The sequence below is a fragment of the Enterobacter sp. N5-15 genome (assembly GCF_057221635.1).
This window is the reverse complement of the sequence record NZ_CM170150.1, coordinates 4242184-4299214: the sequence shown is the minus strand read 5'-3', so window position 1 is coordinate 4299214 and position 57031 is coordinate 4242184. Positions and strand designations below refer to the sequence as shown.

Here is a 57031-nt window from a genome sequence, read left to right as displayed (position 1 = left end):
GGTGGCGAATCCGTTCTGGCGGGTAGCATCATCGTTCGTCAACGTGGTACCAAATTCCACGCTGGCAACAACGTAGGTTGCGGTCGTGACCACACTCTGTTTGCTAAAGCAGACGGTAAAGTGAAATTTGAAGTTAAAGGCCCGAACAACCGTAAATACATCAGCATCGTTGCTGAGTAAGGTTTTCTCGGTCCGGTAACGGATTAAAGCCCCGCAACCTGTTGCGGGGCTTTTTACATTGGAAACCCGGTAATTTTTTTCTGTAGGGAAAACGGGCATGAAGCAGCAGGCCGGCATGGGCATTCTTTTGGCACTTACCACCGCAATGTGCTGGGGTGCGTTGCCAATTGCAATGAAGCAGGTACTGGAAGTGATGGAGCCGCCTACGGTGGTCTTTTATCGCTTTCTGATGGCAAGCATCGGCCTCGGGGCCATTCTGGCTATCAAAGGTAAGCTTCCATCCTTGCGGCTCTTCCGTAAACCGCGCTGGCTGGTATTGCTGGCTATCGCGACGGGTGGTCTGTTCGGTAACTTCATCCTGTTCAGCTCTTCCCTGCAATATCTCAGCCCCACGGCGTCGCAGGTGATAGGTCAGCTTTCACCGGTGGGCATGATGGTCGCCAGCGTCTTTATCCTCAAGGAGAAGATGCGCGGTACGCAGATTATCGGGGCGAGCATGCTGTTATGCGGTCTGGTGATGTTCTTCAACACCAGTCTGATAGAGATTTTTACCCGCCTGACGGATTACACCTGGGGTGTCATTTTCGGTGTGGGGGCAGCAACGGTCTGGGTGAGCTATGGCGTCGCGCAAAAGGTGTTATTGCGTCGACTTGCCTCACAGCAGATCCTCTTTTTGCTGTACACTTTGTGTACAATAGCATTGCTGCCATTAGCAAAGCCGGGCGTGATTACCCAGCTTAGCGACTGGCAACTGGCGTGCCTCATTTTTTGTGGGCTGAACACGCTGGTCGGTTATGGCGCGCTGGCCGAAGCGATGGCGCGCTGGCAGGCAGCACAGGTGAGCGCGTTAATTACGCTTACTCCGCTGTTTACGCTGTTATTTTCAGATTTGTTATCAATGGCCTGGCCCGATGTCTTCGTCAGACCGATGCTCAACCTGTTGGGTTATCTCGGTGCGTTTGTCGTGGTTGCGGGCGCGATGTATTCCGCCATTGGTCATCGTCTTTGGGGACGTTGGCGCAAAAATGAAGCGGTTGTAGTAGTCCCCCGCTCAGGCGAATGAGTTACGGAGAGTAAAATGAAGTTTGTTGATGAAGCGACGATCCTGGTCGTGGCTGGTGATGGCGGCAATGGTTGCGTGAGCTTCCGCCGTGAAAAGTATATCCCACGTGGCGGTCCTGATGGCGGCGACGGAGGGGATGGTGGTGACGTGTGGCTGGAGGCGGATGAAAACCTCAACACGCTGATCGACTACCGTTTCGAAAAATCTTTCCGTGCCGAGCGCGGCCAGAACGGCCAGAGCCGTGACTGTACGGGTAAACGTGGTAAAGACGTCAACATCAAGGTTCCGGTCGGTACGCGTGTGATTGACCAGGGCACCGGTGAAACCATGGGTGATATGACCAAACACGGTCAGCGCCTGCTGGTTGCTAAAGGTGGCTGGCACGGTCTCGGTAACAGCCGTTTTAAATCATCGGTTAACCGTGCTCCGCGTCAGAAAACCATGGGGACACCGGGCGATACGCGCGAGCTGCAGCTGGAACTGATGCTGCTGGCTGACGTCGGTATGCTGGGTATGCCTAACGCCGGTAAATCGACGTTTATCCGTGCTGTATCAGCCGCGAAGCCAAAAGTGGCGGATTATCCGTTTACGACGCTGGTGCCAAGCCTGGGCGTTGTTCGTATGGACCACGAAAAGAGCTTTGTTGTCGCTGATATCCCTGGTTTGATCGAGGGCGCAGCAGAAGGTGCAGGACTGGGTATTCGCTTCCTGAAACACCTTGAGCGCTGCCGCGTATTGCTGCACATCGTTGATATCAATCCAATCGATGAGTCCGATCCGGTCGAAAACGCCCGTATCATCATCGGTGAACTTGAAAAATACAGCGAAAAACTCGCAGGTAAGCCACGTTGGCTGGTCTTCAACAAGATCGACCTGATGGACAAAGCCGAAGCGGAAGCAAAAGCCAAAGCGATTGCTGAAGCGATGGGTTGGGAAGATAAATACTACCTGATCTCTGCGGCAAGCCAGGTTGGCGTGAAAGATCTGTGCTGGGATGTGATGACCTTTATCATCGAGAACCCAATCGTTCAGGCGGAAGAAGCGAAACAGCCTGAAAAAGTTGAATTCATGTGGGATGACTACCACCGCCAGCAGCTTGAAGAGCTGGAAGCTGAAGAAGATGATGAAGACTGGGACGATGACTGGGATGAAGACGACGAAGAAGGCGTCGAGTTCATCTACAAGCACTAATATCTGTCTAAGGCCCCCAATATGGGGGCTTTTTTTTATTCCAGCGTTGAGGGCAGCCAGCAGCTGGCGATTAAGCCGCCTTCAGCGCCATTTTCAAGCGTTAATCTGCCGTGGTGGAGTTGCACGATGCGCTGCACGATACTCAGGCCCAGACCGCTGCCTCCGTAGCGCTGGTCAAGACGGCGGAATGGCTCGGTAATTGACTGTCGGTGCGCTTCATCAATCCCTGGACCCTGATCGATAACGCCGATCTGCGTCCCCCCGTCGACCTCGGTTAATGTCACCGTAATCGTTGTCCCTGTCGGGCTGTAGCGCCCAGCATTCTCCAGCAGGTTGCGCAGCATCAGGCGCAGGAGCACGGGGTCTCCCTGAACCGTGAGCGCGCTTTTAGCGGGCCAAATTACCGTATGCTCTTTGGCTTCATGCCCCAGGCCGAGAGGTTCAATGATATTTTCCGTCCAGCTCACGGTTTCGTAGTGGCCGCTGGCCATTGCCTGTCCGGCACGGGCCAGCATCAGCAGCTGTTCGACGGTATGCATGAGCTGATCGATACGGCTAATTAACGTCGCGGCCTGTGGCGCGCCTGACTGCGCCATGAGCTCCAGATGGAGCCGGATACCGGCAAGGGGCGTTCGAAGCTCGTGTGCGGCGTCAGCGGTGAAGAGGCGCTCCTGCTGAATGGTATTGTCCAGCCGGGCGAGCAGCTGGTTCAGGGAGGTTGTCACCGCCCCGATTTCTTCCATGTCGGAATACATGGGAAGCGGAGTTAAGTTATCCGCCGAGCGGTTAGCCAGGCTGTCACGCAGTTTATTCAGCGGTCGGGTTATCCAGGTGACCGCCCAGAATGAAAACAGCAGCGTGAAACCGACCATCACCAGCGAAGGGACGAGAAGAGAAGCAATCGCTTCGCGGATCTCTTTCTCGACATGGTTATTACGGGCTTTCGCCGACAGCGTTTCATTAACGAGAAAACCGATCTGCTCACGGCTTTCATGCCACAGCCAGATGACGCTTATCAGCTGAAAAAATAACAGAATGACCGCCAGCAGCACCATCAAACGCCGACGCATGCTGTTCATTTCTGGCTCTCCAGGCGATAGCCAACGCCACGGACGGTTTTGATTCTGTCCTTGCCGAGCTTGCGACGCAGGTTGTGAATGTGCACTTCAAGGGTATTGGACCCCGGATCGTCCTGCCAGGAGTAGATATCCTGCTGGAGCGTTTCTCTGTGCACCGTTTGCCCGCTGCGCATGATCAGACGCGTAAGCAAGGCAAACTCTTTTGGCGTCACCTCTACCGCCTGATCCTGGCGCAGTACCTGCTGGGTTTGCAGATTCAGCGTAATATCGCCGTCGGTCAGTAAGTTATCACTATGGCCCTGATAGCGGCGAATCAACGCTCGCACTCGAGCCTGCAGCTCCGCAAGCGCGAAAGGCTTCACCAGGTAATCATCTGCGCCTGCATCGAGGCCGGTGATACGATCCTCAATGGCATCGCGTGCCGTCAGGATCAATACCGGGTTGGCGATACCGCGGCGTCGCCACTGGCTGAGCAGCGTGGCGCCGTCTTTATCAGGCAGGCCCAAATCGAGGATCACCAGACTGTATTCGCCGCTCTGAATCAGGGCGTCCGCCTCCGCCGCGGTGCCGGCACAGTCGAGGGCATACCCTTCATTGGCCAGCCCCAGCGCCAGCCCTTCCTGCAATAACAAATCGTCTTCAACTATGAGTAGTTTCATCGCTAGTTATTCTGGTAGATGTCCTTATAAAGCCTGCTTTCGAAGCGAACAAGCGGAATACGACGATTGCGCTGGTCGGTCGGTTCGACGGCATAGCCGGAAAGATACTGCACGAATGCCATGCGTTGTCCGCTGGCGGTAGTGATGAAGCCTGCAAGGTTGTAAACTCCCTGCAGTGAGCCTGTTTTAGCGGATACTTTGCCATCCACGCCGGCAGCGTGAAGCCCGGCGCGATACTGCAGTGAACCGTCATGCCCGGCCAGCGGCAGCATTGAAATAAAGTTTAGCTCAGTGTCATGCTGTGCAATGTACTGAAGCACCTGCATCATCGTGGCCGGGGAGATCAAGTTATGACGCGATAATCCGGAGCCATCGACCGCGATGGTATTACCCAGCTCGATCCCGGCCTGCTGGCGCAGGATCTGACGAACGGCGTCTGAACCCGCACGCCAGGTGCCCGGCACGCCGAAACGCGCGTGACCAATCATGCGAAATACAGTGTCGGCAATCATGTTGTCAGACTTTTTCAGCATGATTCGCAGTAAATCGTGCAGCGGCGGGGACTGTTTGCTGGCGATGACCGTGCCGGGCTGGTTGACCTGCGTCTGGCGAAGCAGCGTGCCGGAGTAGGTGATTCCCGCCTGTTTCAGTTCATCTTTCAGAATGGCGCCCGCATAGCTTGCCCCATCCTGTATCGCAAAGGCCAGCGGCAGCGGATCGGCGCGCTGCGTCAGGCAGCCGGTAAGCGTGAAGCGGTTAAGATCGCCTGGCACCACGTCCAGCTCACAATATTGCGCATCCGGGGAGCCTTTCGCCAGCGTGCGAACCTGGCTAAACATCGTGACCGGGTAGTAGGACGCTATGCGAATAAACGCTAAATCATCTGGCTTCGGCGCGCTGTAAAGCGAAACCGAGAAGCAGTTACGGTCGACAATCGCGGCGGCGGGCGGGGCGCTAAAGCACTGGGTCATGTCGTTCCACGGCCAGCCAGGGGCTTTATCGTGGCTGGCAAAGATGGAGGTGTCGATCAGCACATTGCCATCAATTTTCTGCACGCCAGATTTTTTCAGCACCGCAACCATATTGCGGATATCCTGACGCTTAAAGGTCGGATCGCCGCCAAAACGGGCGATAAGATCGCCTTTCAGTTCACCGCCTGCTACGTTACCTCTGGTTTCGAGTGTGGTCGTAAAACGGAAGTCAGGCCCGAGCTGGAGCAGGGCGGCGAGGGCAGTGATCACCTTTTGGGTACTGGCAGGCAGGGCCATCTGTTGACTGTGATAGTCAATCTCGGGAGCCTGTGCGCCAACCTTCTGCACCATCAGGGCAAGGTTCGCGCCTGCGGGGAGCTGATTAATGTACTCATCAACATTCGCGGCCTGGGCGGTGAACGTTATACTGGTAGTCAATCCGATGATAAATCTGGAAAATCGCATAATCTCGCGCTAACAACCCGAAAACAAACCGTCATACTACGGTGCATGGCACTGCAAAGTAAACGATGACCCATAGTGAACTTCGCGGTAAAATGCATATCAAATTGAAAAATTGCTGCTGACCTGGGGCATTGCTCCCGGGTCGGTTTTCTTTTTGCTTCTTGCCCGCTTAGGGGGGCAGGAGCAGGGAACACTGCTCCCAACAGGAATGTTTAAGAGGTATAACAAATGCAAGCTATTCCGATGACCTTACGTGGTGCCGAAAAACTGCGCGAAGAGCTGGATTTTCTGAAATCCGTGCGTCGCCCTGAAATCATCGCCGCTATCGCGGATGCGCGCGAGCATGGTGACCTGAAAGAGAACGCTGAATACCACGCCGCGCGTGAGCAGCAGGGCTTCTGTGAAGGGCGTATTAAAGATATCGAAGCAAAACTGTCCAATGCACAGGTTATCGATATCACCAAAATGCCTAACAATGGGCGTGTGATCTTTGGTTCTACCGTGACCGTGCTGAACCTGGACAACGACGAAGAGCAGACCTATCGCATCGTGGGTGATGATGAAGCAGACTTCAAACAGAACCTGATTTCAGTGAACTCTCCGATTGCTCGCGGCCTGATTGGCAAAGAGCAGGACGATGTTGTCACCATCCGCACCCCTGGCGGTGAAGTGGAATACGAAATTATTAAGGTTGAATACCTGTAATTCGCTTCTCTACTAAGATGTTGATACATTGTAAAGAAAAGAAAAAGGCCGCATAGCGGCCTTTTATCAACTCAAGGAGCATGGCATTTTGCTCGCCTGCTGACAGAAATCCCTCGTTTCACACAGAAAATGTGTTTGATTCAGGATATCCTTAGCGTGGCAGCGAGATTTTGCGCTCTTTAGATGGGCGATAGAGCACCAGCGTTTTACCGATGACCTGTACATTACAGGCGCCGGTTTCGCGCACGATGGCTTCCACGATCAAGGTTTTAGTGTCTCTGTCTTCAGAGGCGATTTTCACCTTGATCAGCTCGTGGTGTTCCAGCGCTTGTTCAATCTCGGCAAGCACCCCTTCGGTCAAACCATTGTTGCCAAGCATGACTACAGGCTTGAGCGGATGTGCCAGACCTTTAAGGTGCTGTTTTTGTTTAGTACTCAGATTCATCGTATATTTTTGCTTACGTTGGGATTGAAAACGGTTCATTCTACCGCCATCTCCCTAATATCGCCAAATAGCAGCGTAGAAATTTACGCCAAAGGTAAGCAACGATGAACCCGGACGGAAATGTTAAATGACAGGTAAAAAGCGTTCTGCCAGTTCCAGCCGCTGGCTTCAGGAACACTTTAGCGATAAATATGTTCTGCAGGCGCAGAAAAAGGGGTTGCGTTCCCGCGCCTGGTTTAAACTTGATGAAATACAGCAAAGTGACAAACTTTTTAAGCCGGGGATGACGGTTGTCGACCTCGGCGCTGCCCCTGGCGGATGGTCCCAGTATGCGGTCACGCAGATCGGCGGAGCGGGTCGAATCATCGCATGCGATCTTTTACCAATGGATCCCATCGTCGGTGTCGACTTCCTTCAGGGCGATTTTCGTGATGAATTAGTGCTGAAAGCGTTACTTGAACGTGTGGGTGACAGTAAGGTTCAGGTTGTCATGTCTGATATGGCACCAAATATGTGTGGAACACCGGCGGTGGATATCCCCCGCGGCATGTATCTGGTTGAGCTAGCGTTAGAAATGTGTCGTGATGTTCTGGCGCCTGGTGGTAGTTTTGTTGTGAAGGTGTTTCAGGGCGAAGGTTTCGAGGAGTATCTTAAGGAAATTCGCTCCCTGTTTGCGAAGGTTAAAGTTCGTAAGCCGGACTCTTCCCGGGCCCGTTCCCGAGAAGTGTATATTGTAGCGACCGGGCGAAAATGATAACCGGTAGATTTCAGGCGAAAGTTTGAATGAAACTGGATATAGAGTATCCTGACGCTGTTTTTAACACAGTTGTAATGTGAGGTTAATCCCTTGAGTGACATGGCGAAAAACCTAATTCTCTGGCTGGTCATTGCCGTCGTGCTGATGTCAGTATTCCAGAGCTTTGGGCCCAGCGAGTCGAATGGCCGCAAGGTGGATTATTCTACCTTCCTGCAGGAGGTCAATCAGGACCAGGTTCGCGAAGCGCGTATCAACGGACGTGAGATCAACGTTACCAAGAAAGATAGTAACCGTTACACGACTTACATCCCGGTGAACGATCCTAAGCTGCTTGATAACCTTCTGACCAAAAACGTCAAGGTAGTTGGCGAGCCGCCAGAAGAACCAAGCCTGCTGGCTTCTATCTTCATTTCCTGGTTCCCGATGCTGCTTCTTATCGGCGTCTGGATCTTCTTTATGCGCCAGATGCAGGGCGGCGGTGGCAAAGGTGCCATGTCGTTCGGTAAGAGCAAGGCGCGTATGTTGACGGAAGACCAGATCAAGACCACGTTCGCTGATGTCGCCGGTTGTGACGAAGCGAAAGAAGAGGTGGGTGAACTGGTTGAGTACCTGCGTGAACCGAGCCGTTTCCAGAAGCTGGGCGGTAAGATCCCGAAAGGCGTGCTGATGGTTGGCCCTCCGGGTACCGGTAAAACCCTGCTGGCGAAAGCCATCGCGGGTGAAGCGAAGGTGCCGTTCTTTACTATTTCAGGTTCTGACTTCGTTGAAATGTTCGTGGGTGTCGGTGCATCTCGTGTGCGTGACATGTTCGAGCAGGCCAAAAAGGCAGCTCCGTGCATTATCTTCATCGATGAAATCGACGCCGTAGGCCGCCAGCGTGGCGCAGGTCTGGGCGGTGGTCACGATGAACGTGAACAGACGCTGAACCAGATGCTGGTTGAGATGGACGGCTTCGAAGGTAACGAAGGTATCATCGTTATCGCGGCGACTAACCGTCCGGACGTACTTGACCCTGCGCTGCTGCGTCCAGGCCGTTTCGACCGTCAGGTTGTTGTGGGTCTGCCGGACGTTCGCGGTCGTGAACAGATTCTGAAAGTTCATATGCGTCGCGTACCGCTGGCACCAGATATCGACGCGGCAATCATTGCGCGCGGTACCCCGGGCTTCTCCGGTGCGGACCTGGCTAACCTGGTCAACGAAGCCGCTCTGTTTGCCGCTCGCGGTAACAAGCGCGTCGTATCGATGGTGGAGTTTGAGAAAGCGAAAGACAAAATCATGATGGGTGCGGAACGTCGCTCCATGGTGATGACGGAAGCGCAGAAAGAGTCCACGGCATACCACGAAGCGGGTCACGCGATTATCGGTCGCCTCGTGCCGGAACACGATCCGGTGCATAAAGTGACGATTATTCCGCGCGGTCGTGCGCTGGGTGTGACCTTCTTCCTGCCTGAAGGCGACGCGATTAGCGCCAGCCGTCAGAAACTGGAAAGCCAGATTTCTACCCTGTACGGTGGTCGCCTGGCAGAAGAGATTATCTACGGTGTGGAACATGTTTCTACCGGTGCGTCCAACGACATCAAAGTCGCGACAAACCTGGCGCGTAACATGGTGACGCAGTGGGGCTTCTCCGACAAACTCGGTCCGCTGCTGTATGCAGAGGAAGAGGGTGAAGTATTCCTGGGTCGTTCTGTGGCTAAAGCGAAACATATGTCCGATGAGACGGCTCGTATCATCGACCAGGAAGTAAAATCTCTGGTAGAGCGTAACTATGCACGTGCTCGCCAGATCCTGAACGACAATATGGACATCCTGCATTCGATGAAAGATGCGCTCATGAAATATGAGACCATCGATGCACCGCAGATTGACGACCTGATGGCGCGCCGTGAAGTGCGTCCGCCAGCAGGCTGGGAAGACCCAGGCGCTTCCAATAATTCTGACAACAATGGCACCCCGCGTGCGCCGCGTCCGGTTGATGAACCGCGTACGCCAAACCCGGGCAACACCATGTCAGAACAGTTGGGCGATAAGTAAGTCACTCCTGTTGACGCGTTTGTCTGTACCTCAAACCCTGGAGCTTGCTCCGGGGTTTTTCATTTCTGTTTAACGATATAGATATCAGGGATTTCGCCATGAAATTATTCGCTCAGGACTCGCATCTCGATCTTTCACATCCCCATGTGATGGGGATCCTGAATGTTACCCCTGACTCCTTCTCTGACGGCGGCACGCACAACACGCTTATCGAGGCGGTTAAGCACGCGAATTTAATGATTAATGCGGGTGCCACCATCATTGACGTTGGCGGCGAATCGACGCGTCCGGGCGCGGCGGACGTGTCTGTGGAAGAAGAGCTGGCGCGCGTGGTGCCGGTGGTTGAAGCTATCGCGCAGCGGTTTGAAGTGTGGATCTCCGTTGATACCTCCAAACCGGAAGTGATTCGTGAAGTGGCGAGAGTGGGCGCTCACATTATTAATGATATTCGCTCACTGACTGAGCCTGGCGCGATTGAGGCGGCAGCGGAAACTGGCCTGCCGGTCTGCCTGATGCATATGCAGGGTCAGCCGAAAACCATGCAGGAAGCACCGAAGTACGACGATGTCTTTGCCGACGTGAATCGCTTCTTTATTGAGCATATCGCGCGCTGTGAACGTGCAGGTATCCCAAAAGAGAAATTGCTGCTCGACCCGGGGTTCGGTTTCGGTAAAAATCTCTCACACAATTATGCGTTGCTTGCGCGTCTGTCGGAATTCCATCACTTTGGTCTGCCGCTGCTGGTGGGGATGTCGAGAAAGTCGATGATTGGGCAGTTGCTGAACGTGGGGCCGAGCGAGCGCCTGAGCGGCAGCCTGGCCTGCGCGGTGATTGCGGCAATGCAGGGTGCGCACATAATTCGTGTCCATGACGTCAAAGAAACAGTAGAAGCCATGCGTGTGGTGGAAGCCACACTGGCAGCGAAGGAAAACAAACGCTATGAGTAATCGTAAATATTTTGGTACCGATGGTATCCGTGGGCGTGTAGGCGATGCTCCCATCACCCCTGATTTTGTCCTGAAGCTCGGCTGGGCTGCCGGTAAAGTGCTGGCGCGTCATGGTTCCCGTAAGATCATTATCGGTAAAGACACCCGTATTTCGGGCTATATGCTGGAATCTGCGCTGGAAGCGGGTCTTGCGGCGGCCGGACTGTCCGCCTCCTTTACGGGCCCAATGCCAACGCCTGCGGTTGCGTATCTGACGCGCACCTTCCGTGCGGAAGCGGGAATTGTCATCTCGGCTTCTCACAACCCGTTCTACGACAACGGCATTAAATTCTTCTCCATTGACGGCACCAAGCTTCCGGATGACGTGGAAGAGGCTATTGAAGCCGAAATGGAAAAAGAGATCACCTGTGTTGATTCCGCAGAACTGGGTAAAGCCAACCGTATCGTTGATGCGGCGGGTCGTTATATCGAATTCTGTAAAGGCACCTTCCCGAATGAGCTGAGCCTCGCTCACCTCAAAATTGTGGTGGACTGTGCAAACGGCGCGACCTATCACATCGCCCCGAATGTCTTCCGCGAGCTGGGTGCGAAAGTGATCACCATTGGCTGCGAGCCGGATGGTCTGAACATTAACGAGCAGGTGGGTGCAACTGACGTTCGTGCCCTGCAGGCGCGTGTTCTGGCAGAGAAAGCCGATCTGGGTATTGCCCTGGACGGCGACGGTGACCGCGTGATCATGGTCGACCACGAAGGCAACAAGGTCGACGGCGATCAGATCCTCTACATCATTGCACGTGAAGGTCTGCGCCAGGGCCAGCTGCGCGGTGGTGCGGTGGGTACGCTGATGAGTAATATGGGCCTGGAACTGGCGCTGAAACAGCTCGGTATTCCGTTTGTCCGCGCGAAAGTGGGTGACCGCTATGTGCTGGAAAAACTGCAGGAGAAGGGCTGGCGCATCGGTGCAGAAAACTCGGGTCACGTGATCCTGCTCGACAAAACCACCACCGGTGACGGTATCGTGGCCGCGCTGCAGGTGGTTGCCGCGATGGCGCGCAACCATATGAGCCTGCACGATCTGTGCAGCGGGATGAAAATGTTCCCACAGATCCTGGTAAACGTACGCTTCACTGCCGGTAAAGGCGATCCGCTGGAAAATGAGAACGTCAAAGCGGTGATGGCTGACGTTGAAGCGGCCCTGGGCACTCGTGGACGCGTGCTGCTGCGTAAGTCCGGTACCGAACCGCTGATCCGCGTGATGGTGGAAGGTGAAGACGAAGCGCAGGTAACCGAATTTGCACACCGTATTGCCGATGCGGTAAAAGCTGCATAATCGTGCACGCTAAATGTATAAAAAGGCGGCTGTTGCCGCCTTTGTTTTGAGCAATTAATGGCTTTTTGCTGTTTTTTTCCGCAGTTGATACAATGCGTCAAAAATGCCCTTGCGAAGGCCATTCGCTTTGGTTAGTATTCACACCCGCTTCAGTGGGAAACAAAAATCCTGCTAATTGGTCGAAGCATTGGTATGCGGCAAATCCGCAAGGAACAGGTTGATTATGTACGAAGCTCTTTTAGTTATTTTCCTTATTGTAGCCATCGCTCTCGTAGCGCTGATTATGCTGCAGCAAGGTAAAGGCGCTGATATGGGAGCCTCCTTCGGAGCAGGCGCTTCCGGTACGCTGTTTGGCTCAAGTGGTTCTGCGAACTTCATGACCCGCACAACGGCGATTCTGGCTACGCTGTTCTTCATCATCAGTCTGGTGCTTGGCAATATCAACAGCAATAAGACCAGCAAAGGAAGCGAGTGGGAAAACCTGAGCGCGCCAGCGAAAACTGAGCAGACTCAGCCAGCTGCACCGGCTAAGCCAACCAGCGATATCCCGCACTAAGTATTCTGTACCGAGGTGGTGGAATTGGTAGACACGCTACCTTGAGGTGGTAGTGCCCTAACGGGCTTGTGGGTTCGAGTCCCATCCTCGGTACCAATATTCCAGAAAAAAGACGTCGAAAGACGTCTTTTTTTTCGTCTGTATATTGTGGTGGCGGCCAAAATGGCGGGTGGCGCTGCGCTTACCCGCCCTACAAATACCATATAAAAAAGGCGCCCTGTGGGCGCCTTTTGCATGCTTTGCTACAGATTACTTCTTATCGCTGTGTTCAAGGTTCTCAACCTGCGGCAGGCCGTTACCGGAACTGGCGGAGAGCAGGCCATTCTCAATATAGTTGAACAGCTTCTCGCGGGTATCGGTGATGTCCAGATTACGCATGGTCAGCTGACCGATACGATCGTCCGGAGAGAAGACTGAATCACCTTTCTCCATGGTCAGACGCTCTGCTTTATAGGTCAGATTGTCAGACACGGTATTCAGGATGGAGTAGTCGTTACCGCGACGCAGTTCCAGCGTCACTTCACCGGTGATCGCGCTTGCCACCCAACGCTGCAGCGCATCACGCAGCATCAGCGCCTGTGGATCGAACCAGCGGCCCTGATACAGCAGTTTACCCAGCTGACGGCCATGAGAGTGGTACTGCTCAATGGTGTCTTCGTTGTGAATGCCGGTCAGCAGACGCTCATAAGCGATGTGCAGCAGGGCCATTCCCGGGGCTTCATAGATGCCACGGCTTTTCGCTTCGATGATGCGGTTTTCAATCTGATCGCTCATGCCCAGGCCGTGACGACCGCCAATACGGTTAGCTTCCAGCATCAGCTCAACATCATCAGAGAAGGTTTTACCGTTCAGCGCAACCGGATGGCCGCGTTCGAAACGCACGGTCACTTCTTCAGCCTGGATTTTGACGTTCTCGTCCCAGAACTTCACGCCCATGATCGGGTTAACGATCTTCACGCTGGAGTTCAGGAATTCCAGGTCTTTCGCTTCGTGCGTCGCACCCAGCATGTTGGAGTCGGTGGAATAGGCTTTCTCGACTGACATCTTATAGTCGAAACCGCAGGCGATCATAAACTCGGACATCTCATGGCGGCCACCCAGCTCGTCGATGAAGTCGGTGTCCAGCCACGGCTTGTAGATCTGCAGTTCGGCGTTGGTCAGCAGGCCATAGCGATAGAAACGTTCAATATCGTTACCTTTATAGGTGCTACCGTCACCCCAGATATTGACGCCGTCTTCTTTCATCGCCGCAACCAGCATAGTGCCGGTGACCGCACGGCCCAGCGGGGTGGTGTTGAAATAGGTCAGGCCGCCGGTGGTGTTATGGAACGCACCACACTGAATAGCCGCGATACCTTCAGCGACCAGTTGCTTACGGCAGTCAATCAGGCGCGCGTTCTCTGCACCATACTCTTTAGCGCGACGAGGAATGGCATCATAGTCGTCCTCATCCGGCTGACCCAGGTTCGCAGTGTAGGCATACGGAACCGCTCCCTTCTGGCGCATCCACAGCAGTGCAGCGCTGGTATCCAGGCCACCTGAGAAAGCGATGCCAATACGTTGTCCAACCGGAAGATGCTTGAGAATCGTCGTCATAGAATAAAACCCTGCTTGATTGACTGATTAGAGACCGCTTTCGCTCTCTTGTGCATTTTTATGCAAAATAAGTGAGTATTCATTTAATCATCTTTTGGCGAAGACCGGAAGAGAGTCGTGCGTTTTTTGTAAAAATTTTGGTCTGATCGCTCTGGCGGAAGTTGGGTTGACAGGTGGGGTCAACTATCAATATACTAAACGCCGATTTTACGTCCCGTCTTCGGTACCAAATCCCAGCATTATTTGCAAATTCTGTCCAAAACGCGTAGAATTTGCCACGTTTCAGGCGCGGGGTGGAGCAGCCTGGTAGCTCGTCGGGCTCATAACCCGAAGGTCGTCGGTTCAAATCCGGCCCCCGCAACCACTTTCCCATAAAGTTCTTTTTCAAATATACTGTGAAGACTTAGAGCCTTCGTAGCTGGATTTGAAAAAATTCTTTCGGAAAGTGCTCCAGGCCACAGTTGTGGCTATAGGGTTCAGTTATCTAAAGCCCCGATTTATCGGGGTTTTTTGTTATCTGACTACAGAATAACTGGGCTTTACGCCCTTTTTTTATGTCTTGGGGGTGGGCTTGTCCACATTAGAGCAAAAATTAACAGAGATGATTACTGCACCGGTCGAAGCACTGGGCTACGAACTGGTCGGCATCGAATTCGTTCGCGGCCGTACATCGACGCTGCGCATCTATATTGATAGTGAAGATGGCATCAATGTTGATGATTGTGCTGATGTTAGCCACCAGGTGAGTGCGGTTCTTGATGTTGAAGACCCGATTACCGTTGCGTACAACCTGGAAGTTTCCTCACCTGGCCTCGATCGCCCGATGTTCACGGCCGAGCACTACGTGCGCTTTACCGGTGAAGAAGTGGCTCTCGTTCTGCGTATGGCCGTACAGAACCGCCGTAAATGGCAGGGAATTATCAAAGCCGTTGATGGTGAAATGATCACGGTGACAGTCGACGGCAAAGATGAAGTGTTCGCGCTGAGTAATATCCAGAAGGCGAACCTGGTTCCCCACTTTTAACAGTCTGGATTGAGGTGAAAAGCCCGCGATGAACAAAGAAATTTTGGCTGTTGTTGAAGCCGTCTCCAACGAGAAATCACTGCCGCGTGAGAAGATTTTCGAAGCGCTGGAAAGTGCACTGGCTACAGCAACCAAGAAAAAATACGAACAAGAGATCGATGTTCGCGTAGAAATCGATCGTAAAAGCGGTGACTTCGATACATTCCGTCGTTGGGTAATCGTTGAAGAAGTGACCCAGCCGACCAAAGAGATCACGCTGGAAGCCGCCCGTTTTGAAGACGAAAGTCTGAACGTAGGCGAGTACGTTGAAGATCAGATTGAATCTGTCACCTTCGACCGTATCACGACCCAGACCGCTAAACAGGTTATCGTGCAGAAAGTTCGCGAAGCCGAGCGCGCGCTGGTTGTCGATCAGTTCCGCGATCAGGAAGGCGAAATCATCACCGGCGTGGTGAAGAAAGTGAACCGCGACAACATCTCCCTGGAGATCAAATCCGAAGGGTTGCCGGGTAACGCTGAAGCCGTGATCCTGCGTGAAGATATGCTGCCGCGTGAAAACTTCCGTCCAGGCGACCGTATCCGCGGCGTTCTGTACGCCGTTCGCCCTGAAGCGCGTGGTGCACAGCTGTTCGTGACCCGTTCTAAACCAGAAATGCTGGTAGAACTGTTCCGTATCGAAGTACCGGAAATCGGTGAAGAAGTTATCGAGATTAAAGCGGCAGCTCGCGATCCGGGCTCCCGTGCGAAAATTGCGGTGAAAACCAACGACAAGCGTATCGACCCGGTCGGTGCTTGCGTCGGTATGCGCGGTGCGCGTGTCCAGGCAGTTTCTACTGAGCTGGGCGGCGAACGTATTGATATCGTTCTGTGGGATGACAATCCGGCGCAGTTCGTGATCAACGCAATGGCTCCAGCTGATGTGGCGTCTATCGTTGTTGACGAAGACAAACACACCATGGATATCGCTGTTGAAGCGGGCAACCTGGCGCAGGCAATCGGTCGTAACGGCCAGAACGTACGCCTGGCGTCACAGCTGAGCGGCTGGGAACTCAACGTTATGACCGTTGATGACCTGCAGGCTAAGCATCAGGCTGAAGCCCATGCGGCGATCGATACCTTCACTAAATACCTGGATATTGACGAAGACTTCGCCACTGTTCTGGTTGAAGAAGGTTTCTCTACGCTGGAAGAACTGGCCTATGTGCCAATGAAAGAGCTGCTGGAAATTGACGGTCTGGATGAACAGACTGTTGAAGCCCTGCGTGAACGCGCTAAAAACGCACTGACCACCCTGGCGCTGGCTCAGGAAGAAAGCCTTGGCGATAAGAAGCCGGCTGATGACCTGCTGAATCTGGAAGGTCTTGATCGTGCGATTGCGTTCAAGCTGGCTGCCCGTGGTGTTTGTACGCTGGAAGATCTCGCTGAGCAAGGCGTTGATGACCTGGCTGATATCGAAGGTTTAACCGACGAGAAAGCCGGCGAGCTCATCATGGCCGCACGTAATATTTGCTGGTTCGGCGACGAAGCGTAATAAACTGTAGCAGGAAGGAACAGCATGACTGATGTAACTGTAAAATCGCTGGCTGCTGAGATTCAGACCTCCGTGGACCGCCTGGTACAGCAATTTGCTGATGCAGGGATCCCGAAGTCCGCTGATGACTCGGTGACCGCGCAAGAAAAACAAACCTTGTTAACGCACCTGAACCGTGAACACGGCTCTACGCCTGACAAGTTAACGCTGCAGCGCAAAACGCGTAGCACGTTAAACATCCCTGGTACTGGTGGCAAAAGCAAATCGGTACAAATTGAAGTCCGCAAGACGCGCACCTTTGTAAAACGTGATCCGCAAGAGGCAGAACGCCTTGCCGCGGAAGAGCAGGCACAGCGTGAAGCGGAAGAACAAGCTCAGCGTGAGGCGGAAGCAACCGCCAAACGTGAAGCAGAATTAAAAGCTGAACGTGAGGCCGCAGAAAAAGCGAAACGCGACGCAAGTGATAAAGTGAAGCGTGACGCTGCGGAAAAAGACAAAGTGAGCAATCAACAGACAGACGAAATGACCAAAACCGCCCAGGCTGAAAAAGCCCGCCGTGAAAATGAAGCTGCCGAGCTGAAGCGTAAAGCGGAAGAAGAAGCCCGCCGTAAGCTGGAAGAAGAAGCTCGCCGCGTCGCCGAAGAAGCGCGCCGTATGGCAGAAGAAAACGAGAAGAACGGTGTGAATACCGCTGAGCCGACTGAAGACACCAGCGATTATCACGTGACCACTTCTCAGCACGCACGTCAGGCTGAAGACGACAACGACCGTGAAGTTGAAGGTGGTCGTGGTCGTACTCGCAGTACTAAAGCTGCGCGCCCTGCGAAAAAAGGCAACAAGCACGCTGAATCCAAAGCTGACCGTGAAGAAGCACGCGCTGCCGTTCGCGGTGGTAAAGGCGGTAAGCGTAAAGGTTCCGCTCTGCAGCAGAGCTTCCAGAAGCCTGCCCAGGCCGTAAACCGTGACGTCGTGATCGGCGAAACCATCACCGTTGGCGATCTGGCGAACAAGATGGCGGTTAAAGGCTCTCAGGTCATCAAAGCGATGATGAAGCTGGGCGCCATGGCAACCATCAACCAGGTGATCGATCAGGAAACCGCACAGCTGGTTGCTGAAGAGATGGGCCACAAAGTTATCCTGCGTCGTGAAAACGAGCTGGAAGAAGCAGTAATGAGCGACCGTGACACAGGCGCTGCGGCTGAACCGCGTGCACCTGTTGTGACCATCATGGGTCACGTTGACCACGGTAAAACCTCTCTGCTTGACTACATTCGTTCTACTAAGGTTGCCTCTGGTGAAGCGGGTGGTATTACCCAGCACATCGGTGCTTACCACGTAGAAACCGAAAACGGCATGATCACCTTCCTGGATACCCCAGGCCACGCAGCGTTTACCTCAATGCGTGCTCGTGGTGCTCAGGCTACGGATATCGTTGTACTGGTTGTTGCAGCAGACGACGGCGTGATGCCACAGACCATCGAAGCTATCCAGCACGCGAAAGCGGCGCAGGTGCCTCTGGTTGTTGCGGTCAACAAAATCGATAAGCCAGAAGCCGATATGGACCGCGTGAAGAACGAACTGTCTCAGTACGGCGTTATGCCGGAAGAGTGGGGCGGTGAAGCGCAGTTCATCCCTGTATCTGCTAAAGCGGGTACCGGTATTGACGACCTGCTGAACGCGATCCTGCTGCAGGCTGAAGTTCTGGAGCTGAAAGCGATCCGTAATGGTATGGCGAGCGGCGCGGTGATCGAATCCTTCCTGGATAAAGGTCGTGGTCCGGTTGCAACCGTTCTGGTTCGTGAAGGTACCCTGAACAAGGGCGACATCGTTCTGTGTGGCTTCGAATACGGCCGCGTTCGTGCGATGCGTAACGAACTGGGTCAGGAAGTTCTGGAAGCGGGTCCGTCCATTCCTGTGGAAATCCTGGGTCTGTCCGGTGTTCCGGCTGCCGGTGACGAAGTGACCGTTGTGCGTGACGAGAAGAAAGCGCGTGAAGTGGCACTGTACCGTCAGGGCAAATTCCGTGAAGTTAAACTGGCTCGTCAGCAGAAATCTAAACTCGAGAACATGTTTGCCAACATGACCGAGGGCGAAGTTCACGAAGTGAACATCGTTCTGAAAGCTGACGTTCAGGGTTCTGTGGAAGCGATCTCCGACTCCTTGCTGAAACTGTCTACCGACGAAGTGAAAGTGAAGATCATCGGTTCTGGCGTAGGTGGTATCACCGAAACCGACGCTACCCTGGCTGCTGCCTCCAACGCTATCCTGGTTGGCTTCAACGTTCGTGCGGATGCATCTGCGCGTAAAGTAATTGAAGCCGAAAGCCTGGATCTGCGTTACTACTCCGTCATCTATAACCTGATCGACGAAGTGAAAGCAGCGATGAGCGGCATGCTGTCTCCTGAGCTGAAACAGCAGATCATCGGTCTGGCTGAAGTACGTGACGTGTTCAAATCACCGAAATTCGGTGCGATCGCGGGCTGTATGGTTACCGAAGGTAACATCAAGCGTCACAACCCAATCCGCGTACTGCGTGACAACGTGGTTATCTACGAAGGCGAGCTGGAATCCCTGCGCCGCTTCAAAGATGACGTTAACGAAGTCCGTAACGGCATGGAATGTGGTATCGGCGTGAAGAACTACAACGACGTTCGCGTTGGCGATATGATCGAAGTGTTCGAGATCATCGAAATTCAGCGTACCATCGCTTAATTACCGATTGTAAGCCGGGATCGCCTCGCGCCACCCGGCAATAATTTAAAAAAGGGGCTTTAGCCCCTTTTTTGTCTGGAGAATTTATTATGGCGAAAGAATTTGGTCGCCCTCAGCGCGTAGCGCAGGAAATGCAGAAAGAGATCGCACTCATTCTGCAACGTGAAATTAAAGACCCGCGCGTCGGCATGATGACCACCGTTTCCGGTGTCGAAATGTCCCGCGATCTGGCGTATGCAAAAGTGTTCGTCACCTTCCTGAACGATCAGGACGAAGCGGCAGTAAAAAATGGCATTAAAGCGCTGCAGGAAGCCTCTGGTTTCATCCGCTCCCTGCTTGGCAAAGCGATGCGCCTGCGTATCGTGCCTGAACTGACCTTCTTCTACGACAACTCGCTGGTCGAAGGTATGCGTATGTCCAACCTGGTGACCAGCGTGGTTAAACATGACGACGAGCGTCGTGTTAACCCGGCGGACGACAGCAAGGAGGACTAATGAGTCGTCCTCGTCGTCGCGGTCGCGACGTGCATGGTGTGCTGCTGCTGGATAAACCCCAGGGCGCTTCCAGCAACGACGTGCTGCAAAAAGTTAAGCGTATTTATAACGCCAACCGTGCGGGCCACACCGGCGCGCTGGATCCGCTGGCAACCGGCATGCTGCCGGTCTGCCTCGGAGAGGCGACAAAGTTTTCCCAGTACCTGCTCGACTCCGATAAGCGTTACCGCGTTATCGCTAAACTGGGCCAGCGCACGGACACCTCCGACGCGGATGGCCAGGTGGTGGAAGAGCGCCCGGTGACCTTCAGCGCAGAGCAGCTTGATGCGGCGCTGGAGAGCTTCCGTGGGGACACGATGCAGGTGCCGTCGATGTATTCTGCGCTGAAATATCAGGGCAAGAAGCTCTACGAATATGCGCGCCAGGGCATTGACGTTCCGCGTGAAGCCCGCCCGATAACCGTGTACGAACTGCTGTTTATTCGCCATGAAGGTGATGAGCTGGAGCTGGAAGTGCACTGTTCGAAAGGGACCTACATTCGCACCATCATCGACGACCTCGGTGAAAAGCTGGGCTGCGGCGCGCATGTGATCTACCTGCGTCGTCTGGCGGTGAGCAAGTACCCGGTGGAGCGGATGGTGACCCTGGAACATCTGCACGCGCTGGTTGAACAGGCGGAAGCGCAGGGGATCGCGCCGGCAGATTTGCTGGATCCATTGCTGATGCCGATGGACAGTCCGGCAGCGGACTTCCCGGTTGTTAATCTTCCTTTAACATCGTCCGTTTACTTTAAGAACGGCAATCCGGTTCGTACGGCACAAGCGCCGCTGGAAGGGCTGGTACGCGTGACCGAAGGTGACGAAGGGAAATTCATCGGTATGGGCGAAATGGACGGCGAAGGGCGCGTTGCGCCGCGTCGTCTGGTCGTCGAATATCCGGTCGACGCGTGACGGTGATAACGGCTCACCTTGCGATAAGCAGGGGAGACGAGTAGAATATCGCCGCTTAACGCCTGGTAAATTGTTTAACAATCTGCGGGGCGTACATTGGATTGCTGAATTAGAGATCGGCATCCTTACATTCTTTATACTTTGGAGTTTGAAAATGTCTCTAAGCGTTGAAGCTAAAGCTAAAATCGTTTCTGAGTTTGGTCGTGGTACTAACGACAGCGGTTCTACCGAAGTTCAGGTTGCACTGCTGACTGCACAGATTAACCACCTGCAGGGTCACTTTGCAGAGCACAAAAAAGATCACCACAGCCGTCGTGGTCTGCTGCGTATGGTTTCTCAGCGTCGTAAACTGCTCGACTACCTGAAACGTAAAGATGTTGCACGCTACACCGCGCTGATCGAGCGTCTGGGTCTGCGTCGCTAAGTCTTGCGAGTTTCAGAAAAGGGGGCCTGATGGCCCCTTTTTTCAACCAGACGGCAGCAATTCACTGGAAACTATTGTATTGTTGCTATAAATGATCTTCATTGCAGAGGTTCGCGCGGCTAATGAGAGGCTTCACCCATGGGGGTGTTGGTTGTCATTAGTCGCGAGGATGCGAAGAAGGTCGGGTTAAATCGACAGCACACCGGTGGTGTGCTGTCAAACATTTAAGAAAGGACAGAACTTTGCTGAATCCGATCGTTCGTAAATTCCAGTATGGTCAACATACCGTCACGCTGGAAACCGGCATGATGGCACGTCAGGCTACTGCTGCCGTTATGGTAAGCATGGATGACACTGCGGTATTCGTTACCGTTGTTGGCCAGAAAAAAGCTAAACCAGGTCAGGACTTCTTCCCGCTGACCGTTAACTACCAGGAGCGTACCTACGCTGCCGGTAAGATCCCGGGTGGTTTCTTCCGTCGTGAAGGCCGTCCAAGCGAAGGCGAAACCCTGATTGCGCGTCTGATTGACCGCCCGGTTCGTCCGCTGTTCCCGGAAGGCTTCGTTAACGAAGTACAGGTTATCGCGACCGTTGTTTCCGTTAACCCACAGGTTAACCCGGACATCGTTGCCATGATCGGCGCATCCGCTGCCCTGTCACTGTCTGGTATTCCATTCAATGGCCCAATCGGTGCCGCGCGCGTTGGCTACATCAACGACCAGTACGTGCTGAACCCAACTCAGGAAGAGCTGAAAGAAAGTAAGCTGGACCTGGTTGTTGCGGGTACTGAAGCCGCTGTGCTGATGGTTGAATCCGAAGCAGAACTGCTGAGCGAAGACCAGATGCTGGGCGCTGTGGTATTTGGCCACGAGCAGCAGCAGATCGTTATCCAGAACATCAACGACCTGGTGAAAGAAGCCGGTAAACCACGTTGGGACTGGCAGCCAGAAGCGGCAAACGACGCGCTGAACGCACGCGTTGCAGCCCTGGCAGAATCTCGTCTGAGCGATGCATACCGCATCACTGACAAACAGGAGCGTTACGCTCAGGTTGACGTGATCAAGTCTGAAACTATCGCGACGCTGGTTGCTGAAGACGAAGCGCTGGACGCTAACGAACTGAGCGACATTCTGCACGCTATCGAGAAAAACGTTGTTCGTAGCCGCGTACTGGCAGGCGAGCCGCGTATTGATGGCCGCGAAAAAGACATGATCCGTGGTCTGGATGTGCGTACTGGCGTACTGCCACGTACTCACGGTTCCGCGCTGTTCACCCGTGGCGAAACGCAGGCGCTGGTTACCGCGACCCTGGGTACCGCACGTGATGCACAGAACATCGACGAACTGATGGGCGAGCGTACTGACAGCTTCCTGTTCCACTACAACTTCCCTCCGTACTCCGTAGGTGAGACCGGTATGGTTGGCTCGCCGAAGCGTCGTGAAATTGGTCACGGTCGTCTGGCGAAGCGCGGCGTGCTGGCAGTGATGCCAGAAGCTGATAAATTCCCGTACACCGTTCGTGTGGTTTCTGAAATCACCGAATCCAACGGTTCCTCTTCCATGGCTTCCGTGTGTGGTGCTTCTCTGGCGCTGATGGATGCAGGCGTGCCGATCAAAGCCGCCGTTGCGGGTATCGCAATGGGCCTGGTGAAAGAAGGCGACAACTTCGTTGTTCTGTCTGACATTCTGGGTGACGAAGACCACCTGGGTGATATGGACTTCAAAGTAGCGGGTTCCCGCGAAGGTATCTCTGCGCTGCAGATGGATATCAAAATTGAAGGTATCACCAAAGAGATCATGCAGGTTGCTCTGAACCAGGCTAAAGGTGCGCGTCTGCACATCCTGGGCGTGATGGAACAGGCGATTAACGCGCCGCGTGGCGACATTTCTCAGTTCGCTCCACGTATCCACACCATCAAGATCAATCCAGACAAGATCAAAGATGTTATCGGTAAGGGCGGTTCCGTAATCCGTGCGCTGACCGAAGAGACTGGCACCACGATCGAAATCGAAGATGACGGTACTGTGAAGATCGCAGCAACCGACGGCGAGAAAGCGAAATTCGCTATCCGTCGCATCGAAGAAATCACTGCAGAGATCGAAGTGGGCCGCGTCTACGCAGGTAAAGTGACCCGTATCGTTGACTTTGGCGCGTTCGTTGCCATCGGTGGCGGTAAAGAAGGTCTGGTTCACATCTCTCAGATCGCTGACAAGCGCGTTGAGAAAGTGACCGATTACCTGCAGATGGGTCAGGAAGTCCCGGTGAAAGTTCTGGAAGTTGATCGCCAGGGCCGTATCCGTCTGAGCATTAAAGAAGCAACCGAGCAGTCTCAGCCAGCTGCTGCGCCAGAAGCACAGGCAGCAGAACAGCAAGGCGAGTAAGTTGCCATTTGCCCTCCGCTTTGCGGAGGGCCTATTATCAGGCAGGACGCCTTGTTAAGCCGCCGGGGGACAGGACGTTCATCCAATAGTTGTCTTCGGGAGTGGGAAATGAAGCCTTTTTTGCGCTGGTGTTTCGTTGCGACAGCTTTAACGCTGGCAGGATGCAGCAACTCTGCCTGGCGTAAGAGCGAAGTCCTCGCAGTGCCATTGCAACCGACTTTGCAGCAGGAAGTGATTCTGGCACGCATGGAACAAATTCTTGCCAGTCGGGCTTTAACCGATGAAGAACGCGCACAGCTTTTATATGAGCGCGGAGTGTTGTATGATAGTCTCGGTCTGAGGGCATTGGCGCGAAATGATTTTTCACAAGCGCTGGCTATCCGACCTGATATGCCTGAAGTATTCAATTACTTAGGCATTTATTTAACGCAGGCAGGCAATTTTGATGCTGCCTATGAAGCGTTTGATTCTGTACTTGAGCTTGATCCAACTTACAACTACGCGCACTTGAATCGCGGTATCGCACTGTATTACGGCGGTCGTGATAAGTTAGCGCAAGATGATCTGCTGGCGTTTTATCAAGACGATCCTAATGATCCTTTCCGTAGCCTGTGGCTTTACATCGTTGAGCGGAAGCTCGATGAGAAGCAGGCAAAAGAGGCACTGAAACAGCGCTTCGATAAATCGGACAAGGAACAGTGGGGATGGAACATTGTCGAGTTCTACCTGGGCAACATTAGCGAAGCAACGCTGATGGAACGCCTCAAGGCGGACGCAACGGATAACACCTCGCTCGCTGAGCATCTCAGTGAAACCAACTTCTATTTAGGTAAGTACTACCTAAGTCTGGGGGATATGGACAGCGCTACAGCACTGTTCAAATTAGCGGTTGCTAACAACGTACACAACTTCGTTGAGCACCGTTATGCATTGTTGGAATTATCGCTCTTGGGCCAGGAGCATGACGACCTGGCAGAATCGGACCAGCAATAGCTGACGACATAAACATCAGCCCGTAATCTTTTGATTGCCATCACCTTAACTGGTGAGGGCGTTGTTGTTCGTCAATACACCTACTTTGAGCCGGTTCACACTTTTCAATGAAAATTGCTAATCATTTTCACGATGAGCTAAGTAGACTGGCCGCCATTAATATCGAGGCACTTGTACTACATGGCTGAATTCGAAACCACTTTTGCAGATCTGGGCCTGAAGGCTCCTATCCTTGAAGCCCTTAACGATCTGGGTTACGAAAAACCATCTCCGATCCAGGCTGAGTGTATCCCACACCTGCTTTCTGGTCGTGACGTGCTGGGCATGGCCCAGACTGGTAGCGGTAAAACTGCAGCATTCTCGCTGCCGCTGCTGAACAACATTGATCCGGACCTGCGTGCACCGCAGATCCTCGTCCTGGCTCCAACCCGTGAACTGGCTGTTCAGGTTGCAGAAGCAATGACGGAATTCTCTAAACATATGCGCGGCGTAAACGTGGTAGCCCTGTACGGCGGCCAGCGTTATGACGTGCAGTTACGCGCCCTGCGCCAGGGCCCACAGATTGTTGTCGGTACGCCGGGCCGTCTGCTGGATCACCTGAAGCGCGGTACTCTGGACCTCTCTAAACTGAGCGGCCTGGTACTGGATGAAGCAGATGAAATGCTGCGTATGGGCTTCATCGAAGACGTCGAAACCATCATGGCGCAGATCCCGGACGGTCATCAGACCGCGCTGTTCTCTGCCACCATGCCAGAAGCGATTCGTCGTATCACCAAGCGCTTCATGAAAGATCCTCAGGAAGTGCGTATTCAGTCCAGCGTAACCACTCGCCCGGACATCAGCCAGAGCTACTGGTCTGTGTACGGCATGCGCAAAAACGAAGCGCTGGTACGTTTCCTGGAAGCGGAAGATTTTGATGCGGCGATTATCTTCGTGCGTACCAAAAACGCGACTCTGGAAGTGGCTGAAGCCCTGGAGCGTAGCGGCTACAACAGCGCAGCGCTGAACGGCGACATGAACCAGGCCCTGCGTGAGCAGACTCTGGAGCGTCTGAAAGACGGTCGTCTGGATATCCTGATTGCAACCGACGTGGCAGCACGTGGTCTGGACGTTGAGCGTATCAGCCTGGTTGTGAACTACGACATCCCGATGGATTCCGAGTCTTACGTTCACCGTATCGGCCGTACCGGTCGTGCGGGTCGTGCTGGCCGCGCGCTGCTGTTCGTTGAGAACCGCGAGCGTCGTCTGCTGCGTAACATCGAACGCACCATGAAGCTGACCATTCCAGAAGCTGACCTGCCAAACGCAGATCTGCTGGGCAAACGCCGTCTGGAAAAATTCGCCGCGAAAGTACAGCAGCAGCTGGAAAGCAGCGATCTGGATCAGTACCGCGCGCTGCTGTCGCAGATTCAGCCTACCGCTGAAGGCGAAGAGCTGGACATGGAAACCCTGGCAGCAGCACTGCTGAAAATGGCTCAGGGCGAACGTAGCCTGATCGTGCCACCAGATGCGCCGATGCGTCCTAAGCGTGAATTCCGTGACCGTGACGATCGCTTCGAACGTCGTGGCGACCGTAATGACCGCAATGACCGTGGCCCACGTGGTGACCGTCCAGAGCGTGGTGGTGAAGACCGTCCACGTCGTGAACGTCGTGACGCGGGTGATATGGAACTGTACCGCATTGAAGTGGGCCGTGATGATGGCGTTGAAGTTCGTCACATCGTTGGCGCGATCGCTAACGAAGGCGATATCAGCAGCCGTTACATCGGTAACATCAAGCTGTTCGCATCCCACTCTACCATCGAGCTGCCAAAAGGCATGCCGGGCGAAGTGCTGCAGCACTTTACGCGTACCCGCATCCTGAACAAGCCGATGAACATGCAGCTGATGGGCGATGCACAGCCACGTCCAGACCGCGGTGGTGAGCGTCGTGGCGGTGGTCGCAGCTTCGGTGGCGAACGTCGTGAAGGCGGCCGCAGCGAAGGTCGCGGTGAACCACGTCGTTTCTCCGGCGAGCGTCGCGAAAACCGCGGCCCACGTCGTGACGAAGGCACCAGCCGTCGCCGTGACGCGTAAACCTTACGCAACTGACGTAAAGTAAAATATACAGCCCCGATACACGCTATCGGGGCTTTTTTTATTCCTTTTGTACTCTTGTACTGGTACAGTGCGTCACATTAAAATGCAGAACCGCATGATTGACTGGAGAAAAGGCTGTATGGCGACACTAACCACCACCCAAACGTCACCTTCGCTGCTTGGCGGCGTGGTGATCATCGGCGGAACCATCATTGGTGCCGGGATGTTTTCCCTGCCCGTGGTCATGTCCGGTGCGTGGTTCTTCTGGTCGCTGGCCGCGCTGGTCTTCACCTGGTTCTGCATGCTCCATTCCGGGCTGATGATCCTTGAAGCCAACCTGAACTACCGCATTGGCTCCAGCTTCGACACCATCACCAAAGATCTGCTGGGCAAAGGCTGGAACCTGGTGAACGGGCTATCCATCGCGTTTGTGCTCTATATCCTGACCTACGCGTATATTTCGGCGAGCGGCTCGATTCTGCATCACACCTTCTCGGAGATGTCGCTGAACGTTCCGGCGCGCCTGGCGGGGCTGTGTTTTGCGCTGGCTGTGGCGTTTATCGTCTGGATGAGTACCAAAGCGGTGAGCCGCATGACGGCGATTGTATTAGGCGCTAAGGTCATCACCTTCTTCCTGACCTTCGGCAGCCTGCTGGGGCACGTGACGCCCGCCACGCTGTTTAACGTCGCCGAAGTAAACACCTCCTACACGCCGTACCTGCTGATGACCCTGCCGTTCTGTCTGGCGTCGTTTGGCTACCACGGTAACGTGCCGAGCCTGATGAAGTACTACGGCAAAGATCCGCGCACCATTGTGAAGTGTCTGGTCTACGGCACGCTGCTGGCGCTGGGGCTGTATGTGATTTGGCTGCTGGGGACGATGGGCAACATCCCGCGTCCGGAATTTATCGGCATTGCCCAGAAGGGCGGTAACATCGACGTGCTGGTGCAGGCGCTGAGCGGCGTGCTGAACAGCCGCAGCCTGGATCTGCTGCTGGTTATCTTCTCTAACTTTGCGGTGGCGAGCTCTTTCCTCGGCGTAACCCTGGGCCTGTTTGACTACCTGGCGGATCTGTTTGGCTTTGATGATTCTGCGATGGGGCGTTTCAAAACCGCGCTGCTGACCTTCCTGCCACCGATTGTGGGCGGCCTGCTGTGGCCGAACGGCTTCCTGTACGCCATCGGCTATGCAGGGCTGGCGGCAACTATCTGGGCGGCGATTGTGCCAGCGCTGCTGGCACGTAAATCACGTAAACGCTTCGGCAGCCCGAAATTCCGCGTCTGGGGCGGCAAGCCGATGATTGCGCTGATCCTGGTGTTTGGTGCTGGCAATGCCCTGGTACACGTGCTGTCGAGTTTTAACCTGCTGCCTGTTTACCATTAAACCGTGCGGCCTGATCCCCTCACCCCGCCCCTCTCCCGTGTACAGTCCGGGGACATGGTAGACAGGTGTTCGGGGACATGGTGAACACTTTTTAACATCCTTTACCCATGGTGATCGACTTTTTCTTCAGGTCGATCACCCCCACTTTCGTGCTGTACCACCACACCTCGTAGCGGCCGTCCTCCTGCATCTCCTTCAGCCCGACCCGCTCTCCCCTGAACGCATTGCCTGCCTTCAGACTTACCCCTTTCACGCTCAGCTTTCCGCTGATATCCACCTTCCTGACCATCACGCCCTCGTCGTATTCCGGGGGCGTTGTGGTGCCGCTGTACTGCCGCGCTGACGGCTGATACCGCGAGCCCGGTACCGCCATATCCAGCGCCTCGTGCGGGCGTTCAAGGTTGTACACCGTGCGCCAGTGGTCGAAGGCGCGCTGCAGCTCACCGCTGTCTGCGAACCACTTCCCCTGGAGTACTTCCGCCTTCAGGCTGCGGTGAAAACGCTCCAGCTTGCCCTGCGTCTGCGGATGATAAGGCCGGGAGTGCCCCACCCGGATACCGTGGCGCATCAGCCACAGCTCCAGCGCCGTCCAGGTGCCGGTGGTGTCTCCCCACGGTGAGCCGTTGTCCATCGTCATCCGGTCCGGCAGGCCGTAACGCTCAAACACGCTGACCAGCTGCTGCTGCACGGTCTCGCGCCGTTCATCGGTACAGTGCGCCAGGCACAGGGAAAAACGGGAGTGGTCGTCCAGCAGGGTGAGCGGATGGCAGCGGCCGCCGCCAAAGGGAAAGTGGCCCTTAAAATCCATCTGCCAGAGGCGGTTCGGCGCGTCATGTTCGAACCGTCCCGTGGGGGGAATGCCCGGTGAAGCGCCCGGCAGCAGACCATGGCGGGCCATCAGGCTATGGACGGTGCTGAAGGCGGGCATGCGGTGCCCCTGGTCCTCGAGCCAGCGCTTTATCTTGCGTGCGCCCCAGCGCTCATGGCGGTCATGCGCCATGCGCAGCAGGGCTGTGATGTCGTCAGATGAGCGGTTCGGGGAATGGTGCGGTATGCGCGGGCGGTCCTGAAGGCCGGCGGCACCTTCCTGAGCCCAGCGGCGAAGCCACTTGTAGCCTGTGGCAGGTGAAATACCGTAGTGACGGCAGAGGGAACGAATGTTCGCCCCGTCCTGCGAGGCGAACAAAACAAACTCGGTACGTAATGACATGGTATCTCTCGCATCCCAGGGCATAAGCGACTCCATAAACGGGTTCTTATGCCTTAGTTGTAAGTGTCTACCATGTCCCCGAACAAGTGTTCACTATGTCCCCGGACCGTACACCCGAAGGGAGAGGGAGAAAACCGTAGGCCGGATAAGGCGAAGCCGCCATCCGGCAAAAAGGCTACCCCACCAACTCCTCTTTCACCTGCATGGCCAAATCAAACGAATGCAAACGCGCCTGGTGATCGAAAATCTGGCCGTTAACCATAATTTCATCCGCCTGCGTTTCGCGCAGCACCGCGTCCAGCCCGTGACGCACTTTCGCTTTATCACCTACCAGCGACATACTCAGCGCCTGCTGAACGCCATACTGTTCGGAGGCTGACCACAGCTGGTGCATATTCTCCACCGGAGGCGGAAGCTGGCCCGTCTCACCGCGACGCAGCTTCACAAACGCCTGCTGCATGGAGGTGAAGAGGAATTCCGCGTCGCGATTGCTGTCGGCGGCAATGATGTTGATACAGACCATCGCGTACGGCTTCTCCAGACGCTCGGACGGTTTGAAGTTCGTGCGGTAAAGATGCAGCGCCTGATGCAGCATATCCGGTGCGAAGTGCGAGGCGAAGGCAAACGGCAGCCCCAGCTGTGCGGCGAGCTGTGCGCTGTAGAGGCTTGAGCCTAACAGCCACACCGGGATCTTCTCACCGTAGCCCGGTACCGGGCGCACGTGCGGGTTCGGATCGCGCGCGTCGAACCAGTCAACCAGTTCGGCCACGTCGCGCGGGAAGTTGTCGATATCGCCGCTCATATGGCGACGCAGGGCGCGCATGGTCGGCTGGTCGCTGCCGGGCGCACGACCAAGACCCAAATCAATCCGCCCCGGATAGAGGGTATTCAGGGTGCCAAACTGCTCGGCAATCACCAACGGGGCGTGGTTAGGCAACATCACGCCCCCCGAACCAAGGTGTAAAGTTGTAGTGTTTGCGGCCAGATAGCCAATCAGTACCGAGGTGGCAGCGCTGGCGATGCCCACCATGTTGTGATGCTCGGCCAGCCAGTAGCGGTGATAGCCACGCTTTTCGGCCAGCTGAGCCAGATCGAGAGAGTGCGAAAAGGCTTCTCTTGCCGAGGAGCCTTGTGGGATCGGCGCCAGATCCAGCACCGAAAACGGAATGGTTTTGTCAGTCATAACAGCTCACTTTGTCGACGGTGAATCTTTAATACTGCATTAAAAAATGATAACCGTTGTTAACAAAGTGAGCCTTTTTTACGCCTGCAATTCCAGCCCGGCGAGACGCTTCCAGTAGCCGTTGCAGTCGCTATTTGCCGTCAGCGGCAGCGGAGCGGCACCGTTTTCGTTGGCGCGGAAGGCGTCAAGCATCGCGAACACGCCGGTATCCAGCGGCGACAGCCGAACCATATCCACCAGACCGTCCATCGACGCCAGCTCGTTGCCGAGGTTATAGACATAGCCGCTCATGGTTTGAATGCCGTTCAGGACAAACACCTGCTGATTCTCCTGTGACAGCATGCTGCGTCCGTTCGGGTACTTGATGCAGCAGGTTTCGCATTCGTCTTTCGGGCGGTCTTCCGAGCGCGCGGTAAAGCAGCGGGCGGAGTAGGCCAGCGGCAGATGGCCGTAGCTCAGCACCTCCACTTCAAACTGATTGCGAATGCCCAGCTCGTCGCACTGATTCAGCAGGTTAGCCAGCCAGTCGCGAGAGAGTTCTACCGGCATGCACCAGCGCGTCATCCCCTGTTTGAGCAGCAGACGCAGGGTGACGGCGTTGTAGCAGTTCAGGGCATGACCCGCGACAAACGGCAGCTTACGCTCGGCGCACATGTTCACCACACCGAGATCGCTCGCTTCCAGCAGGAACTCGCCGTTTTCGACGTAGCGCTTCAGCTCGCCCAGTTCGGAAGACGCTTGCACCAGGGCGAGCGTGGAGAGCACCACCTGCTTGCCGCTGCCGGCCAGGCTTTTCGCCATATCCAGCCAGTCGCCCACTTTGGTGGCGCGGCGCTTGCTGCACACCGCTTCGCCGAGGTAAATCACATCGGCGCTGCTGGTGGCGGCCTGTTGGTAAAAATCTTCCAGCGTTTCTTTTGGCCAGTAGTAGAGCACCGGTCCTAATGAATATTTCATGATTATCTCACTGCCATTTACGGTGATACGCGCCCAGCGTGGTTTGCGTGCCTTCGGACATCGATCCGAGCGTCTCCATCCAGGCCTGCTGCGGAGCGTAGTTCTGCGGATCCGCCATGCAGCGGTCGATGGCCTGACGCCACACTTTCGCCACCTGGCTCACATAGGCCGGGCTGCGCTGGCGACCTTCGATTTTCACCGAGGCAATATTGGCCGCCAGCAGTTCCGGCAGCAGCTCCAGCGTGTTAAGGCTGGTTGGCTCCTCCAGCGCGTGGTAGCGCTCGCCGTCGACCAGGTAGCGGCCTTTACACAGGGTTGGATAACCGGCGTTTTCGCCGTCCTGATAGCGGTCGATCAGCACCTCATTCAGGCGAGACTCCAGCCCCTGCGGGGTCTGCTGCCAGCGAACAAAGCGGGCAGGGGAGCAGGCTCCGACGGTATTCGGCGATTCACCGGTTAAATAAGAGGAAAGATAGCAACGGCCTTCGGCCATGATGCACAGGCTGCCAAAGGCAAAAACCTCCAGCGGTACTGGCGTGACGCGCGCGAGTTGCTTAACCTGATGAATAGAGAGCACGCGCGGCAGCACCACGCGGGCCACGTCGAAGTGTTGATGGTAAAAACGTACGGCCTCTTCGTTGGTGGCAGATGCCTGAACAGAGACGTGGCGCTCAATATGGGGATAGCGTTCTGCCGCATACTCAAGCATGGCGAGGTCGGCCAGGATCAGCGCATCGGCACCCAGCTGTGCCGCCATATCCACCGCGCGCTGCCAGCGGGCGTAGCCGTCAGGATGAGCAAAGGTATTGATGGCGATATGCAGCTTGCGGCGATGCTGGTGAACGAAGTTAACGGCTTCCTGAAGCTTTTTCTCCGTAAAGTTGAGGCCAGCAAAATGGCGGGCGTTGGTGTCATCTTTCAGCCCGATATAGACCGCATCGGCCCCATTTTCGATGGCCGCCTTAAGCGCCGGAAGATTTCCGGCAGGGCAGAGCAGCTCCATAATTTATCCTGATGTAGTCGATCGCAAAATTGTTAACGAGCTGGGATTTTAATTAACCCATACGCGACAATTTTTGATTTAAGGCAGCTAATGGCGTATTGATGGCACCAATAATGAGGTTCGACGGACGACGGTTTGTTGATTTACGCCGCTATGTTGCGCTTCGGATATGGCAAAATAGCAGGACTATAGATATCAGGGAGTAAAGCTCGTGCTGGATAAACTGCGTTCACGTCTCGTACAATTTGGTCCATCAATGCTGAGCGTGCCGGTCAAGCTGGCGCCGTTCGCGCTTAAACGCCAGGTGCTGGAGCAGGTCCTGAGCTGGCAGTTCCGCCAGGCGCTGCAGGATGGCGAGCTGGAATTCCTGGAAGGCCGCTGGTTAAGCATTGAAGTGCGTGACATCGGGCTGCGCTGGTTTACCTCCGTTGAGAATGACCAGCTGATCGTACGCGAATCCGCCGAGGCGGATGTGAGTTTTAGCGCCAACGCCAGCGATCTGCTGATGATCGCCGCGCGTAAGCAGGATCCGGATACGCTCTTCTTCCAGCGCCGTCTGGTGATTGAAGGCGACACGGAGCTGGGCCTGTACGTTAAGAATTTAATGGATGCCATTGAGCTGGAGCAGATGCCGAAGGCGCTGCGCGTGATGTTAATGCAAATGGCAGATTTCGTTGAGGCCGGGCTGAAAACCCCGCCGGACGGTAAACACACTTCAGTAGGTGAGCCATGCTGATTCGAGTCGAAATTGGGATTGATGCGCCGGGGATCGATGCGTTGTTACGCCGCGCCTTTGCGAGCGATGCCGAAGCCCAACTGGTCCACGACCTTCGCGAAGACGGCCTGATTACGCTGGGGCTGGTTGCCACCGATGACGAAGGTCAGGTGGTGGGCTATGTTGCCTTCAGTCCGGTCATCGTTCAGGGCGAAGAGCTGCAGTGGGTAGGCATGGCGCCACTGGCGGTAGATGAAAGCTATCGCGGGCAGGGGCTGGCACGCCAGCTGGTCTATGAAGGGCTGGATTCGCTCAATGAGTTCGGTTACGCGGCCGTTGTCACGCTGGGCGATCCGGCGTTCTATGGCCGTTTAGGCTTTGAGCAGGCCGCGCATTACGATCTGCGCTGCCGCTGGCCGGGTACGGAATCCGCTTTCCAGGTCCATCGCCTGGCGGACGATGCGCTCAACGGCGTCAATGGCCTGGTCGAGTACCACGACCATTTCAATCGCTTTTAATCAGGCTCTCGCGTAGCGCCTCAAAGGAGCCGTCTCCGGTTACGAGGCGCTCTTTCTGGCGCTTCGTCAGCTGCTTGATGCGATATTCCAGCCTGAGCGCCAGCGATCGGTCGCCGACGGCCGCTGAGAAGGCGAGCTGTAATTCCCCTTTCCCCCGCAGTGCCTTTGCCCCTTTTCCCGTTTGATGTTGTAAAAAACGCCGCGCCACATCGGTGGTGATCCCGGTGTAGAGAGCGTTATCAGCGGTTCGGACAAGATAGAGAAACCAGCACACGGTAAACAGATTCAGTATGTTAAGGTGAACGCACCATAGCATGAGAGAGAACGAAAATGGAAACACTGGCCGCCATTAACCGCTGGCTGGCGAAGCAGCATGTAGTCACCTGGTGCGTCTGTGACGAGGGGGAAATGTGGTGCGCAAATGCGTTTTACTACTACGATCCTGAGCGCGTGGCTTTTTATGTCATGAGCGAAGACAAAACGCGTCATGCGCAGATGACCGGCCAGCAGGCAAAGGTCGCGGGGACGGTAAACGGCCAGCCGAAAACGGTCGCGCTGATCCGCGGCGTGCAGTTCAAAGGCGAGATCCGTCGTCTGGACGGCGAAGAGAGCGGCGCGCGCCGTAAGCTCTACACGCGCCGCTTCCCCGTTGCCGCTGCGCTAAAAGCCCCGGTGTGGGAAATCCGCCTCGATGAGCTGAAATTTACCGACAACACCCTGGGCTTTGGCAAGAAGCTGCACTGGCTACGCGCCGAGCAGGCGTAGCGCTTCGCGGTTAAACGCCGGGAGATCGTCCGGGGTACGGCTGGTGATCAGCTGGTCTTTGTCGTTGACCACCTCCTGATCGTAAAACTCGGCCCCCGCATTTTTCAGATCGATAACGATCGGCTTCACGGCGGTGAGCTTACGCCCGCGGACCACTTCTGCGCTGATGAGCAGCTGCGGGCCGTGGCAGATGGCAAAGACCGGTTTGCCGGTGGAAACAAAGTCCCGGGTGAAGGTCACGAAGCGCTCGTCCCCGCGCAGGGAATCCGGAGAATGGCCGCCGGGTAACAGCAGGGCGTCAAAATCTGAGGGGCTCACGTTATCGATGGTCTCATCGATGGTTACGGTCGCCTCGCCCTTATGGCCTGTCACCGTTTTACCCGCTTCTTTCTCAATGGTAATGACCTCATGTCCCGCCTTGCGGAACGCCTCTGCTGGAGAGGTGAATTCTGAATCTTCAAACTCGTCGGTAATCAAGACTGCGATTTTCTTGCCCATGCTTCCTCCGTTGTTTTGGCTTCAGACTGATTTTTCTCCGCTTGTGGTAAATACTTACCTGTAACAGACTTCTAAGTGTGGTCGACGACGCTGAGTTCGCAAACGGACAATTCTGTAAAGGGGAAAAGATGAGTCAGGTATTGATTACGGGTGCCACCGGGTTAGTGGGCGATCATCTGCTGCGGCTGCTGATTCAGGATCGCCGCGTGAACTATATCGCCGCCCCGACGCGTCGACCGCTGGCAGATTTATCCGGCGTCTTTAATCCGCACGATCCTCAGCTGACGGACGCGCTGGCGCAGGTCCAGGATCCTATTGATATCGCTTTTTGCTGTCTGGGCACCACGCGGCGGGAGGCGGGCAGCAAAGAGGCATTTATCCACGCCGACTATACGCTGGTGGTGGACACCGCGCTCACGGCGAAAAAGCTGGGGGCCAAACATTTTCTGGTGGTCAGCGCGCTGGGTGCCAGTGCCGGATCGCCTTTCTTCTACAACAAGGTGAAGGGCAAGATGGAGGATGCACTGATTGCGCAGAAATGGGAGCAGCTGACGATTGTGCGCCCGTCGATGCTGATCGGCCACCGGGACGAACGCCGATTTAACGAGTCGATACTGGCCCCGCTGTTTCGCATTCTTCCCGGCAACTGGAAATCCATCGAGGCGCGGGACGTCGCCCGCGCGATGTTAAAAGAGGGGCTGGCCCCGTCGAAAGCGGGCGTCAACATTATCCCTTCGGCAAAACTGCGTGAAATCGCGCAGGGCGAGGCGTAAACTCCCCCGGCTAATAACCTAATACTCTCCGGGGAATGCTATGACTGGTCAGTCTTCATCTCAGGCGGCAACACCTGTTCAATGGTGGAAGCCCGCACTCTTCTTTCTCGTGGTCATTGTTGGCCTCTGGTACGTGAAATGGCAGCCGTACTACGGCAAAGCCTTCACCGCCGCCGAAACGCACAGCATCGGTAAATCTATTCTCGCGCAGGCTGAATCCAGCCCGCTACAGGCGGCGTGGGACTATGCCATGGTCTACTTCCTCGCCGTCTGGAAAGCCGCCGTCTTAGGCGTGATCCTGGGGTCACTGATTCAGGTGCTTATCCCCCGCAACTGGCTGGTGAAAACCCTCGGGCAGCCGCGCTTTCAGGGCACGCTGCTGGGAACGATTTTCTCCCTGCCGGGCATGATGTGCTCGTGCTGTGCCGCGCCTGTGGCCGCAGGGATGCGTCGTCAGCGCGTGTCGATGGGCGGCGCGCTGGCGTTCTGGATGGGTAACCCGCTGCTCAACCCGGCAACGCTGGTGTTTATGGGCTTTGTGCTGGGCTGGTATTTCGCGTTCATCCGTCTGGTTGCCGGGCTATTGACCGTGCTGGTGGTGGCGACGCTGGTGCAAAAACTGGTGAAGGATACTGCCGCAGAACCCGCAGCCGTTGAGCTGGACGTCAGCGAGCCGCAGGGTGGCTTCTTTGCGCGCTGGGGCAAAGCGCTCTGGCAGCTGTTCTGGAGCACCATCCCGGTCTATATCCTGGCGGTACTGGTGCTGGGGGCGGCGCGCGTCTGGCTCTTCCCGCATGCGGATGGCGCTATCGACAATACCCTGATGTGGGTTATCGCAATGGCGGTTGCGGGCTGTTTGTTTGTGATCCCAACGGCGGCGGAAATTCCGATTGTTCAGACCATGATGCTGGCCGGAATGGGCACCGCGCCGGCGCTGGCGCTGCTGATTACGCTGCCGGCGATCAGCCTGCCGTCGCTTATCATGCTGCGTAAGTCGTTCCCGGCGAAAGCGCTGTGGCTGACCGCGGGGCTGGTGGCGTTGAGCGGGGTGATGGTGGGGAGTGTTGCGTTGATGTAAAAAAAGCCCGGTGGCGCTAGCGCCTACCGGGCCTACAGTCAGGTGTGGATTACTTAATGTACGTAAACGCGGTGGTGACGTGCTTCACGCCGCTCACCCGGCTGGCGATATCCGCCGCCGCTTTCCCTTCACGGTCGGTCACCAGACCCAGCAGGAACACTTCGCCGTTTTCAGTCGTCACTTTCACGTTGGAGGATTTCACCTGGTCCGAGCCCAGCAGCTGGGAACGCACTTTGGTGGTGATCCAGGTATCGGAAGAGGCGTCACCCAGGCCAATTGGCTTGCCCTGACGCACTTCGTTAAACACCTCTGTGGTCCCTTCGACGCCCATCGCAATCTGTTTCGCGCGAGAGGCGAGCTCCAGATTCGGCGCCTGGCCTGCCAGCAGCACTTTGCCCTGATAAGCCGTCACGTTGATACGCGCCTCTTTCTTGATTTGTTCGTCTTTCGACAGCGCACTGTTGACGCGCAGCTCCAGCGTACCGTCATCCACCTGTGTCCCCACAGTGCGTGGATCGGTTGCCGCTTTGGTGCCTACGGCGGCGGTACCCACAACGGCCGCAGCGATACATCCCTGAAGCAGTAATGCAGACATAAGGACTGCGAGGGTCGATAAAGCCTTCATAAGAACTCCTTAATCATCCTGGTGAGGGAAAAGCGTGTTATCGATCAAATCACATAAGCAGTTCACCGTGAGCATATGCATCTCCTGAATACGCGCGCTCCGGTGAGAAGGAATGCGGATTTCCACATCCTGCGGCCCAAGCAGACCCGCCAGCTCACCCCCGTCATAGCCGGTTAAGGCCACGATTGTCATGTCGCGGGTGACGGCAGCTTCAACGGCTTTGACAATATCCCGGCTATTGCCGCGCGTGGAGATGGCCAGCAGCACATCTCCGGCGTGACCCAGGGCTCGCACCTGCTTGGCGTAAATTTCGTCATGCAGACGATCGTTAGCAATCGCCGTTAAGACCACATTATCGGTATTAAGTGCAATGGCGGGTAAACTCGGGCGTTCTGTTTCAAAGCGATTGATCATGCTGGCAGCAAAATGCTGTGCGTTGGCGGCTGACGTGCCGTTGCCACAACAGAGGATTTTGTTGCCATTAAGCAGGGATTGCACCAGCGTCATTGCGGCACGCGAGATAGCATCCGGAAGGGCTTCCGCCGCGGCAATCTGAGTCTGGATGCTTTCTGTGAAGCACACTTTAATTCTTTCGAGCACGTTATCCCTTTTAAATCTTAATTATGCGTCTTCGCCAAAAGCGTTTTTAAGCCATTCGATCTCATTTCCGGTGAAGGCTATCACATCGAACCGGCAATCCACAGTATCAAAGCTCCCATTATGGCGGGCAAGCCACAAGTGGGCAGTCTGTAATAATTTATGTTGTTTGGCGAGCGTCACGCTGGCGGCAGCACCGCCAAAACGGGAGGACTGTCGAAAGCGGACTTCTACAAACACGATGACCTGACCGTCTTTCATGATCAGGTCGATTTCGCCGCCGCGCCCGCGGACGTTAGCGGCGATAAAGCGCAGTCCTTTGCCTTCAAGCCAGCGACGCGCCTTTAACTCCCACGCATCGCCGGTCTCTTTACGGCTTAACTGGCCGGGACGATTTGTCCCTGCTGGTATTTGAGCCATGATAACTTCCTGTTGATCACGCAGTCCTGAGTCGCGGTCAGATCGCCGGTGTTGCCGTTAAGCTCAAAGCCCGGCACCTGACGCATCTGGGTAAAGTGGTTCGCCAACGCCCATGCATCAACACCCATCGCATACAGACGCGCCAGCGAATAATCGTTACGTACGGCACTCAGCGCCTGCTGCATCAGCGCCGGGTTGCTGCCTGCCAGCATCGGGATTTCGCTGTACTGCAGACCGTCCATTTCCAGACGGAAATCCGGGCCTGCGGTGCCCTGCGCGCTGCGCGAGCTGGCGTAGAGCGTTGCGCCGCTCTGGCTGCCGTTACGCATCGCGATCATCGGTTTGATAAAGGCGATCTCCTGCGGCGTGGCAACGATATAGGCCGCATCCACTTTACCGCCACCGCTAATCTGCGCGTCGGTAGGTGGGGCAGGGATCGTCAGGCCGCCAATCGTCACGCCCTGCTGCTGTGGCAGGCTCGCGGTGACAGGACTGCCGTTAAGCGCGATACCCGCTCCACCGTTTACGCCAGCGCGCAGTTCAGAGACGGAACCGAATTTCTGCTGCAGCACCACGCCGCCGCCCAGCTTCTGCCACTCATCGGCAAAGGCATTGGCCACGCGATCGCCCAGCGCGCTGCGTGGGATGAGCAGCAGCGGAGCCTGCTTACCCTGCTCGTGAATATGGCGCGCCGCATCGCGGGCTTCATCTTCAGGGGAAAGCGCGAAATAGCAAATATTGGCCCGGTTCTGAACCTGCTCGGGCTGGTTGAGCGCCAGCACGTTCAGCGTGGTATTGCTCTTCATCAGCTCTTCCACGTTGTTTTTCAGCAGCGGACCGACAACGATGCTTGCCCCGTCCTGTTGGACCTGCGCCAGAACCTGGTCAAGCGGCTGCGAGCTGGTGTCGTAGATTTTCAACTCAGCGCCCGGGTTGGCGCTGGTGGTTGCCACGGCCTGCGGCTGTGCGGCAGGTTGGGCCGCGGGTTGCGCAGGCTGCTGTTGAGGCTGTTCTGCTGTTGCGTCAGGCGCTGGCGCCGCTTGCGTCTCGGCCGGAGCCTGAGCAGCAGGTGCTGTAGTAGCCGGGGCTGCTGCAGCCGGTGCAGGTGAAGCCGGAGGCGTCGTCGGAGCCGTCACCGGGTTTTGCATCGTACCCTGCGCCGGCGCTTGCGCCGTGGTCAGGTCGCTGGTCTCTGCTGCTGACGGGCTGACAACGTCATTCACGTTAGCCGCCTGAGCCGCCTGCGCGGGAACCGCACTGCCGGTTACCGACGTCGTGCCGTTTTTCGCTGCTTCAAAGCCCTGCTGAATAGTTCGGCCAAACACCGCCGCCTGGCCGTTGAGCGGCAGGAGCAGGGCGATTTTGCTGGTGGACGCTGGCTTAAAGTTCTGCACGTTCACCAGCTGGGTTGGCAGCATTTTCGCCCCCGGGTTTTGCGGGTAGCGCGTCTGCCAGTCCGTAATACCGGCCTTCAGCATCTTTGGATCGCTGCGGTTGTTAAACCACATCTGCTGCAGATCCAGCCAGCCCTGCAGGACGTTTTCATCGGCGTTGATGACCAGGGCCTGCGCCTGTTCCTGGGTCATAGAGGCAAGCGCTTGCCAGGTGGCATCGATATTTTTCTGCTTATCGGCACCGCCGAGCAGCGGCTCTTGCGCGACGAGGGCGCGGAGCAGCGTCAGGGAAGGACGCCCCTGCTCTGCGGTAATGCCCGCCTGCCAGAAGCGAGCCTGCTGATTTTTATCCAGCGCGCTCACGTCGATGTCCCCGAGGATCTTCTTCGCGGCGGCGTAATTCTTCAGCGCGACCTTAAGCTCGGCAGAGAGCAGGCTCTGCTCACGACGCTGGGCGTCGTTAAGATCTTTCGGCAACTGGTTAAACAGTTCGGCAGCCTGCTGGGTTTTACCCTCTTTCAGCAGTGCACGAATGGCGAGTAATTGCCAGTTGGTCTTGGTATCATTTGAACTCTGCGACATTTGTTGCAGATAAAAGCCAGAATCAGCCTGAGCAGAACCCTGAAGATGGGCGGTGCTCTGGTCAGGTGCCTGGGTGCCACAGCCTGTAAAGATCAGGGCTGCCAGCAGAAGCGGCACGCTGCGCGTGGCTTTTTTTCGAAGAAACGTTAACGGTACCATACTGTATCCAGTGATTTTTTTTACGCAATGCTCAATATTAAATCGGCAATACGGACGAAACAATGAAACAACACGAAACGGCAGATAATTCTCAAGGCCAGCTTTATATTGTACCTACTCCTATCGGGAATTTGTCTGATATTACCCAACGTGCGCTCACCGTACTGCAAGCTGTTGATTTAATTGCTGCTGAAGATACCCGCCACACTGGCCTGCTGCTGCAACACTTCGCGATTAACGCCCGTTTGTTTGCTCTGCACGATCACAATGAGCAACAAAAAGCCGAAACGCTGGTGGCGAAGCTGAAAGAGGGGCTGAACATTGCGCTGGTCTCCGACGCCGGTACGCCGCTGATCAACGATCCTGGCTATCACCTGGTGCGTACCTGTCGTGAAGCCGGTATTCGCGTTGTGCCCCTGCCGGGGCCGTGCGCCGCCATTGCTGCGCTGAGCGCGGCGGGTCTGCCGTCTGATCGTTTCTGCTATGAAGGCTTCCTGCCGGCCAAATCCAAAGGCCGTCGCGACGTGTTAAAAGACCTGGAGGCGGAACCGCGCACCCTGATTTTCTACGAATCCACGCACCGCCTGCTGGAGAGCCTGGAAGATATGGTGACCGTCTGGGGAGAGGCCCGCTACGTGGTGCTGGCGCGCGAGCTCACCAAAACCTGGGAAACGATCCACGGTGCGCCGGTGGGTGAACTGCTGGCGTGGGTGAAGGAAGACGAAAACCGCCGCAAGGGTGAAATGGTGCTGATTGTCGAAGGACATAAGGCGCAGGAAGACGCGCTGCCAGCCGACGCGCTGCGCACGCTGGCGCTGCTGCAGGCGGAACTGCCGCTGAAGAAAGCGGCGGCATTAGCGGCGGAGATCCACGGCGTGAAGAAAAATGCGCTGTACAAGCATGCGCTGGAGCAGCAGGGGGAGTAATCCAGATGAGCCGCTATCAGCCTCCGTTCACCATCACACCCTTTATCCTCAATCAGGTGGTTGAGATTGGTGAGCTATTGGGGCACTGGGCGGCACATTCAGGTAGAACTTCGCCGCTTCTCCGTAAAGAGAACCGTATTCGAACCATTCAGGCTTCGCTAGCCATTGAACACAACTCGCTGACGACAGGGCAGGTGACGGCAATCATGGATGGCAAGCGCGTGCTTGCACCTGAAAAAGATATTCAGGAAGTACGTAACGCTATCCTGGCATATGAAAAATTGCCCGAATGGAAGCCCTGGAAGCTCAATGACTTACTCAGTGCGCACCGATTATTGATGATGGGTCTGGTCGATCATCCCGGAAAGCTCAGAAATGGGGACGTAGGGGTGTACCGTGGAAACCAATTAGTCCACATGGCTCCGCCTGCCTCGCAGATGAACCGCCTTATCGACGATCTTCTTTCCTGGCTTAAGCAAACCGATCTTCACCCGCTGATTGCCAGCTCGGTATTTCATTACGAGTTTGAGTTTATTCATCCCTTTTCGGATGGAAATGGCCGCATGGGGCGGCTGTGGCAAACGCTGATCTTAAGCCAGTGGCGTGCAGAGCTTGCATGGCTGCCCGTTGAGACACTCATTCACTTCCAGCAAGCGCGCTATTACCAGATTTTAGGACAATGCGATCGGGCCAGTGATTGCACGGCATTCGTGGCGTTTATGCTGCAAAATTTGGCCGAAGCTTTGCGGGAAAGCATCGATATGACATCCATCGCGTCGGAAAAAATGTCGGAAGAATTGTCGGAAAAGGAAAACACTATCCTTGAGCTTCTTACCGTTCAACCGCAAATGACTGCGGTGATGTTGGCCTCTGTATTGGGCGTGACTTCCCGCACCGCGGAACGCTATCTCCATTCTTTGCAAACAAAAGGTAAATTAAAACGCCTGGGGGCAAGGAAAGGGGGAAGCTGGCAGGTGATGGCTTAACCTGCCAGCCGAACACTTTTTATTTTCCTGGCACCGCCTCAAACACCAGCGTTTCCAGCGGCTGCAGCGTAATCACCACCGCGTTTTTGTACTCCTCAGGTACGGTTGAATTACTGCCGTACACCGCTTTCAGACTAAACTGCGCCGCGTTTCCCGTCGGGATTTCGAAATCTTTCGCCAAATCCAGGAAGTAGCTTTGCGGCCTATCCGACGGGTTACGCAAGCCGAGAATCGCTTTGTCCTTGCTCCAGGATGCCCAGCCGTAAACCTGCAGCGCGGTTGGATCGCCACCAATCCAGTGCGTATCCACCAGCACGCTGGCGTTTTCCCGCGACCACTTCGCCGCCTGCGCAAGGGTATCCCACTTCGCCTTGTTAAGCATTGAAGGGGTGATATACAGCTCCTGTAGCTGCGTGCCGGTCGCGAAGTAGCTCCAGACCTGATCGGCAAAATCGCTGTCCGTTTGGATTTTCTCCAGCCCGTAATAGGCATTTTCCGCGCTGACGATCCCGTGGTACATCAGGGAGTTCAGCGGGAACAGCGGGCCTTTGCGCACAATGGAGCGGTACGTTTCCGCATCGCGGTAGGTCATCCACTGCTGCACCGGCGTGCCGGGGCCGTACAGGTTGATGTCATCGCCCTGGCGCCAGATCGAGTCGGCGTAGAACAGCCAGGACGGGCTGGCGTTGGTACCTGTCGTCAGGTTGATAAACAGATTCGGGTTGGCGCTGCGCATGTTATGCAGCAGGGCGATAGAGGCGTCAAAATCCGAGGCATACGGGCTGCCCTGGATATGCGCGTTGGCATTACCCATCCCGTCCAGCTTGAATGAGGTAATGCGTTCGTTTTTGATAAGCTTAACGATCTGCTCATTGAAGTTCTTAAAGTAGTTCGGCCCTGACAGCGCAAGCTTCCCGTCGACGGTTTCGAACCCATACTCTTTTGCATGCGAGACGCGAACGTCGCGCGGCTTGTTGTAGCCTCCCCACGGTGAGAGCCACAGTCCGACCGAGCTGTGCAGGCTGTCGGCTTTTTCCCGAACCTTGCCAAAACCGTTGCTGAATGCCGGGCCAAACAGCCAGCGCCCGGTAAGGTCGTCCCAGCCGTCGTCCAGCAGGAAGGCGTCCAGCGCCACGCCGCGTCCGGTAATGAACTCCTTATTCCACTCGTCCATCCGCCCCAGCACATCCTGCTCGGTGTACGGATTGAAAAAGCCGATATCCATCCAGCTGTTGTAGTGCAGATAAGGCTTGTACGGTCGTGGACGCACGGTATCAATAAACTGATTCACGCTGCGGCGCAGCTGGCTGATTTCCGGGAAGGTGCCGAACCAGGTGGTAAAGCTGACCGGAGTTTCCGGCTGGATCGGCGTTTTCAGTTCTACGTTGAGATTGGTGGTCGCCTCATAGGCGTAAGTGTTAACGATGGGCTTGTCCGGCAAAATAAAGAACGAATCAGCAACGATCGGTGAGCTGTTGATCGCCCCGTCAACATAGGGTGCCTGAGACTGCTTTTTCGTCGGGAAGAAGGTAATTTTCGCCACGTCTCGCGGCTGGCCGACTGCGGCAACGGTGTAGTCGATGCTGGCGTATTTTCCCTTCACCAGGTTCAGCTTCACCGTTACGTTAAAGTCCGGATGGGTAAAGTCGACGACAATTGCGTTGTCCTGCTTCTCGACGTGCTTAATGGTGAAATCCGCGGTGTGGATTTTTGTCTCGTCCGGCAGCGTCAGGAAGAACAACTCCTGCGGCGTGAGCGGATGGTTAGCCTTATTGTCCTTAACCACTACCGTTGAGTTTGCGTCATCAAACGACAGAGCAATATTGTCGTTATTGAGCGCGTAGTTGGCGGCCAGAGCGCCGTGAGAAACAAACAGGGCCAGCAGCGAGAGTGTGAGCACTTTTTTCATCAGGGTAAGATTCCTTATTAGTAATGCTTCAGCATTCGGTTGATGGATTGCTCCAGCCAGTAGCGCTGGGTGCCGAAGTTAATCCGCAGGTAGTTTTCGCCGTTTTGCACGTAGTGGCTGCCGTCTTCAATCACGACACCGGCCTGCTGGGCGAAATGTTGGGTCAACTCTGTGGCGCTGCGGTCGTCGGCGCTTACGTCTATCCAGGCCAGATACGACGATTCCGGGTTCATCATCTTCCACGCCGGGAAGTGGGTCTGAATAGCGTCCGCAAGGTAGCGGGCATTCCCTTGCAGATAGCCGTTCAGCGCGTCGAGCCACGGCAGGCCGTGCTGGTAGGCGAGAATAATCCCCCATACGCCGAATATATTGGGTGAGGTAATCGAGTTCTTCTCAAGCTGCTGGCGGAAGCGCTGGCGCAGCGAATCGTCCGGGATCATGGAGTAGGACGTTTTCAGCCCGCCCAGGTTGAAGGCTTTATTTGGCGACGTCAGCACGATCAGGTTGTCCAGTGCGGCACAGCCCGAGGTCAGACAGCTGACGAATGTGCCGTCCAGAATATGCTCAGCGTGAACCTCATCGACCACCAGAATCGTGCCGTAGCGTTTACAGAGATCGGAGACCTGGCGTATCTCATCCGCGCGCCAGATCCTGCCCGAGGGGTTATGCGGCGAGCAGAAGAACCACAGTTTTGGACGGTGGGTTTTGAGCTGCTCTTCAATCAGATCAAAATCCAGCTGATAGCGGTTTTCTTCCACGCGAAGCGGGTTAGCAAGGACCTGCACGCCCTGGCGCTGTGCCGCCATCGCAAACGGATCGTAGACCGGCGTGTTCATCATTACGCTATCGCCAGGCGTGCAGAACGCCTGAACCGTGTAATGCAGCGTGGAGACGGTGCCGTAGGTCAGCGTGATCCACGACTTCTCCACCTCAACCTGATGACGCGTGCGCTGGAAGGCCATCACCGCGTCGTAAAATTCGTCGAAGCACCAGGTATAGCCAAAGGTGCCGTGCTCCACGATGCGCTGGAAGCCTTCAATAACGGCAGGCGGCGAGGTGAAATCCATGTCTGCGATCCACAGCGGGATAAACCCCTGCGGGACATCACCAAAGCGCGAGCGGACAAACGCATGGTCCCATTTACGGCACTTATCGCTTTTACGCTCGATGATTTTGTCGAAATCAAACACAACAACCCCCTGTTAGATTAAGGCTTCAATGCCGGTTTTGACGCTCTGCACCTGCGGGCCGATGATCACCTGAACGCTGTGAGCATCCAGCACCACCACCGACAGGGCGCCAGCCGCTTTCAGCGCCTGCTGATCGATAAGCCCCATCTCCTTCACGACCAGGCGCAAGCGGGTGATGCAGTTGTCGAGCGACTCGATGTTCTCTTTGCCACCGAGCGCGCGCAGGATAAGCCCGTGATCGTATTTCGATTTTCCACGCGCGCGGGTGTTGGCTTCGACGGCCTGCTGCGCACCCTGCGCGTCCACCTCACGGCCCGGCGTCTTGATATCGTGTTTGAGGATGTACCAGCGGAAGACGAAGAAGTAGATGGCAAACCAGGCGATACCGACCGGGAACAGCAGATACCATTTGGTCGACATCCCCTGCATCACGCCGAAGATGAGCAGATCCAAAATCCCGCCGTCGGTGTTGCCGATGGTGACTCCCAGCAGGGCCATCACCATCAGCGCCAGGCCCGACATCACGATATGGAAGGCGTAAAGCGCGGGGGCGATAAACAGGAACAGAAACTCAATCGGTTCTGAAATACCGGTGACGACGGAAACCAGCACGCCGGAAAGCAGCAGCCCCTTAATTACCGGGCGGTTTTCCGGGCGCGCGGTGCGGTAGATGGCGTACGCCACGGCAGGCAGGCCAAAGATAAAGGTCGGCATAAAGCCTTGTGACAGAAACGCAGTAACGTGCGGGCTAAACGGCAGTCCGGCTTTCAGCTCGGCGTAGAAGATATTCAGCGCGCCGGCCACTTCATGACCGTTGACCATCTCAATGCCGCCTGCTGGCGTGAAGCGCACCATCGCCAGCAGAATATGGTGCAGACCAAAGGGTTTAAGCAGCAGCACGCCTACGCCGTAGAGGAACGGTCCGAAAACGCTGGTGCTCTGAATGATATGGCCAATTCCGGCAATCCCTAGCGCCACGTATTCCCACAATAGCGGGATAAACAGCCCGACCAGCGACAGCGTGAGTGCGGTAATGATGGGCACAAAACGAATGCCGCTGAAAAAGGCAAAAGCATCGTGTAACACGGTGTCCTGAAAACGCTCGTGCAGGAAGTAAGTGATTACCCCCACCACGATGCCGCCCAGCACGCCCATCTCCAGGGTCTGGATCCCCAGCACGATCGATTGTCCTACCTGTCTCATGGTGGCGGCGTCGGCAAGCTGGTGGGTGGCGGTCAGGTAGTAGTTGATGCTCATGTTCATCAGCATATAGCCAACGAACCCGGCAAAGGCGCCCACGGCCTTGTTGCGTTTGGCGAGGCCCATCGGGATAGCCATGGCAAACATCAGCGGCAGATAGGTAAAGGCGAAGCCGCCCACCATGGCGATAAAGCCAAAGGTCAGCTGCGTTAACTCGCCGCCCAGAAAGGGAAAGCTTTTAATAGTGGAAGGGCTGGTGACGGAGCTACCGATACCCAGCAGCAACCCCATAAAGGCCAGCAGAGAGACGGGGAACATAAACGTCTTTCCCAGGCTTTGGAAAAATTCCCACGCTTTCGATTTAAACGACTTTTCCTGTGTCATGTAGGGACTCCTCGGATTTTTAGGATAATGGAAGGCGCTGTCCGGCTTAAGGACGCGCCTTCATATTTGCGAGGCTTATAGTTATTTTTTAGGTATTGACGTAATGCGCGATGGGATCAGGCTTCGGCAGGAAGCAGGAGCCGGTTTGCCGAGCCGCAAACGGCGATCTTGCTTCTGACCACCTCTTTCATGGCGTCCATGCCGACCCGCATGTAGAAGCGCGGATCGTTACCCTGCGGGTTTTCGGCAAACCAGGCTTTAACCGCGTCAGAGAAGGCAATTTTCAGCTCGGTGGCCACGTTGACTTTGCATACGCCCAGCTCGATGGTGCGGCGAACAAACTCATCCGGCACATCGCTCGCGCCGTGCAGCACCAGCGGCACGGTGACCACTTCGCGGATTTCCGCCAGCCGCTGGAAGTCGATTTTCGGACGTTTGGTATACAGGCCGTGTGCGGTGCCGATGGCGACGGCAAGGCTATCGACGCCGGTCAGTTCGACGAAGCGTTTCGCCTCCTGCGGATCGGTGAGGAACGCGCTTTCGGCGTCCACGCTCATGTCATCTTCCACGCCGCCCAGACGGCCCAGCTCTGCTTCGACGCTGCAGTCGTTGAGGTGGCAGAAATCGACCACCGACTTCACCAGCTTCACGTTTTGTTCAAACGGATAGTGGCTGCCGTCGATCATCGCGCTGCGCACGCCCGCGTTGACCTTGCGGCGAATATCGTCCAGCGATTCGTGGTGATCGAGATGCAGCGCCAGCGGCATGTCGTAGGTGTGGGAGTATGCGCTGCACAGGGCGTAGATCTCTTCCAGCGCAATATGCTTAAAGGTGCCCGGCGTGCCCGCGAGGATCACCGGCGATCGCATTTCGCTGCACGCTTCAAGGATCGCCTGGATCGTCTCCGCGTTGTGGATGTTGAACGCCGGAACGGCGTAGCCTTTTGCCTGTGCGTCCTGCAGAAGATATTTGGTTGAAATGATACTCATGATCCGATCCTCTTAAGCCTGCCACGGGTGAATAACAACGCCCTGCACTACGCGGTTGACCGTCCCGCTGGCGGATGGCGTATCGGGCGTATTGCCTACGCCGATCGACTGGGTGAGCGCAAAGACCTGGGCATACATCAGGAAGCAGAACGCCTGTTCCATATCGATAAACGGACGTGAAGGCGGCAGCAGAATGTGCGGACCCGCTTCAATGACCGGATCGTTTTCAGCGGCGATGGCGACGACGCGCAGGGCCTGGCGATCGCGGCGCAGCTCGGCTAGCAGATCCAGATCGTACTGACGCGTATACGGATGGCTGGAGATGAACACCACCACCAGCGTTTCGCTATCGACCAGCGACTTCGGCCCGTGACGGAAGCCCGTCGGGGAATCGTAAAACGCCGCCAGCTTGCCCGCCGTCAGCTCCAGCACCTTCAGCGCCGATTCGCGCGCCGCGCCCTGCAGGCCGCCGCTTCCCAGATAGACAACGCGTTTCCACGCTTCATTGCCAAAGACGCCGTGGCTGAAATCACCGAGCGCAGTGAGGATCGCCTGACAGCGATCGGCGACGTCGCGGAAGGTGTGGCTATTGATCGTTTCCGGAGCAAACACCGCCAGACAGCTCGCCATCATGGTGGTGATGCTGCTGGTCATCGCGAACCCGCGATCGTGCGTTTCGGCAGGCATCAGCAGGGCAAAGGCGTTATCGCTGTCGACGGCGTTCTGATACAGGCTGCCCGCCTCGTTACAGGTGATCGGCAGGTGGTAGCACTCCGGCACGAACTGGTTTGCCAGCTCAACGGCCGCGACGCTTTCCGGGCTGTTGCCGGAGCGGGCAAACGAAATCAGCAGCAGCGGATGCGCAGGGCTGAAGTAGTCCATCGGGTTCGTGACCAGATCGGTTGTCGGCACGGCAGTGAAGTTTTTCCCGGTGTAGCTCGCGAGCCAGGGAGAAACGATATCGCCGATAAAGGCGGACGTGCCCGCGCCGGTCAGGACGATCCGCAGATCGTCCTTGCGCAGCAGCGGCGTCAGGAAACTGTCGATCGAAGCACGCAGGTTATCGATGTTGTTGAGCGAGCGGATCCAGCTGGCAGGCTGCTGGCGGATCTCTTCCTCGGTCCAGGTGCCGGTTGTCGCGGCGGTAGTGGTTTGTGGCATAACTCAGTCCTTAGTCGTGTGAATTCCACATCAGACGCTGGCAATCGTGTCGCTATCTTTCGTTTCGTTTCACTTGTTCACTTAAGCAGTTAAATAAAATCTATAGAAAAGAAATCGAAACTTCAATGAAAGAAAAGAAATAAAACGAAAAGTGTGATCGTGAAAGGAAAGGGAAGAGTTAAGGAAAGGAAAAGAAAGGCCTTACGATCGGGTGCCGTAAGGCCAACAGGAGACACAGTGAAAGGGCTAAAGGGGGAGAGCCTGGCCCTGAATCCAGATCTGCTGGAGGTGTAACCCCCCGTCCAGCGCAATGACATTGGTGCGTTTACCCGGGTCTAAGGAGCCGAGCTGACCGTCAACGCCCAGCAGCCGGGCAGGGTGCAGCGAGGCCATATGGATAGCGTCTTCGGCGGTTACGCCCGCATACTCCACCATATTCCTGACCGCAGCATCCAGCGACAGCGTGCTGCCCGCCAGCCCGCCGGAGCCGGTTCGAACCACGCCGTTTTGCATCGAGACCTCTTCGCCACAAAGCGTATACCGTCCGTCCGGCATACCTGCCGCCTGCATGGCATCGGTAATCAGCACCACGCGCTCCTGCGCGCAGCAGCAGCATAAGCGCAGCGCCCCCGGATGGACGTGGTGGCCGTCGGCAATCAGCTCCAGCCACGCCCTTTTGTCCGTAAGCCCTGCGCCGACCATGCCGGGCTCTCTGTGGTGCAGCCCCGTCATGCCGTTGTAGCAGTGAACCAGCCCGTCGGCACCCGCATCAAACGCGGCGAGAGTTTGCCGGTACGTGGCAGCGCTGTGGCCCAGCATCACGCGTATACCGCGCTGTTTAAGATGGCGAATCGCCTGCAGCGCGCCGGGTTTTTCTGGCGCGAGCGCCACCACCCGTAGCGTGCCCTGTGAAACGTCAGCCAGCCTGTCCAGCTCGGCGATATCCAGCTCCCTGAAGAGCTCCGGCGGATGCGCCCCTTTGTTCTGCGGCGTAAAGTACGGTCCTTCCAGATAGCTGCCCAGGATCTGCGCGCCGGGACCGCCGGACTGAGTGCGCCGGGCGATACGTATCAGCGCGGCGTGGATACTCTCCAGCGGCGCGGTCACGGTGGTGGGCAGAAATGCGCCCACGCCTTCGCGGGCTTTATGCATTGCCAGAGTATCCAGCACGCCGGGCGCATCATCCATGACGTCCACGCCCGCGCCGCCGTGGACGTGCGTATCGATATAGGCCGGGCAAAGCAGCTCCGCATCCCGCGTCGTAACGCCCGCCGGGATGGGTTCAATCGCCGCAACCGCACCGCTTTCAATGCGTAGCTGGTGGTCGTCCAGCCAGCCCTGTTCGGTAAGGATCCGTCGCGCGCGCAGCAGCTGGCTCATATCCCTTCCTCAGCAGGGGCTTCCTCGCGACAGCGCCCCAGCTCGTCCACCAGGCTCGTCAGGCCGCGGTGTCCGCACTCCAGCGCCTGCAGACGAAACGCTTCGCTGCTTAATCCGTCGCGCTCCAGCACCATCTCCAACAGCAGCTGCAGGTTGGTGCCGGTGATCACTTCGCGGCCCGGCCTTTGCATCGCGAGCGTTGACGCCACGCGGAACGGCGTTCCGCCGAGCAGGTCGGTGAGAAACACAATATCGTGCTGCGCATCGAGTTCGCTCACCGCCTGCTCAAGCTGAGCGGTCAGCCGCGCGGTGGTAGAGGTTTCAGGAAAATCGATGGCGATAAACTGCGGCTGCTCGCCGAGGATCTGCTTCATCGCCTGCTCAAGCCCGCTGGCAAACCCGCCGTGACCCGTCAAAATAATGCCTAACATCGCAACCTCTTTGCTTTTACAGGAAGTGACAGAATTTACCGACAACGCCCAGCAGCACGGTGATACCGATTAGCCGCAGCGGGCTCCAGCCGCGGCGTACCAGCCAGAACATCGTCAGGGTGTAGACAAGCGGCAGGAACGCGGGCATCAGCTTGTCGATGACGTCGGCCTGCAGTTTGACGACCGCATCACCCGCCTTGATTTCGAGCGTGGTATTGAGGCGGACGTAGGTTGCCACCAGCGCGCCGATCACCGTCATCCCCACGATAGACGCTGCGTGGCCAACCTTTTTGGTGTTGGCTTTAATCAGCGGAATGGCCGCGACGCCCATCCGGTAAGCGTAATGCGCCAGGCCAAAACGCAGGCCGAGGTGTACCACGTTAAACAGCACGATAAAGACCACCGCGCCCAGAATCGATCCTTGCAGCGCCAGGCTGGCACCAATACCGCCGCAGATGGGCAGCAGGGTTAGCCAGAACATGGCGTCGCCAATGCCGCCGAGCGGCGCGCCGACGGCAATTTTGGTGCTCTGGATGCTGTTCACATCCTGCTTGGATCGCTCCATCGCCAGAATGATGCCGATAACAAAGGTCACCAGGAACGGGTGGGTGTTAAAGAAGCCCATATGGCCTTTCATCGCCCGCGCCAGGTCCCGCTTGTTGGTGTGGATCTTTTTCAACGCGGGCAGCAGCCCGTACAGCCAGCCGGAGGCCTGCATACGTTCGTAGTTAAACGAGGCCTGCAGCAGCATGGAACGCCAGGCCACGCGGTTAATATCCTTTTTCGTCAGTTCGGCACCGATGTTTTGGTCTTCGTAGACGTTTTCATTCACGCCGGTCAGCAGCGTCTCTTCGCTTTCAGACACGCCCGGCAGGGTGGTTTGGTTAGATGCCATCTTCGAATTCCTCTTTCTGGGCTGCGGGAGCCGTCGGTTCAGGTGATTTACGCATCAGGTCGATCAGCGCCATGGCCAGCGCGGCCGCCGCAATCGCCAGCACCGGAAGCTTGAGCCAGGCGGCGGCGACAAAACCGATAATGAAGTAAGGGATGTAGACGTTTTTCATCATGATCTTCAGCAGCACGGCGAAGCCGATGGCTGGCATGATGCCGCCCGCGACGCCGAGGCCGTCAATCAGACGCGCTGGCAGAACGTCAATGGCGGTTTTCGCATGTTCCGCACCGAAGTAGATCGGCAGGAACGCGCACAGAAAATAGAAGATGCCGAGCGCCAGCAGCGCAAGATAGTTAACCCGTTCAATACCGTGAGTATCTGCATTGGCCGCCATGCGGTCGCAGCGCGACATGACGCCGGACATCACCGAGAAGAGGAACGTAATCCCCATCTGAACCGCAACGGCAAACGGCACGGCGACGCCAACCGCTACTTCTGGCTTCACACCGGTGCTGATGGCAAAGGCGGTACCCACGATGGTGCCGATAATGACGTTTGGCGGCTGGGCACCGGCGAGCGGGGCCAGCCCCATCCAGACCAGCTCTAACGTACCGCCGGTCAAAATGCCGGTGTGCAGATCGCCCAGAATCAGGCCGACCAGCGGCCCGAGTACCACCGGGCGGTGCATGTGCGTTAACCCGTTAAACATATCCAGACCGGCGATAAAGGCGAGTATGCCTAACCCCAGCGCCTGCAACAGACTGATTTCCATTGTGAATCCCTCAGAGCAGTTTAAAGAGATCCAAAGCAGTTTCTGTTGGAACGCCCTGAACGAAGCATTCCACACCGGCCGCTTTCAGGCCGTTGAACGCGGCGATATCGTTCGTGTCGACAGAGACCGTTTTGGCAATTTGTTGTTTGCCACTGGCGTAGTGCATGTTTCCGACGTTAATACGGGTGATGGGCACGCCGCCCTCAACCAGCTTCAGAAAATCGGCGGGTGATTTGCAGACCAGCAGGATTTTCTGGCGGTCAGCGGCGCGATGAATGTTGTCGATGACCTTTTGCAGCGACCAGAAGCGCACGGCGATCCCTTCCGCGAGCACCATTTCCATCAGGTTCTGTTGAACCGGATCCTCAGCGACCTCATCGTTAGCGACCAGCACCAGGTTTGCCCCCGCAAACCCCACCCACTGCACGCCCACCTGACCGTGGATCAGGCGTTCGTCGATGCGGCATAAGACAATGTTTGGCATAGCGGTTTCCTCTTTTTTAATTATGCGTTTTGAGTCGTTACGCCTTCGCAGGCGGCGTGGTACTGCTGGAGTATGTCCTGAATGTGGTCGATGATGAGTTCCCGTGGCGTTGACTTGAGAGCGCCCTCGCGAACTTTGCCGTACTGCAACGGCAGGTACTGGCTGATCAGCGGCAGAGGAATAGGCTCGTCAGCCAGGTTACGCACCAGCCGTTCAAAGGCGTCGTCGATCTGGCTGTCCGGCCAGTAGTAGCGCACGCGGTCTGAGTAGCTGTAGCCGCGCGCCAGGCGACGCGCGTTGCCGTCACCGTGGTAATGGCTTTGCCAGTATTCCGGGCGATCGAGCATGACGTTTTCCAGCACGTGACGCAGGCCGGAGCTGGCTTTTGCCGGCAGCAGCTCCTCTTCTATGGCGGCCAGCGAGAACAGCGCTTCGCGCAGGGCGAAGGTCAGGGCGGGGCCAACTTTCAGAATCGCAAAGTGATCGTTGACCAGCTGACGCAGCGCCTGCGGCGTCTGGTAGTCGGTGGAGTGCGCTTCAAACACCAGCGTATCGTAGGCTTCAACCATTTTGCTCAGGGCAACGGCTTTCTGCGGCTGATAGTCGCAGACGTGCGCGTGGTCGAACTCCACGCCAGGCTGGACCACCAGGCCAATAATGCGCGGCCAGATGTCGCTCAAGCCTTCCTTTTCGAACGCGTGGCGGTGCGCTTCAAGCGTGGCGCGTGCCGCGTCCGGCGTGGTGACGGCAAGTTCTGTGAGCGTCTCGTGCGCGCCACCGGGAACCGGCACTTCCGTGCCGATAACGTAGACCAGATCGGATTCACCAAACTGCTCGCGACAGGTCGCTTCGGCAATCTTCGCCAGGCGTGCGGCGCGACCGGCGACGATCGCATCGGTCAGGGGAACCGGATCGTCCTCGCAGGACATGCTGCAGTCGAGGTGGATCTTTTTGAATCCGGCAGAAACATAGCTTTTGATCAGATCGTCGGCGTTCGCCATCGCCTGTTCTGCAGGGAGATTTTGCCAGCGGTTAGGGCCCAAATGATCGCCGCCGAGGATCAGCTGTGACGTCGGGAAACCGAGCGAATCGGCAAGCTGGCAGACAAATCCGTAAAAATCCGCAGGCGTCATGCCGGTATAGCCGCCAAACTGATCCACCTGGTTGGAGGTGGCCTCGATCAGCAGCGGCGAATGATGCGAATGCGCGTAACGAATGGCAGCTTCAAGTACCAGCGGATGTGCGGAACAGACGGCATAGATCCCGTTTGAATTCCCTCGTTTATGTTGTTCCACCATTTCTGTCAGATGTTTCACTTTCCTCTCCATTTCGGATGGTAATGACACTTGTCTTTCGTTTTGTTTCATTTAATCCTGCATCATGGTGATATAAAAATAAAACGAAAGATAATAGATTTCCGATCTGTTTCACAAAAGAAACATAATGAAAGGTTTCAGCTCCGTGTTGGCTTGCTTCTGGACGTAAGGCGGGACTTGCATTCCCGGAAAAGAAAGGCCTTAATAGGCAAAACGAAATGAAACGAAAGACTATTTATTAAGGAGCTCGTATGAGCAGCACCGATTCATCCGCGGAAAAGCGCATCACCGGTACCAGTGAAAGGCGAGAGCAGATCATTCAGCGGTTGCGGGCGCAGGGAAGCGTGCAGGTTAACGACCTGTCTCATCTGTACGGCGTATCGACGGTGACGATCCGCAACGACCTGGCGTTCCTGGAGAAGCAGGGCATTGCCGTTCGCGCTTACGGTGGGGCATTGATATGCGAAGGCAACATGCCGGGCGCTGAGCCTTCCGTGGAGGATAAAAGCTCGCTGAATACGGCGGTGAAGCGCAGCATCGCACAGGCCGCTGCCGCGCTGGTCAAACCCGGGCACCGTATTATTCTGGACTCCGGCACCACGACGTTTGAAATCGCCCGCATGCTGCGCCAGCACACGGACGTCATTGCGATGACCAACGGGATGAACGTGGCGAATGCGTTGCTGGAAGCGGAAGGGGTGGAATTGCTGATGACCGGCGGGCATCTGCGCCGTCAGTCGCAATCTTTCTACGGTGACCAGGCAGAACAGTCGCTACAGAATTACCATTTTGACCTGCTGTTCCTGGGCGTTGACGCCATCGATCTCGATCGCGGCGTGAGCACGCACAACGAGGATGAAGCCCGTCTGAACCGCAAAATGTGCGAGGTGGCGGAGCGCATTATCGTTGTCACTGACTCCAGCAAATTTAACCGCTCAAGCCTGCATAAAATCATTGATACGCAAAGGATTGATATGATTATTGTCGATGAAGGCATTCCGGCGGAGAGCCTGGACGGGCTGCGGAAAAGCGGGATTGATGTGGTGTTGGTTTAAGGTTTTTACCCTCTCCCCTATGGGGAGAGGGCAGGGTAAGGGGAAGTCACGTCACCGGTGCCGGGTTAAACACCGCCAGCTGATTATGCAGCCCCCACTGGTCGGAGAACGTTTTCTTCCGTCCGCTGGCGACATCCAGAATGAAGTGGAACAGTTTCCAGCCCACGTCCTCAATACTCTCTTCTCCGGTGGCGATGGTGCCCGCGTTGATGTCCATCAAGTCATACCAGCGGTTTGCCAGCTCGGTGCGGGTCGCCATCTTGATTACCGGCACCGCCATCAGGCCGTACGGCGTGCCGCGCCCGGTGGTAAAGACCTGCACCGTAATGCCGGACGCCACCTGCTGCGTGCCGCAGACGAAGTCGCTGGCAGGCGTTGCCGCGTAAATCAGGCCGCGTTTCGTCGGGCGCTGGCCCGGAGAGAGCACTTCCACAATCGCGCTCTGGCCGGATTTGGCAATCGACCCGAGGGCTTTTTCCACCACGTTTGCCAGGCCGCCTTTTTTGTTGCCCGGAGACGGGTTGGCGCTGCGGTCGGTTTTGCCCATATCGAGATAGCTATCGTACCAGGCCATTTCCTCGAGCAGGCGCTTGCCCACCTCTTCATTCACGGCGCGTGGCGTCAGCAGATGGATGGCGTCACGCACTTCGGTCACCTCGGAGAACATCACCGTGGCGCCGCAGCGCACGAACAGATCGGATGCATAGCCCACCGCCGGGTTGGCCGTCACGCCGGAGAAGGCATCGCTGCCGCCGCACTGGGTGCCCACTACCAGTTCCGAGGCCGGGCACGTTTGGCGCTGGCGCCGGTTGAGTTTGTCGAGATGACGCTCTGCCACCTGCAGAATATCGTCGACCATTGAGCGGAACCCAACGTGGCGTTCGTCCTGCAGGCGCACGATGCTGGCCTCGTCTACCGGAATGGCTTTGACATCTTCAGTGCCCTGCAGCAGGCGCTCGGGCTGCAATTTTTCACACCCCAGACCGATGACCATCACCTCGCCGCCAAAGTTCGGATTCAGTGCGATATTGTGAATGGTACGGATAGGCACCACGGCAGCGGGTGCGTTAATCGCCACGCCGCAGCCGTAGAGGTGGTTCAGGCCTACCACGCCGTCGACGTTCGGGTATTTCGGCAGCAGATCGCGTTCGATGATTTTCACCACATAATCCACGACGCCCGCCACGCAGTGTACGCTGGTGGTAATGCCGAGCAGGTTCTTGGTGCCGACGCTGCCGTCCGCGTTGCGGTAGCCTTCGAAGGTATAGCCCTCCAGCGGAGGAAGCGGTTCCGGCACGCGGGTCGCCAGCGGAAGCGTGTTCAGCGGCGGCGCTTCAGGCAGCGCCACCAGAGACTCCTCAACCCAGCTACCCTGTGGTATAGAGCGAACGGCATAGCCGATGACTTCACCGTAACGTACGATTTCGCTATTATCAGGGATATCCACCAGCGCCACCTTATGCCCCTGCGGAATATGCTCAATCAATTCCAGCCCGTCCGGGAAGCGGGTGCCCGCTTTTAAGCCATTA

At 56.2% G+C, this 57031-nt stretch carries 55 protein-coding genes and 2 tRNA genes (2 of these 57 running past the window's edge); 30 read left to right on the top strand and 27 right to left on the bottom strand.

Going from position 1 to position 57031, the window contains the following annotated elements; all coding sequences use genetic code 11:
* The 3 genes from rpmA to cgtA all read left to right on the top strand — a co-directional run.
* Positions 1-180 carry the 3' portion of a 50S ribosomal protein L27 gene (gene rpmA, locus AC2TE5_RS20305; RefSeq protein WP_004385076.1) on the top strand. Its footprint begins 78 nt before the window's first position, so 180 of the gene's 258 nt are visible here — the last part of the coding sequence; the start codon falls outside the window, past its left edge; the stop codon is at positions 178-180.
* Positions 181-277: 97 nt separating this feature from the next.
* The gene (locus AC2TE5_RS20300) at positions 278-1243 is read left to right on the top strand and encodes a DMT family transporter (protein ID WP_159515010.1); all 966 of its coding nucleotides are present in this window, start codon (positions 278-280) and stop codon (positions 1241-1243) included.
* Between the two features lie 15 nt (positions 1244-1258).
* Positions 1259-2434 (top strand): Obg family GTPase CgtA, encoded by a 1176-nt coding sequence (gene cgtA, locus AC2TE5_RS20295; RefSeq protein WP_010436018.1) that lies wholly within the window; start codon positions 1259-1261, stop codon positions 2432-2434.
* Positions 2435-2469: 35 nt separating this feature from the next.
* Here cgtA and pmrB read toward each other — a convergent pair whose 3' ends face one another.
* From pmrB to dacB, 3 genes are read right to left on the bottom strand one after another with little or no spacing between them, the layout of a single operon-like run.
* Positions 2470-3513 (bottom strand): two-component system sensor histidine kinase PmrB, encoded by a 1044-nt coding sequence (gene pmrB, locus AC2TE5_RS20290; protein WP_484612278.1) that lies wholly within the window; start codon positions 3511-3513, stop codon positions 2470-2472.
* Entirely contained in the window at positions 3510-4172 is a 663-nt protein-coding gene (pmrA, locus tag AC2TE5_RS20285) for a two-component system response regulator PmrA (protein WP_024906362.1), read from the bottom strand. Before pmrA ends, pmrB begins: the two co-directional genes overlap by 4 nt.
* A 2-nt stretch (positions 4173-4174) precedes the next feature.
* Positions 4175-5608 (bottom strand): serine-type D-Ala-D-Ala carboxypeptidase, encoded by a 1434-nt coding sequence (dacB, locus tag AC2TE5_RS20280; RefSeq protein WP_213328859.1) that lies wholly within the window; start codon positions 5606-5608, stop codon positions 4175-4177.
* A gap of 228 nt (positions 5609-5836) precedes the next feature.
* Between dacB and greA the strand changes: the two genes are divergently transcribed.
* A complete protein-coding gene (gene greA / locus AC2TE5_RS20275) occupies positions 5837-6313 on the top strand; it encodes a transcription elongation factor GreA (protein WP_014171793.1) in 477 nt (158 codons plus the stop codon).
* 151 nt (positions 6314-6464) lie between these two features.
* On the opposite strand, the gene yhbY is transcribed toward greA, so the two are convergent.
* Entirely contained in the window at positions 6465-6758 is a 294-nt protein-coding gene (gene yhbY / locus AC2TE5_RS20270) for a ribosome assembly RNA-binding protein YhbY (RefSeq protein WP_032614629.1), read from the bottom strand.
* Between the two features lie 127 nt (positions 6759-6885).
* Between yhbY and rlmE the strand changes: the two genes are divergently transcribed.
* From rlmE to AC2TE5_RS20240, 6 genes are all read left to right on the top strand, one after another.
* Complete coding sequence (gene rlmE / locus AC2TE5_RS20265) at positions 6886-7512, top strand: 23S rRNA (uridine(2552)-2'-O)-methyltransferase RlmE (protein ID WP_010436004.1); 627 nt, start codon at positions 6886-6888, stop codon at positions 7510-7512.
* 102 nt (positions 7513-7614) lie between these two features.
* Positions 7615-9549 carry an ATP-dependent zinc metalloprotease FtsH gene (ftsH, locus tag AC2TE5_RS20260; protein WP_010436002.1) on the top strand — a complete coding sequence of 645 codons (1935 nt, stop codon included), beginning with the start codon at positions 7615-7617 and terminating at the stop codon, positions 9547-9549.
* A 98-nt stretch (positions 9550-9647) separates the two neighbouring features.
* Positions 9648-10496 (top strand): dihydropteroate synthase, encoded by an 849-nt coding sequence (gene folP, locus AC2TE5_RS20255; protein WP_045329744.1) that lies wholly within the window; start codon positions 9648-9650, stop codon positions 10494-10496.
* On the top strand, positions 10489-11826 hold the full coding sequence (gene glmM, locus AC2TE5_RS20250) for a phosphoglucosamine mutase (protein WP_121424771.1): 1338 nt from the start codon (positions 10489-10491) through the stop codon (positions 11824-11826). Before folP ends, glmM begins: the two co-directional genes overlap by 8 nt.
* Positions 11827-12049: 223 nt before the next feature.
* The gene (gene secG / locus AC2TE5_RS20245) at positions 12050-12382 is read left to right on the top strand and encodes a preprotein translocase subunit SecG (protein WP_023333590.1); all 333 of its coding nucleotides are present in this window, start codon (positions 12050-12052) and stop codon (positions 12380-12382) included.
* Positions 12383-12391: 9 nt separating this feature from the next.
* Positions 12392-12478, top strand: a tRNA-Leu gene (locus AC2TE5_RS20240).
* A gap of 153 nt (positions 12479-12631) precedes the next feature.
* Here AC2TE5_RS20240 and argG read toward each other — a convergent pair.
* Positions 12632-13978 carry an argininosuccinate synthase gene (gene argG, locus AC2TE5_RS20235; protein WP_484612277.1) on the bottom strand — a complete coding sequence of 449 codons (1347 nt, stop codon included), beginning with the start codon at positions 13976-13978 and terminating at the stop codon, positions 12632-12634.
* 287 nt (positions 13979-14265) lie between these two features.
* Here argG and AC2TE5_RS20230 point away from each other — a divergent pair.
* The 12 genes from AC2TE5_RS20230 (at position 14266) to mtr (ending at position 27950) form a co-directional block, all read left to right on the top strand.
* Positions 14266-14342: transfer RNA gene (locus AC2TE5_RS20230), tRNA-Met, on the top strand.
* A 207-nt stretch (positions 14343-14549) separates the two neighbouring features.
* The gene (rimP, locus tag AC2TE5_RS20225) at positions 14550-15002 is read left to right on the top strand and encodes a ribosome maturation factor RimP (protein WP_032639709.1); all 453 of its coding nucleotides are present in this window, start codon (positions 14550-14552) and stop codon (positions 15000-15002) included.
* Positions 15003-15030: 28 nt separating this feature from the next.
* Complete coding sequence (gene nusA, locus AC2TE5_RS20220; protein WP_063143573.1) at positions 15031-16533, top strand: transcription termination factor NusA; 1503 nt, start codon at positions 15031-15033, stop codon at positions 16531-16533.
* Between the two features lie 24 nt (positions 16534-16557).
* Positions 16558-19245, top strand: a complete 2688-nt coding sequence (gene infB, locus AC2TE5_RS20215) for a translation initiation factor IF-2 (protein WP_213328880.1) — start codon at positions 16558-16560, stop codon at positions 19243-19245.
* A gap of 89 nt (positions 19246-19334) precedes the next feature.
* Positions 19335-19739 carry a 30S ribosome-binding factor RbfA gene (gene rbfA, locus AC2TE5_RS20210; RefSeq protein ID WP_003024988.1) on the top strand — a complete coding sequence of 135 codons (405 nt, stop codon included), beginning with the start codon at positions 19335-19337 and terminating at the stop codon, positions 19737-19739.
* Positions 19739-20689 carry a tRNA pseudouridine(55) synthase TruB gene (gene truB, locus AC2TE5_RS20205; RefSeq protein ID WP_159514995.1) on the top strand — a complete coding sequence of 317 codons (951 nt, stop codon included), beginning with the start codon at positions 19739-19741 and terminating at the stop codon, positions 20687-20689. The genes rbfA and truB overlap by 1 nt, the downstream gene beginning before the upstream one ends.
* 154 nt (positions 20690-20843) lie before the next feature.
* Positions 20844-21113: a 30S ribosomal protein S15 gene (gene rpsO, locus AC2TE5_RS20200; RefSeq protein ID WP_003861789.1), complete on the top strand. Its 270-nt coding sequence runs from the start codon at positions 20844-20846 to the stop codon at positions 21111-21113.
* 242 nt (positions 21114-21355) lie between these two features.
* Entirely contained in the window at positions 21356-23494 is a 2139-nt protein-coding gene (pnp, locus tag AC2TE5_RS20195) for a polyribonucleotide nucleotidyltransferase (protein WP_121424759.1), read from the top strand.
* 108 nt (positions 23495-23602) lie between these two features.
* Positions 23603-24487 (top strand): lipoprotein NlpI, encoded by an 885-nt coding sequence (gene nlpI, locus AC2TE5_RS20190; protein WP_023309331.1) that lies wholly within the window; start codon positions 23603-23605, stop codon positions 24485-24487.
* A gap of 107 nt (positions 24488-24594) precedes the next feature.
* Complete coding sequence (gene yrbN / locus AC2TE5_RS20185) at positions 24595-24675, top strand: protein YrbN (protein WP_097397692.1); 81 nt, start codon at positions 24595-24597, stop codon at positions 24673-24675.
* Positions 24668-26563, top strand: a complete 1896-nt coding sequence (locus AC2TE5_RS20180; protein ID WP_198886074.1) for a DEAD/DEAH family ATP-dependent RNA helicase — start codon at positions 24668-24670, stop codon at positions 26561-26563. Before yrbN ends, AC2TE5_RS20180 begins: the two co-directional genes overlap by 8 nt.
* A gap of 142 nt (positions 26564-26705) precedes the next feature.
* Positions 26706-27950 (top strand): tryptophan permease, encoded by a 1245-nt coding sequence (gene mtr / locus AC2TE5_RS20175; protein ID WP_213328882.1) that lies wholly within the window; start codon positions 26706-26708, stop codon positions 27948-27950.
* A 91-nt stretch (positions 27951-28041) separates the two neighbouring features.
* On the opposite strand, the gene AC2TE5_RS20170 is transcribed toward mtr, so the two are convergent.
* From AC2TE5_RS20170 to ubiU, 4 genes are all read right to left on the bottom strand, one after another.
* A complete protein-coding gene (locus AC2TE5_RS20170) occupies positions 28042-29184 on the bottom strand; it encodes an IS481 family transposase (protein ID WP_484612276.1) in 1143 nt (380 codons plus the stop codon).
* Positions 29185-29335: 151 nt separating this feature from the next.
* Entirely contained in the window at positions 29336-30343 is a 1008-nt protein-coding gene (locus tag AC2TE5_RS20165; protein ID WP_193941448.1) for a luciferase-like monooxygenase, read from the bottom strand.
* A 78-nt stretch (positions 30344-30421) separates the two neighbouring features.
* Positions 30422-31300: a U32 family peptidase gene (locus tag AC2TE5_RS20160; RefSeq protein WP_090418859.1), complete on the bottom strand. Its 879-nt coding sequence runs from the start codon at positions 31298-31300 to the stop codon at positions 30422-30424.
* 7 nt (positions 31301-31307) lie between these two features.
* Positions 31308-32303 (bottom strand): ubiquinone anaerobic biosynthesis protein UbiU, encoded by a 996-nt coding sequence (ubiU, locus tag AC2TE5_RS20155; RefSeq protein WP_023309326.1) that lies wholly within the window; start codon positions 32301-32303, stop codon positions 31308-31310.
* Positions 32304-32514: 211 nt separating this feature from the next.
* On the opposite strand from ubiU, the gene ubiT reads away from it, so the two are divergent.
* Both ubiT and AC2TE5_RS20145 read left to right on the top strand, forming a co-directional pair.
* Entirely contained in the window at positions 32515-33039 is a 525-nt protein-coding gene (gene ubiT / locus AC2TE5_RS20150; protein WP_023333580.1) for a ubiquinone anaerobic biosynthesis accessory factor UbiT, read from the top strand.
* The gene (locus AC2TE5_RS20145; protein ID WP_023309324.1) at positions 33033-33536 is read left to right on the top strand and encodes a GNAT family N-acetyltransferase; all 504 of its coding nucleotides are present in this window, start codon (positions 33033-33035) and stop codon (positions 33534-33536) included. The genes ubiT and AC2TE5_RS20145 overlap by 7 nt, the downstream gene beginning before the upstream one ends.
* Here the strand turns inward: AC2TE5_RS20145 and AC2TE5_RS20140 are convergent.
* Entirely contained in the window at positions 33523-33852 is a 330-nt protein-coding gene (locus AC2TE5_RS20140) for a GIY-YIG nuclease family protein (RefSeq protein WP_045260079.1), read from the bottom strand. The two genes, AC2TE5_RS20145 and AC2TE5_RS20140, sit on opposite strands and share 14 nt — an antisense overlap.
* Before the next feature lie 14 nt (positions 33853-33866).
* Here AC2TE5_RS20140 and AC2TE5_RS20135 point away from each other — a divergent pair, with 14 nt between their 5' ends.
* Positions 33867-34301, top strand: coding sequence for a YhbP family protein (locus AC2TE5_RS20135; protein WP_484612275.1), 435 nt, complete (start codon positions 33867-33869; stop codon positions 34299-34301).
* Here the strand turns inward: AC2TE5_RS20135 and AC2TE5_RS20130 are convergent.
* Entirely contained in the window at positions 34281-34799 is a 519-nt protein-coding gene (locus tag AC2TE5_RS20130; protein ID WP_023333577.1) for a type 1 glutamine amidotransferase domain-containing protein, read from the bottom strand. The two genes, AC2TE5_RS20135 and AC2TE5_RS20130, sit on opposite strands and share 21 nt — an antisense overlap.
* Before the next feature lie 128 nt (positions 34800-34927).
* Between AC2TE5_RS20130 and AC2TE5_RS20125 the strand changes: the two genes are divergently transcribed.
* Positions 34928-35572: an NAD(P)H-binding protein gene (locus tag AC2TE5_RS20125; RefSeq protein WP_193941440.1), complete on the top strand. Its 645-nt coding sequence runs from the start codon at positions 34928-34930 to the stop codon at positions 35570-35572.
* 40 nt (positions 35573-35612) lie between these two features.
* Positions 35613-36650, top strand: coding sequence for a permease (locus tag AC2TE5_RS20120; RefSeq protein WP_484612274.1), 1038 nt, complete (start codon positions 35613-35615; stop codon positions 36648-36650).
* 49 nt (positions 36651-36699) lie between these two features.
* On the opposite strand, the gene dolP is transcribed toward AC2TE5_RS20120, so the two are convergent.
* Genes dolP through AC2TE5_RS20100 form a run of 4 tightly spaced genes read right to left on the bottom strand, consistent with a single transcriptional unit; the run spans position 36700 to position 40427 of the window.
* Positions 36700-37275, bottom strand: coding sequence for a division/outer membrane stress-associated lipid-binding lipoprotein (gene dolP, locus AC2TE5_RS20115; protein ID WP_029739641.1), 576 nt, complete (start codon positions 37273-37275; stop codon positions 36700-36702).
* 9 nt (positions 37276-37284) lie between these two features.
* Positions 37285-37875, bottom strand: coding sequence for a DnaA initiator-associating protein DiaA (diaA, locus tag AC2TE5_RS20110; RefSeq protein ID WP_003861754.1), 591 nt, complete (start codon positions 37873-37875; stop codon positions 37285-37287).
* A gap of 21 nt (positions 37876-37896) precedes the next feature.
* A complete protein-coding gene (locus AC2TE5_RS20105; RefSeq protein ID WP_213328885.1) occupies positions 37897-38292 on the bottom strand; it encodes a YraN family protein in 396 nt (131 codons plus the stop codon).
* A complete protein-coding gene (locus AC2TE5_RS20100) occupies positions 38250-40427 on the bottom strand; it encodes a penicillin-binding protein activator (RefSeq protein WP_484612273.1) in 2178 nt (725 codons plus the stop codon). The genes AC2TE5_RS20105 and AC2TE5_RS20100 overlap by 43 nt, the downstream gene beginning before the upstream one ends.
* A 62-nt stretch (positions 40428-40489) precedes the next feature.
* Here AC2TE5_RS20100 and rsmI point away from each other — a divergent pair, with 62 nt between their 5' ends.
* Together rsmI and AC2TE5_RS20090 are read left to right on the top strand one after the other, a co-directional pair.
* On the top strand, positions 40490-41353 hold the full coding sequence (gene rsmI, locus AC2TE5_RS20095; protein ID WP_484612272.1) for a 16S rRNA (cytidine(1402)-2'-O)-methyltransferase: 864 nt from the start codon (positions 40490-40492) through the stop codon (positions 41351-41353).
* Positions 41354-41358: 5 nt separating this feature from the next.
* Positions 41359-42339, top strand: a complete 981-nt coding sequence (locus AC2TE5_RS20090; protein WP_484612271.1) for a Fic family protein — start codon at positions 41359-41361, stop codon at positions 42337-42339.
* A 19-nt stretch (positions 42340-42358) separates the two neighbouring features.
* Here AC2TE5_RS20090 and AC2TE5_RS20085 read toward each other — a convergent pair whose 3' ends face one another.
* From AC2TE5_RS20085 to kbaZ, 11 genes are all read right to left on the bottom strand, one after another.
* Positions 42359-44248: an alpha-galactosidase gene (locus tag AC2TE5_RS20085; RefSeq protein ID WP_213328888.1), complete on the bottom strand. Its 1890-nt coding sequence runs from the start codon at positions 44246-44248 to the stop codon at positions 42359-42361.
* A 17-nt stretch (positions 44249-44265) separates the two neighbouring features.
* Positions 44266-45438 (bottom strand): MalY/PatB family protein, encoded by a 1173-nt coding sequence (locus AC2TE5_RS20080; protein ID WP_484612270.1) that lies wholly within the window; start codon positions 45436-45438, stop codon positions 44266-44268.
* A 12-nt stretch (positions 45439-45450) separates the two neighbouring features.
* Positions 45451-47022 carry a maltose/glucose-specific PTS transporter subunit IIBC gene (gene malX / locus AC2TE5_RS20075; RefSeq protein ID WP_023333567.1) on the bottom strand — a complete coding sequence of 524 codons (1572 nt, stop codon included), beginning with the start codon at positions 47020-47022 and terminating at the stop codon, positions 45451-45453.
* 116 nt (positions 47023-47138) lie between these two features.
* The gene (gene kbaY / locus AC2TE5_RS20070; protein ID WP_045134778.1) at positions 47139-48011 is read right to left on the bottom strand and encodes a tagatose-bisphosphate aldolase subunit KbaY; all 873 of its coding nucleotides are present in this window, start codon (positions 48009-48011) and stop codon (positions 47139-47141) included.
* Positions 48012-48023: 12 nt separating this feature from the next.
* Entirely contained in the window at positions 48024-49172 is a 1149-nt protein-coding gene (locus AC2TE5_RS20065; protein ID WP_484612269.1) for an SIS domain-containing protein, read from the bottom strand.
* 246 nt (positions 49173-49418) lie between these two features.
* Positions 49419-50552: an N-acetylglucosamine-6-phosphate deacetylase gene (gene nagA / locus AC2TE5_RS20060; RefSeq protein ID WP_484612268.1), complete on the bottom strand. Its 1134-nt coding sequence runs from the start codon at positions 50550-50552 to the stop codon at positions 49419-49421.
* Positions 50549-50983 (bottom strand): PTS galactosamine/N-acetylgalactosamine transporter subunit IIA, encoded by a 435-nt coding sequence (gene agaF / locus AC2TE5_RS20055; protein WP_159514984.1) that lies wholly within the window; start codon positions 50981-50983, stop codon positions 50549-50551. The genes nagA and agaF overlap by 4 nt, the downstream gene beginning before the upstream one ends.
* Positions 50984-50999: 16 nt before the next feature.
* Positions 51000-51878: a PTS N-acetylgalactosamine transporter subunit IID gene (agaE, locus tag AC2TE5_RS20050; protein ID WP_029739649.1), complete on the bottom strand. Its 879-nt coding sequence runs from the start codon at positions 51876-51878 to the stop codon at positions 51000-51002.
* Positions 51868-52647, bottom strand: a complete 780-nt coding sequence (gene agaW / locus AC2TE5_RS20045) for a PTS N-acetylgalactosamine transporter subunit IIC (protein WP_024906387.1) — start codon at positions 52645-52647, stop codon at positions 51868-51870. Before agaW ends, agaE begins: the two co-directional genes overlap by 11 nt.
* Before the next feature lie 10 nt (positions 52648-52657).
* Positions 52658-53131 (bottom strand): PTS N-acetylgalactosamine transporter subunit IIB, encoded by a 474-nt coding sequence (agaV, locus tag AC2TE5_RS20040; RefSeq protein WP_213328893.1) that lies wholly within the window; start codon positions 53129-53131, stop codon positions 52658-52660.
* Positions 53132-53151: 20 nt separating this feature from the next.
* Complete coding sequence (gene kbaZ / locus AC2TE5_RS20035; protein WP_484612267.1) at positions 53152-54447, bottom strand: tagatose-bisphosphate aldolase subunit KbaZ; 1296 nt, start codon at positions 54445-54447, stop codon at positions 53152-53154.
* A gap of 251 nt (positions 54448-54698) precedes the next feature.
* Between kbaZ and AC2TE5_RS20030 the strand changes: the two genes are divergently transcribed.
* On the top strand, positions 54699-55502 hold the full coding sequence (locus tag AC2TE5_RS20030) for a DeoR family transcriptional regulator (protein WP_063143552.1): 804 nt from the start codon (positions 54699-54701) through the stop codon (positions 55500-55502).
* Positions 55503-55548: 46 nt separating this feature from the next.
* Here the strand turns inward: AC2TE5_RS20030 and garD are convergent, their stop codons facing one another.
* Positions 55549-57031, bottom strand: partial view of a galactarate dehydratase gene (gene garD / locus AC2TE5_RS20025; RefSeq protein WP_484612266.1) — the 3' portion only. The gene runs 89 nt beyond the window's last position; the window shows 1483 of its 1572 coding nt (coding positions 90-1572); its start codon lies beyond the right edge, outside the window — the gene reads right to left on this strand; the stop codon is at positions 55549-55551.

Coding starts and splice junctions, on each gene's coding strand:
- kbaY (WP_045134778.1), bottom strand. CDS start 48,011: ATGAGTATCATTTCAACCAAATATCTTCTGCAGGACGCACAGGCAAAA.
- pmrA (WP_024906362.1), bottom strand. CDS start 4,172: ATGAAACTACTCATAGTTGAAGACGATTTGTTATTGCAGGAAGGGCTG.
- rbfA (WP_003024988.1), top strand. CDS start 19,335: ATGGCGAAAGAATTTGGTCGCCCTCAGCGCGTAGCGCAGGAAATGCAG.
- AC2TE5_RS20120 (WP_484612274.1), top strand. CDS start 35,613: ATGACTGGTCAGTCTTCATCTCAGGCGGCAACACCTGTTCAATGGTGG.
- AC2TE5_RS20135 (WP_484612275.1), top strand. CDS start 33,867: ATGGAAACACTGGCCGCCATTAACCGCTGGCTGGCGAAGCAGCATGTA.
- AC2TE5_RS20130 (WP_023333577.1), bottom strand. CDS start 34,799: ATGGGCAAGAAAATCGCAGTCTTGATTACCGACGAGTTTGAAGATTCA.
- mtr (WP_213328882.1), top strand. CDS start 26,706: ATGGCGACACTAACCACCACCCAAACGTCACCTTCGCTGCTTGGCGGC.
- ubiU (WP_023309326.1), bottom strand. CDS start 32,303: ATGGAGCTGCTCTGCCCTGCCGGAAATCTTCCGGCGCTTAAGGCGGCC.
- cgtA (WP_010436018.1), top strand. CDS start 1,259: ATGAAGTTTGTTGATGAAGCGACGATCCTGGTCGTGGCTGGTGATGGC.
- agaW (WP_024906387.1), bottom strand. CDS start 52,647: ATGGAAATCAGTCTGTTGCAGGCGCTGGGGTTAGGCATACTCGCCTTT.
- infB (WP_213328880.1), top strand. CDS start 16,558: ATGACTGATGTAACTGTAAAATCGCTGGCTGCTGAGATTCAGACCTCC.
- rpsO (WP_003861789.1), top strand. CDS start 20,844: ATGTCTCTAAGCGTTGAAGCTAAAGCTAAAATCGTTTCTGAGTTTGGT.
- AC2TE5_RS20105 (WP_213328885.1), bottom strand. CDS start 38,292: ATGGCTCAAATACCAGCAGGGACAAATCGTCCCGGCCAGTTAAGCCGT.
- pmrB (WP_484612278.1), bottom strand. CDS start 3,513: ATGAACAGCATGCGTCGGCGTTTGATGGTGCTGCTGGCGGTCATTCTG.
- AC2TE5_RS20160 (WP_090418859.1), bottom strand. CDS start 31,300: ATGAAATATTCATTAGGACCGGTGCTCTACTACTGGCCAAAAGAAACG.
- glmM (WP_121424771.1), top strand. CDS start 10,489: ATGAGTAATCGTAAATATTTTGGTACCGATGGTATCCGTGGGCGTGTA.
- AC2TE5_RS20140 (WP_045260079.1), bottom strand. CDS start 33,852: ATGCTATGGTGCGTTCACCTTAACATACTGAATCTGTTTACCGTGTGC.
- nagA (WP_484612268.1), bottom strand. CDS start 50,552: ATGAGCCAGCTGCTGCGCGCGCGACGGATCCTTACCGAACAGGGCTGG.
- AC2TE5_RS20165 (WP_193941448.1), bottom strand. CDS start 30,343: ATGACTGACAAAACCATTCCGTTTTCGGTGCTGGATCTGGCGCCGATC.
- ftsH (WP_010436002.1), top strand. CDS start 7,615: ATGGCGAAAAACCTAATTCTCTGGCTGGTCATTGCCGTCGTGCTGATG.
- folP (WP_045329744.1), top strand. CDS start 9,648: ATGAAATTATTCGCTCAGGACTCGCATCTCGATCTTTCACATCCCCAT.
- AC2TE5_RS20300 (WP_159515010.1), top strand. CDS start 278: ATGAAGCAGCAGGCCGGCATGGGCATTCTTTTGGCACTTACCACCGCA.
- agaE (WP_029739649.1), bottom strand. CDS start 51,878: ATGGCATCTAACCAAACCACCCTGCCGGGCGTGTCTGAAAGCGAAGAG.
- dacB (WP_213328859.1), bottom strand. CDS start 5,608: ATGCGATTTTCCAGATTTATCATCGGATTGACTACCAGTATAACGTTC.
- AC2TE5_RS20065 (WP_484612269.1), bottom strand. CDS start 49,172: ATGCCACAAACCACTACCGCCGCGACAACCGGCACCTGGACCGAGGAA.
- greA (WP_014171793.1), top strand. CDS start 5,837: ATGCAAGCTATTCCGATGACCTTACGTGGTGCCGAAAAACTGCGCGAA.
- malX (WP_023333567.1), bottom strand. CDS start 47,022: ATGACACAGGAAAAGTCGTTTAAATCGAAAGCGTGGGAATTTTTCCAA.
- AC2TE5_RS20180 (WP_198886074.1), top strand. CDS start 24,668: ATGGCTGAATTCGAAACCACTTTTGCAGATCTGGGCCTGAAGGCTCCT.
- rsmI (WP_484612272.1), top strand. CDS start 40,490: ATGAAACAACACGAAACGGCAGATAATTCTCAAGGCCAGCTTTATATT.
- yrbN (WP_097397692.1), top strand. CDS start 24,595: ATGAAAATTGCTAATCATTTTCACGATGAGCTAAGTAGACTGGCCGCC.
- AC2TE5_RS20125 (WP_193941440.1), top strand. CDS start 34,928: ATGAGTCAGGTATTGATTACGGGTGCCACCGGGTTAGTGGGCGATCAT.
- yhbY (WP_032614629.1), bottom strand. CDS start 6,758: ATGAATCTGAGTACTAAACAAAAACAGCACCTTAAAGGTCTGGCACAT.
- dolP (WP_029739641.1), bottom strand. CDS start 37,275: ATGAAGGCTTTATCGACCCTCGCAGTCCTTATGTCTGCATTACTGCTT.
- truB (WP_159514995.1), top strand. CDS start 19,739: ATGAGTCGTCCTCGTCGTCGCGGTCGCGACGTGCATGGTGTGCTGCTG.
- secG (WP_023333590.1), top strand. CDS start 12,050: ATGTACGAAGCTCTTTTAGTTATTTTCCTTATTGTAGCCATCGCTCTC.
- rlmE (WP_010436004.1), top strand. CDS start 6,886: ATGACAGGTAAAAAGCGTTCTGCCAGTTCCAGCCGCTGGCTTCAGGAA.
- AC2TE5_RS20170 (WP_484612276.1), bottom strand. CDS start 29,184: ATGCCCTGGGATGCGAGAGATACCATGTCATTACGTACCGAGTTTGTT.
- AC2TE5_RS20100 (WP_484612273.1), bottom strand. CDS start 40,427: ATGGTACCGTTAACGTTTCTTCGAAAAAAAGCCACGCGCAGCGTGCCG.
- nusA (WP_063143573.1), top strand. CDS start 15,031: ATGAACAAAGAAATTTTGGCTGTTGTTGAAGCCGTCTCCAACGAGAAA.
- AC2TE5_RS20090 (WP_484612271.1), top strand. CDS start 41,359: ATGAGCCGCTATCAGCCTCCGTTCACCATCACACCCTTTATCCTCAAT.
- AC2TE5_RS20030 (WP_063143552.1), top strand. CDS start 54,699: ATGAGCAGCACCGATTCATCCGCGGAAAAGCGCATCACCGGTACCAGT.
- nlpI (WP_023309331.1), top strand. CDS start 23,603: ATGAAGCCTTTTTTGCGCTGGTGTTTCGTTGCGACAGCTTTAACGCTG.
- argG (WP_484612277.1), bottom strand. CDS start 13,978: ATGACGACGATTCTCAAGCATCTTCCGGTTGGACAACGTATTGGCATC.
- agaV (WP_213328893.1), bottom strand. CDS start 53,131: ATGCCAAACATTGTCTTATGCCGCATCGACGAACGCCTGATCCACGGT.
- AC2TE5_RS20085 (WP_213328888.1), bottom strand. CDS start 44,248: ATGAAAAAAGTGCTCACACTCTCGCTGCTGGCCCTGTTTGTTTCTCAC.
- AC2TE5_RS20145 (WP_023309324.1), top strand. CDS start 33,033: ATGCTGATTCGAGTCGAAATTGGGATTGATGCGCCGGGGATCGATGCG.
- agaF (WP_159514984.1), bottom strand. CDS start 50,983: ATGTTAGGCATTATTTTGACGGGTCACGGCGGGTTTGCCAGCGGGCTT.